This window comes from Rhodococcus sp. MALMAid1271 (assembly GCF_049195265.1).
GTDB lineage: Bacteria > Actinomycetota > Actinomycetes > Mycobacteriales > Mycobacteriaceae > Rhodococcoides.
Genome location: NZ_JBMIRQ010000120.1, coordinates 229,607 through 277,666 on the forward strand (window position 1 = coordinate 229,607; position 48,060 = coordinate 277,666).

The 48,060-nt window shown below is 65.0% G+C and carries 28 protein-coding genes (1 of these 28 running past the window's edge); 6 read left to right on the forward strand and 22 right to left on the reverse strand.

Going from position 1 to position 48,060, the window contains the following annotated elements; all coding sequences use genetic code 11:
- The 3 genes from ACOQFP_RS23905 to ACOQFP_RS23915 form a co-directional block, all read right to left on the reverse strand.
- Positions 1–14,883 carry the 5' portion of a non-ribosomal peptide synthase/polyketide synthase gene (locus tag ACOQFP_RS23905; protein ID WP_421585746.1) on the reverse strand. The gene continues 6,021 nt to the left of window position 1, outside the view, so the window shows 14,883 of its 20,904 coding nt (coding positions 1–14,883); its start codon is at positions 14,881–14,883; its stop codon lies off the left edge, out of view.
- 230 nt (positions 14,884–15,113) lie between these two features.
- Positions 15,114–15,299: a hypothetical protein gene (locus ACOQFP_RS23910; RefSeq protein ID WP_341243344.1), complete on the reverse strand. Its 186-nt coding sequence runs from the start codon at positions 15,297–15,299 to the stop codon at positions 15,114–15,116.
- A gap of 100 nt (positions 15,300–15,399) precedes the next feature.
- On the reverse strand, positions 15,400–16,857 hold the full coding sequence (locus ACOQFP_RS23915; RefSeq protein WP_421585747.1) for an amidohydrolase family protein: 1,458 nt from the start codon (positions 16,855–16,857) through the stop codon (positions 15,400–15,402).
- Between the two features lie 72 nt (positions 16,858–16,929).
- Between ACOQFP_RS23915 and ACOQFP_RS23920 the strand changes: the two genes are divergently transcribed.
- A complete protein-coding gene (locus tag ACOQFP_RS23920; RefSeq protein ID WP_206491888.1) occupies positions 16,930–17,364 on the forward strand; it encodes an acyl-CoA thioesterase in 435 nt (144 codons plus the stop codon).
- Here ACOQFP_RS23920 and ACOQFP_RS23925 read toward each other — a convergent pair.
- The 13 genes from ACOQFP_RS23925 to mftE form a co-directional block, all read right to left on the reverse strand.
- Positions 17,340–19,286, reverse strand: a complete 1,947-nt coding sequence (locus ACOQFP_RS23925) for an acetoacetate--CoA ligase (protein WP_421585748.1) — start codon at positions 19,284–19,286, stop codon at positions 17,340–17,342. The genes ACOQFP_RS23920 and ACOQFP_RS23925 overlap by 25 nt on opposite strands.
- Before the next feature lie 31 nt (positions 19,287–19,317).
- Positions 19,318–20,934, reverse strand: a complete 1,617-nt coding sequence (locus ACOQFP_RS23930) for an AMP-binding protein (RefSeq protein WP_421585749.1) — start codon at positions 20,932–20,934, stop codon at positions 19,318–19,320.
- Between the two features lie 56 nt (positions 20,935–20,990).
- Entirely contained in the window at positions 20,991–21,767 is a 777-nt protein-coding gene (gene eutC / locus ACOQFP_RS23935) for an ethanolamine ammonia-lyase subunit EutC (RefSeq protein WP_341243347.1), read from the reverse strand.
- On the reverse strand, positions 21,764–23,176 hold the full coding sequence (locus tag ACOQFP_RS23940; RefSeq protein WP_421585750.1) for an ethanolamine ammonia-lyase subunit EutB: 1,413 nt from the start codon (positions 23,174–23,176) through the stop codon (positions 21,764–21,766). Before ACOQFP_RS23940 ends, eutC begins: the two co-directional genes overlap by 4 nt.
- Positions 23,173–24,627: an ethanolamine permease gene (gene eat / locus ACOQFP_RS23945; protein ID WP_421585751.1), complete on the reverse strand. Its 1,455-nt coding sequence runs from the start codon at positions 24,625–24,627 to the stop codon at positions 23,173–23,175. Before eat ends, ACOQFP_RS23940 begins: the two co-directional genes overlap by 4 nt.
- A 136-nt stretch (positions 24,628–24,763) precedes the next feature.
- On the reverse strand, positions 24,764–25,747 hold the full coding sequence (locus tag ACOQFP_RS23950; RefSeq protein WP_206491894.1) for a cation diffusion facilitator family transporter: 984 nt from the start codon (positions 25,745–25,747) through the stop codon (positions 24,764–24,766).
- A gap of 34 nt (positions 25,748–25,781) precedes the next feature.
- Positions 25,782–26,321, reverse strand: a complete 540-nt coding sequence (locus tag ACOQFP_RS23955) for a DUF779 domain-containing protein (protein ID WP_421585752.1) — start codon at positions 26,319–26,321, stop codon at positions 25,782–25,784.
- Positions 26,321–27,844: an aldehyde dehydrogenase gene (gene adh / locus ACOQFP_RS23960; protein WP_206491896.1), complete on the reverse strand. Its 1,524-nt coding sequence runs from the start codon at positions 27,842–27,844 to the stop codon at positions 26,321–26,323. Before adh ends, ACOQFP_RS23955 begins: the two co-directional genes overlap by 1 nt.
- 124 nt (positions 27,845–27,968) lie before the next feature.
- Positions 27,969–29,264 carry a transcriptional regulator gene (locus ACOQFP_RS23965; RefSeq protein ID WP_206491897.1) on the reverse strand — a complete coding sequence of 432 codons (1,296 nt, stop codon included), beginning with the start codon at positions 29,262–29,264 and terminating at the stop codon, positions 27,969–27,971.
- A gap of 108 nt (positions 29,265–29,372) precedes the next feature.
- Positions 29,373–29,510, reverse strand: a complete 138-nt coding sequence (locus tag ACOQFP_RS23970; RefSeq protein ID WP_167326762.1) for a hypothetical protein — start codon at positions 29,508–29,510, stop codon at positions 29,373–29,375.
- A gap of 86 nt (positions 29,511–29,596) precedes the next feature.
- Positions 29,597–31,072: a mycofactocin system GMC family oxidoreductase MftG gene (gene mftG / locus ACOQFP_RS23975; protein ID WP_421585753.1), complete on the reverse strand. Its 1,476-nt coding sequence runs from the start codon at positions 31,070–31,072 to the stop codon at positions 29,597–29,599.
- Between the two features lie 33 nt (positions 31,073–31,105).
- Entirely contained in the window at positions 31,106–32,503 is a 1,398-nt protein-coding gene (gene mftF / locus ACOQFP_RS23980; protein ID WP_341243349.1) for a mycofactocin biosynthesis glycosyltransferase MftF, read from the reverse strand.
- Positions 32,504–32,628: 125 nt separating this feature from the next.
- Entirely contained in the window at positions 32,629–33,315 is a 687-nt protein-coding gene (gene mftE / locus ACOQFP_RS23985; protein ID WP_421585754.1) for a mycofactocin biosynthesis peptidyl-dipeptidase MftE, read from the reverse strand.
- A 70-nt stretch (positions 33,316–33,385) separates the two neighbouring features.
- Between mftE and ACOQFP_RS23990 the strand changes: the two genes are divergently transcribed.
- The 3 genes from ACOQFP_RS23990 to ACOQFP_RS24000 all read left to right on the forward strand — a co-directional run bounded on the left by ACOQFP_RS23990 (position 33,386) and on the right by ACOQFP_RS24000 (position 36,550).
- A complete protein-coding gene (locus ACOQFP_RS23990) occupies positions 33,386–34,102 on the forward strand; it encodes a GntR family transcriptional regulator (protein ID WP_206491901.1) in 717 nt (238 codons plus the stop codon).
- A 116-nt stretch (positions 34,103–34,218) separates the two neighbouring features.
- Positions 34,219–35,772 carry an NCS1 family nucleobase:cation symporter-1 gene (locus ACOQFP_RS23995; protein WP_206491902.1) on the forward strand — a complete coding sequence of 518 codons (1,554 nt, stop codon included), beginning with the start codon at positions 34,219–34,221 and terminating at the stop codon, positions 35,770–35,772.
- Positions 35,773–35,782: 10 nt separating this feature from the next.
- Positions 35,783–36,550, forward strand: coding sequence for an aspartate/glutamate racemase family protein (locus ACOQFP_RS24000; protein ID WP_206491903.1), 768 nt, complete (start codon positions 35,783–35,785; stop codon positions 36,548–36,550).
- Here ACOQFP_RS24000 and ACOQFP_RS24005 read toward each other — a convergent pair.
- Positions 36,523–40,290 carry an NACHT and WD repeat domain-containing protein gene (locus ACOQFP_RS24005; RefSeq protein ID WP_421585755.1) on the reverse strand — a complete coding sequence of 1,256 codons (3,768 nt, stop codon included), beginning with the start codon at positions 40,288–40,290 and terminating at the stop codon, positions 36,523–36,525. The two genes, ACOQFP_RS24000 and ACOQFP_RS24005, sit on opposite strands and share 28 nt — an antisense overlap.
- A gap of 225 nt (positions 40,291–40,515) precedes the next feature.
- Here ACOQFP_RS24005 and ACOQFP_RS24010 point away from each other — a divergent pair, with 225 nt between their 5' ends.
- Together ACOQFP_RS24010 and mftM are read left to right on the forward strand one after the other, a co-directional pair.
- Entirely contained in the window at positions 40,516–40,842 is a 327-nt protein-coding gene (locus tag ACOQFP_RS24010) for a LuxR C-terminal-related transcriptional regulator (protein ID WP_421585756.1), read from the forward strand.
- A 261-nt stretch (positions 40,843–41,103) separates the two neighbouring features.
- Positions 41,104–41,931: a mycofactocin oligosaccharide methyltransferase MftM gene (mftM, locus tag ACOQFP_RS24015; RefSeq protein WP_421585757.1), complete on the forward strand. Its 828-nt coding sequence runs from the start codon at positions 41,104–41,106 to the stop codon at positions 41,929–41,931.
- An 82-nt stretch (positions 41,932–42,013) separates the two neighbouring features.
- Here mftM and ACOQFP_RS24020 read toward each other — a convergent pair whose 3' ends face one another.
- The 5 genes from ACOQFP_RS24020 to ACOQFP_RS24040 all read right to left on the reverse strand — a co-directional run bounded on the left by ACOQFP_RS24020 (position 42,014) and on the right by ACOQFP_RS24040 (position 47,999).
- Positions 42,014–42,694 carry a MadR family response regulator transcription factor gene (locus ACOQFP_RS24020; RefSeq protein ID WP_421585758.1) on the reverse strand — a complete coding sequence of 227 codons (681 nt, stop codon included), beginning with the start codon at positions 42,692–42,694 and terminating at the stop codon, positions 42,014–42,016.
- On the reverse strand, positions 42,691–44,082 hold the full coding sequence (locus ACOQFP_RS24025) for a MadS family sensor histidine kinase (protein ID WP_307830902.1): 1,392 nt from the start codon (positions 44,080–44,082) through the stop codon (positions 42,691–42,693). Before ACOQFP_RS24025 ends, ACOQFP_RS24020 begins: the two co-directional genes overlap by 4 nt.
- The gene (locus ACOQFP_RS24030) at positions 44,079–45,287 is read right to left on the reverse strand and encodes an iron-containing alcohol dehydrogenase (RefSeq protein WP_421585768.1); all 1,209 of its coding nucleotides are present in this window, start codon (positions 45,285–45,287) and stop codon (positions 44,079–44,081) included. The genes ACOQFP_RS24025 and ACOQFP_RS24030 overlap by 4 nt, the downstream gene beginning before the upstream one ends.
- A gap of 160 nt (positions 45,288–45,447) precedes the next feature.
- Positions 45,448–46,965 carry a MadC family VWA domain-containing protein gene (madC, locus tag ACOQFP_RS24035; protein ID WP_421585759.1) on the reverse strand — a complete coding sequence of 506 codons (1,518 nt, stop codon included), beginning with the start codon at positions 46,963–46,965 and terminating at the stop codon, positions 45,448–45,450.
- Positions 46,962–47,999 (reverse strand): MadB family AAA-type ATPase, encoded by a 1,038-nt coding sequence (locus ACOQFP_RS24040; protein ID WP_341243354.1) that lies wholly within the window; start codon positions 47,997–47,999, stop codon positions 46,962–46,964. The genes madC and ACOQFP_RS24040 overlap by 4 nt, the downstream gene beginning before the upstream one ends.
- Between the last annotated feature and the right edge of the window lie 61 nt (positions 48,000–48,060).

The following is a 48,060-nucleotide window of genomic DNA, read 5'->3' on the forward strand; positions in this document are numbered from 1 at the left end:
GCGCAGAGCTTCCGGCGACCTGGACGTGAAGTAGTCGACCACGACGACGCTACCGCCGGTGGTCAGCGGACCCCACAGTTCCCACACCGAGAAATCGAACGCGAAGGAGTGGAACAGAGTCCACACGTCGTCGCGGCCGAAACCGAAGTGTCGCTGGGTGTTCGCCAACAATCGCACGACGTTGCGATGCGGGATCAGCACGCCCTTGGGCTTACCCGTCGAACCCGAGGTGTAGATGACGTAAGCAGCACCGGCTGCGGTCGCCGGAGTCGGATCGACGGCCGCGAGGACGTTCTCGGTCGCCTCGGCGTCGATATCGATCCTGGGCAACTGCTCGGGAAGCGCCACCTCGACACCGGACCACGTGAGTACGGCCACCGGACGGGAGTCGGTGAGCACGAACTCGATTCGCTCGGCCGGGTACGACGGATCGATCGGGACGTAGGCACCCCCGGCCTTGAGCACCGCGAGCAGTGCCACGACGAGATCGGCGGTACGTGGCAACACGACGGCCACCAAGGTCTCCGGTCCGACCCCCTGAGCGGCAAGGATTCCGGCCAGTGCCGTCGAGGACTCGTCGATCTCTCGATAACTCGAGGTGGCGCCCTCGAACACCACCGCGGGAGCGTCGGGGTCCTCGGCAACCCGAGCGGCGAACAGGTCGACGATCGTGTCGAGCGAATCGGCGACGGCGGGCGCGTCCTGGGCGAGTGCGAGCACTCGAGCGCGTTCGGCTTCGTCCATCACCGGGACGTCGCCGATTCGCTGTCCCGGATCACGTGCCACGGACTCGAGGACACCGATCAGCCGCTCACCGATCGTGCGCGCCGTGGTGTCGTCGTACAGGTCGCGGGCGAAGGTGACATCGATGGTCATGCCGCCGTCGACGTGGTTGTCGGTGAACGTGAACTGAACGTCGAACTTGGCCGTCTCGACATCGAGGTCGACGGCGCGCACGCTCAGACCGGGCAGTTCGAGCTCGGTCTGCTCCATGTTCTGCACGGTCAGCATCACCTGCACGAGCGGGTGACGAGCCGCCGAACGTGGTGGATCGAGTACCTCGACGAGGCGTTCGAACGGCACCTCGGCGTGGGCGAACGCCGACAGGTCGGTTTCGCGTGCCCGAGCCAGAAGTTCGGTGAACGCGCCGCCGTGATCGATATCGGTCCGCAGCACCAGCGTGTTGACGAACATTCCGATGACGTCGTCGAGGGCTGCCTCACCGCGCCCTGCGACCGGAGTACCGATCGCGATGTCGGTCTCGCCGGACAGACGGGCGAGCAGCACCGCCAGCGAGGAATGCAGCACCATGAACAGCGAGCTCTGGTTGGCGTGGGCCACGTCGACGAGGCGAGCGTGCGTGTCCGCGTCGAGGGTCAGCGTGATGTTGCCGCCGCGGTACGAGGACCGGTCCGGGCGGACGCGATCGCCGGGGAAGGTGATCTCCTCCGGCAGCGAGGACAGTGCGCGAGTCCAGTGCCGAATCTGATTCGAGACCGGTGACTTCGGATCCTCCTCCGAACCGAGAACGGCCTGCTGCCAGAGGGTGTAGTCGACATAGCGGACCGCGAGCGGGACCCAATCCGGCTCGGTACCCGCGCTGCGGGCCGCATACGCGACCATCAGATCTCGGGTCATCGGCCCGACCGAGAAGCCGTCGGCAGCGATGTGATGGGTGACGAAGACCAGAACGTGTCGGCTCGGCTCCAGCTCCAACAATGCGGCGCGGAGCGGGGGCGCTCCGGTGACATCGAATCCGCTCATCGCCAATTCCATCAGCGCTGAAGGTAGTTCCTCGGCGGTGGTTGGACGCGGTAGCAGATCGGGAACAACCTGCGCTGCCGGGACGATCACCTGAGATGCGACGCCGTCCACCTCCGGGTAGACCGTTCGTAGCGACTCGTGTCGTTCGATGACATCGGCCACTGCCGCCCGCAGAGCCACGATGTCGAGGTGGCCGCTCAGTTCGATGGCGACGGGGAGGTTCTCCGTCGCGGACTCGGGATCGAACCGGTTGAGGAACCACATCCGGCGCTGCGCGAGCGACAGAGGTACCACGTCCGGCAGATCGGTACGCACCAACGGAATTCGACGGCCCGAACCCGAGAGTTCATCGAGCCTGGCTGCCAGCGCGGAAACCGTCGACGCCTCGAAGATGGTCCGAACGGTCACCGTGGTGTCCAGTGCCGCACCAATTCTCGACGCCACCCTGGTTGCGACGAGTGAGTTACCGCCGAGGGCGAAGAACTCGTCGTCGGCACCGACCACGTCGATGCCCAGCACATCGCGGAACACCTCGGCGACCACGAGTTCGGAGGTCGTCGCAGGCGCGCGGAAGGCACGCTGTTCGATGTTCGGCTCCGGTAGTGCGCGCCGGTCGAGCTTGCCGTTGGGCGTCAACGGAAGTGCGTCGAGTACGACGGTCGCTGCCGGGACCATGTATCCCGCCAGCGAACGCGAGGCGAACTCCGTCAGTTCGGCGACGTCGACCGTTCCGCCGATCGTCGGCACGACGTAGGCGACCAGTTGATCGCCGGTGGACGCGGTCTGCCGAACCAGTACTACGGCGGACGCCACGGAGGTGTGTCGACGAAGCACGGTTTCGATCTCGCCGAGTTCGATCCGGAGTCCGCGCAGTTTCACCTGGAAGTCGGTGCGGCCCAGGTATTCCAATCGTCCGAAGCCGTTCGACGACGAGCGCCACCGCACGAGGTCGCCGGTGCGGTACATGCGTTCGCCCGGTGCGCCGAACGGGTCGGGAAGGAATCGATCGGCCGTCAGATCCGCTCGCCCGAGGTATCCGCGCGCCAGCTGGACGCCCGCGAGATACAGCTCACCTGCGACTCCTGGAGCGACCAGCGACAACCGTGCGTCGAGGACGTAGGTCCTGGTGTTCCACACCGGAACCCCGATCGGTACCAGGTCCACGTCCGACTCGGAGACCGCGTGGTAGGTGACGTCGACCGCCGCCTCGGTCGGGCCGTAGAGATTGTGCAGCGCAACGCCCGGCAGCACGCGTCGAACGCGGTCGCCGACCTCTGCAGGCAACGCCTCGCCGGAGGCGAACAACATCCGCAGCGAGGCGGCGGCGGTGGACCCGTCGGCGGCCGCGACGGACACGAAGACCTCGAGCAGCGAGGGCACGAAGTGCGCCGTGGTGACTGCGTGGGCTTCGATCAGCGTGAGCAGGTACTGGGGATCTCGGTGCCCGTCCGGCTTCGCGATGACCAGCTGTGCACCGATCTGCAACGGCCAGAACAGTTCCCAGACCGACACGTCGAACGTGACTGGGGTCTTCTGCAGCACGACATCGTCGGCGGCGAGCTCGTATTCCGACTGCATCCACATCAGACGGTTGACGATCGCCTCGTGCGACACAGCCACACCCTTGGGGCGGCCGGTCGAACCCGAGGTGAAAATGACGTACGCGGGGTTCGACGGAGACAGCGCGCGGATTCTGTCCGAGTCGGTGATCGGGCCGTCGGAGAATTCCGACAGGTCGAGGGTGTCGATGGCGATCACCTCGACCCCGCCTGCCTCCACTGTCTCTCGCGAGGTGGTGAGCACGCAGATCGGCGTTGCGGTGTCGAGTATGTGATCGATGCGCTCGCTCGGCTGATCGGGGTCGATCGGCACGTACGCGCCGCCGGCCGCGACGATCGCATGAATTCCGACGAGCAGTTCCACCGAGCGACGGGCGGCGATGCCCACCGCCGTCTCCGGGCCGACGCCACGGCCGATCAGGAACCGCGCCAGCCGGGCCACCCGCGCCTGAAACTCGCCGTAGGTGACGGTTTCGTCTCCGAATATCAGTGCAGGGGAATCTGGTTCGACTGCTCGACCGAGCGAGGCCAATGTCTGTGCTCGATCGACCGGGTGATCGGTGTCGTTCCACTCGACCAGAACTCGGCTTCGTTCGGCGGGATCGAGAAGATCGATGTCGCCGACCACCGTCGAGAGGTTGCCTGCCACGGCTTCCAGCACCGCGATCAGTCGCTCGCCCAGCGTCACGACCGTCGATTCGTCGAACAGATCGGTTGCGTAGGTCACATCGACGGTCATGCCCTGCGCGGCACCGCCCGGTCCGATGGATTCGACGAAGGTGAACTGCAGGTCGAACAACGCGACCAGGGTCTCGAAATCGACCCCGGATACCGACAGACCCGGCAGTTCGAGATCTTTCTGCCTGAGGTTCTGGAACGCGAGTACCACCTGAACGAGCGGGTGACGCGCCGTGGATCGGGCGGGGTTGAGGATCTCGACCAACCGCTCGAACGGCACATCGACGTGCGCCAACGCAGACAGGTCGGTCTCTCGGGTGTCGGCGAGGATTTGATCGAATCGACGTGCCGTATCGATCTCGGTGCGCAACACCAGAGTGTTGACGAACATGCCGATCAGGTCGTCGAGCGCGGCCTCGCCACGACCGGCGACCGGGGTACCGATGGCGATGTCGGTTTCACCGGACAACCGTGAGAGCAACACCGCGAGCGAGGTGTGTACCAGCATGAACAGCGAGGCATTCTCGCGACGGGCAGCGTCGATCAGCGATCGGTGCAGATCCTCGTCGATGGAGAAACGCACCAGCGCACCACTGTTCGACGCCACCGCGGGCCGCGGACGGTCCGACGGCACGTCGAGTTGATCGGGCAGGCCGGCCAATGCGCTTGTCCAGTAGTCGATCTGCTGCGAGACGACCGACTTCGGGTCGTCCTCCGAGCCGAGCACCTTGCGTTGCCACAGGCTGTAGTCGGCGTAGTCCACCTGAAGCGGAGACCAGTAGGGGTCCTGGTTCATCGACCTCGCCGCGTACGCGTTCATCACATCGCGGGTCAGCGGACCCAGCGAGAAGCCGTCGGCCGCGATGTGGTGCACGACGAACACCAGTAGGTGCTCGGTCGGGCTGATCTCGAACAGCCGGGTCCGGAACGGCAGATCCTTCGACAGGTCGAATCCCGTGGTCGCCAGCTCGCGCATGGCGTCGGACACCTGGTCTGCGGAGATGTCGATCGGCGTCAGTTCCGGTGTGGCCGAGTCTGCGTCGACGATGACCTGATGCGCCGTGCCGTCGGTCTCGGGGAAGACCGTGCGCAGCGATTCGTGCCTGGCCACCACGTCCGCCACGGCGATCTGCATCGCCCGACGGTCGAGCAGCCCGGACAGCCGGACGGCGATCGGAATGTTGTTGGCCGCCGATTCGGTGTCGAACTTGTTGAGGAACCACATCCGCTGCTGGGCGAGCGAAAGCGGGATGTGCTCCGGCCGCTCCTGCGGCACCAGAGCCGGCCTGCTCCCGGTGGCGACCAGAGTGCCGAGCCGGGCAGCGAGATCGGTCACCGTCGAGGCGTCGAACAACTCCCGGACCGCGATTCGAGTGTCCATGGCGACACCCAGTCGGGAGACCAGTTGCGTTGCAATCAGAGAGTTTCCGCCGAGTTCGAAGAAATCGTCGTCCAGGCCGACCCGCTCGATGCCGAGCACCTGCGCGAAGACCTCGGCCACGGTGCGCTCGATGTCGTTGGTCGGCTCTCGATACTCGGTGACCTCGAATTCGGGATCCGGCAATGCCTTACGGTCGAGCTTTCCACTCGCACCCAACGGGAACTCGTCGAGCACGATCAGCGTCGACGGCACCATGTACTCCGCCAGGCGGGAGCGCAAGTTCGCCAGCACTGCCGTGGTGTCCACCGATACCCCGGCAGGCACGACGTAACCCACGAGTTGTTCGCGTCGGACCACGACGACTGCCTGAGCAATCGGTCGCTGAGCCAGCAGAGCCGACTCGATCTCACCGAGTTCGATGCGCAGGCCGCGCAACTTCACCTGGAAGTCCGAGCGGCCGACGTATTCGAGTTCGCCGGCTCGGTTCCAACGGACGACGTCTCCGGTGCGGTAGAGCCGTTCTCCGTCCGCAGAGTACGGATGAGCCACGAATCGATCTGCAGTCAGGTCCGGTCGTCCCACGTAGCCGCGGGCCAACTGTGTGCCCGCGAGGTAGAGCTCACCGGCGACTCCGACCGGTGTGGGCTGTAGACGCGAATCCAGTACGTAGACGGCAGTGTTCCACACCGGAGCGCCGATCGGCATCACCTCCGAATCCTCGTCGACCACCTCGTGATAGGTGACGTCGACAGCAGCCTCGGTGGGTCCGTACAGGTTGTGCAGTGACACTGCACGCACGGCCCGGCGCAGATCGCGCGCGGTGGTGGGAGGGAGAGCCTCACCGGAGGCGAATACCATTCGCAGCGACGCGCCCGAGGCACGGCGGCGCTCGACCTCCGGCACGAACACCGACATCATCGACGGCACGAAGTGCACCACCGAAACCTGTTCTCGAGCAATGACATCGAGCAGGTAGGCCGCATCGCGGTGACCGTCCGGGAGAGCGATAGCCACCGAAGCGCCGTTCTGCAGCGCCCAGAAGAACTCCCACACCGAGACATCGAACGTCGTCGGCGTCTTCTGCAGCACCACGTCCGCCGCGGTCAGTTGGTACTCGTGCTGCATCCACAGCAGCCGGTTGACGATGGCCTCGTGGGACACCCCGACACCCTTGGGCCTACCGGTCGATCCCGAGGTGAAGATCACGTACGCGGTGTTGCTCGCGCGCAGTGGTGCGATGCGGTCGGTGTCGGTCAGCGGGGTCGAGGGCAGGTGCGACACGTCGAGAGTGTCGATGTCGATCGTCTCGACGCCGTCGAACTCCACGTGATCGCCTGTCGTGGACAGCACCCGGATCGGCGCGGCGGTCTTCACGATGTACTCGTTGCGATCGGCAGGCTGCATCGGATCGACCGGGACGTATCCGGCACCCGCCTTCACGATCGCGTACATACCGACGAACAACTCCACGCTGCGCCCGATGGCGAGCCCGACCAGCGAATCCGGCCCCACTCCGAGCGAGATCAGAGCTCGCGCAAGGCGATTGACCCGCGCATCGAACTGGGCGTACGTCAGTCGCTCACCCTCGAACACCAGCGCAGGAGCGTCGGGGCTGTCGGCGACCTGACGGTCGAACAGATCCACCAACGTCACGTTCTTCGGCACCCGGTGTTTGGTGTCGTTCCACTCGGTCACCACACGTTCGCGCTCGCCGTCGTCGAGCAGGTCGATATCGCCCACCGCGACCGTCGGATCGGAGACCACTGCGGTCAGCATCCGCACGAACCGTTCGGAGAAGCCGCGAACGGTGTCGGCATCGAACAGGTCGGTGGCGTACGTCAGTTCGGCGGTCATTCCCTGCCCGCGACCGTCGACCCCGATCGATTCCGTGACCGTCAGCTGCAGATCGAACTTCGCCACCTCGGCGTCGAGAGCGACACTGTCCACCGACAGGCCCGGTAGGTCCACGTGTGTACGGGTGAGATTCTCGAACGAGAGCATCACCTGGAACAGCGGGTGCCGAGCCTGCGAGCGCGATGGATTGAGCACCTCGACCAAACGCTCGAACGGCAGATCTGCATGGCCGAAGGCCCCGAGCGCCACCTCTCGTGCTCTGCCGATCTGTTCGGAGAACGTGCGCCCGGAGTCGATGTCGGTGCGCAGCACGAGGGTGTTGACGAACATGCCGACCACGTCGTCGAGGGCTGCGTCGCCGCGGCCCGCGACCGGAGTTCCGATCGCGATGTCCTCGGTGCCGGACAACCGTGCCAGCAACACTGCCAGAGCAGCATGTACCACCATGAACAACGAGGCATTGTGCGTGTGCGCCAGTGCGGACAGGCCGCGGTGCACCTCGGCCGGTACCTCGAATCGAATCGAGGACCCTTGGTACGACTGACGATTCGGACGCGGCCGATCGGTCGGCAGATCCAGCTGATCGGGCAGGCCCGCGAGTATGTCGGCCCAGTAGTCGACCTGACCCGAGATCAGCGACTGCGGGTCGTCCTCGGAACCCAGAACCGAACGTTGCCACAGGCTGTAATCGGCGTACTGCACATCGAGCGGCATCCACGCCGGGTTCTCCCAGGCAGTACGCGAGGCGTACGCGATCATGAGATCTCGCGCCAGGGGCCCCATCGACCAACCATCGGCCGAAATGTGGTGCACCACCATGGCGATGACGTGCTCGCGTGGACCGATCTCGAACAGCCGAGCCTGGATCGGGACGTTGACGGTGACATCGAACGTCGTCGATGCCAGCGTGAACACCTGCCGCTGGATGTCGGTCGCCGAGGTCGGGATCGGCATCAGGTTCGGCACCGTCTGGGCGGCGTCGAGAATGGTCTGCTGCGGGCCCCGTGCCGTGTCCGGATACACCGTACGCAGAGACTCGTGCCGGTCGATGACATCCATGATCGCGACCTGCAGAGCCGCGACATCGAGTTCACCGGTCAACCGCAGCGCGAAGGGAATGTTGTACGCCGTGGAATCGGCGTCGAAACGATTGAGGAACCACATCCGCTGCTGCGCGAGCGAGAGCGGAATTCGCTCGGGCCGAACGGTGGCGACCAGCGCGACACGCCCGCCCTCCCCGGCCGCCTGCTCCACCCGGACCGCCAGCAGCGCGACGGTCGATGCCTCGAACAGCATGCGCACCGGGACGGTCGCGTCGAGAGCGACTCCCAGCCGCGAGACCACCTGCGTGGCGATCAGCGAGTTGCCACCCAACTCGAAGAAGTCGTCGTCCAGTCCGACGCGCTCCACACCGAGGACGTCGGCGAAGACATCGGCAACGATCTCTTCGATCGGCGTTGTGGGGGCGCGGAATTCGCGTACCTCGAACACCGGGGCGGGCAGAGCTCGGCGATCGAGTTTGCCGTTGACGGTCAGGGGGATCGCGTCCAACACGACGAACGCGGACGGCACCATGTAATCCGGAAGGAGTTCGGCGATACCGCTTCTGAGGTCCTCGAGATCGACGACCGGCTTGCCCTCCGCTTCCGCGGAGACCACGTACGCCACCAGTCGCGCGGCACCGGGCGAATCCTCCCGCACGACGACGGCAGCCTGGGTGACGGTCGGGTACGCGGTCACCGCGGCCTCGACCTCGCCGAGTTCGATGCGGAATCCGCGAACCTTGACCTGATCGTCCGAACGTCCGAGGTATTCGAGCTCGCCTGCGGCGTTCCATTGCGCGAGGTCACCGGTTCGGTACAGCAGAGAACCGTCCTCGGACTTCGAGGCGAAGGGGTTCGCCACGAAGCGAACCGAGGTCAGCTCGCGGCGACTGAGGTATCCGCGTGCGAGTTGTCCACCGGCAACGTACATTTCACCGGGAACGCCGACCGGGACCGGGTGCAGTCGAGTGTCGAGCACGTACACGCGCAGACCGGCGATCGGCTTGCCGACGACCGAGGCGCTGGTGCCGACCGAGGAGGACCCGAGGGCCTGGAACGACACGTGCACCGTGGTCTCGGTGATGCCGTACATGTTGATCAGCTGCGGAGTCGTGTCGCCGTGCCGCTCGAACCATCCGGTGAGCCGCCGCTGCTCGAGCGCTTCACCGCCGAAGATCACGTAGCGCAGTGACAGCTCACCACGTGCGGGCGACGCGGCGCGATCGGCCTCGGAGAGTTGATAGAACGCCGATGGCGTCTGGTTGAGCACCGTCACCTGCTCGTCGACGAGCAGGGTGTGGAAGGCCTCGGGCGAACGAGAAGTGAAGTAGTCCACGACCACCAGAGTCCCGCCGTACAACAGCGGACCCCACAGTTCCCACACGGAGAAGTCGAACGCGTACGAGTGGAACATCGTCCAGACGTCCTCGGAACCGAAGCCGTACACCGAATCGGTGTTGGCCAGCAGCCGCACCACGTTCCGGTGCGGAACCATCACGCCCTTGGGACGACCGGTCGAACCGGAGGTGTAGATGACGTACGCGACATTGTCGGGGCGTAGTGAACCGAGGCGATCGTCATCGGTCACTCGGCTGTCATCGACTGTGGACAGATCGATCGTGTCGATATCCAACAGCGATGCGCCGGTTCGGGATTCGAGGTCCGCGGGCAGCTCGACCGGATGGGTGCCGGAATACAGCACCGTCGTCGGGCGCGCGTCGTCGAGCATGTACTCGACGCGGTCGAGCGGGTAGCTGGGATCGACCGGCAGGTAACCTCCGCCTGCCTTGATCACCGCGACGAGTGCGACGACGAGCTCCGCCGACCTCGGCAGGGCTACGGCCACCAGACTTTCGGGGCCGACCCCGTGGGAGATCAGTATTCGAGCAAGGCGATTGACGTGTGCGTCGAACTCGGCGTAGGTCATCGACGTGCCGTCGAAACGCACCGCGACGGACTCCGGGACCTTCGACGCCGCAGCATCGAGCAGATCGACCAGCGTCAACTCACGAGAGACGTCCTCTCCTGAGACGTTCCACCGCGAGACCACGGACTCGTACTCGGCGGCGTCGACGATATCGACGTCACCGACCGGGACGGTCGGATCGGTGGTGACTGCGTCCAGAATCGCGAGGAAACGCCGCGCGAAACTCTCGACGAGTTCCGCATCGAACAGATCGGTGGCGTACTCGAACACCGCGTCGATCCCCGCGGGCACGCCGTCGTCGAGATGCTCGGTCAGCCACAGTTGGACGTCGAACTTGGCGATGGGGACGTCGAACTCGGCAGCCACCGCGCGCAGATCGCCCACGGTGAGCTCACGTGACATTGCCGATTCCAGTGAGATCGCGACCTGGAACAGCGGATGCCGCGACGTCGAGCGCACCGGGTTGAGCACCTCGACCAGACGCTCGAACGGCACGTCCGCGTGAGCGAACGCGGACAGGTCGGTCTCGCGTACGCGAGCCACCAGTTCCTCGAAGGTCAACGCCGGGTCGACATCGGTACGCAGCACCAGAGTGTTGACGAACATGCCGACCAGGTCGTCGAGTGCGGGCTCGCCGCGGCCGGCCACCGGTGCTCCGATGGCGATGTCGGTGGTACCGCTGAGCCGAGCGAGCAACAGCGCGTAGGCCGACTGCACGACCATGAACAGCGAAGCATTGCTCGTCCGAGCCAGGTTCGCCAACGAGGCATGCAACTGCGCCGGGATATCGATGCGCAGCTTGCTGCCTGCATTCGAGGACACGGCGGGCCGAGGGCGGCTGGTCGGCAGTGCCAGCTGATCCGGTAGGTCTTCGAGAGTTGCGCTCCAGTAGGCGATTTCACGGGAGGCCAAAGAAAGCGGATCGGTCTCGGGGCCGAGCACCGCGCGTTGCCACAGTGCGTAATCGGCGTATTGAACCTCGAGCGGCGTCCACTCGGGTGCGCGTCCCTTGACTCGACTCGAGTAGGCCACCAGCACATCGCGTGCCAGCGGACCGAAGGATGCACCATCCGCGGCGATGTGGTGCAGCACCATGGCGAGTTCGTGATCGGTCGGCGAAATCTCGAACAGCGCGATGCGGAAGGGGGTGTCGACGGTGACGTCGAATCCCTTCGAGACCAGTTCGTGCAGATGGCTGCCCAGCTCGCGGCGTTCGATACGAACCGGCACGATTGTCGCCGGGGTTCGCGCCGCCGTCAGTACGACCTGTTCGGGTGAGCCATCGACCTCCGGGTAGACGGTACGCAATGTCTCGTGCCGATCGACGACATCGGCGAACGCGGCCGACAATGCCACCACGTCGAGCGGGCCGGTGAGCCGAACGGAGAACGGCAGGTTGTAGGCCGCGGTCGTGGAGTCGAACCGGTTGAGGAACCACATCCGCTGTTGCGCAGGCGAAAGCGGGATCCGCTGGGGTCGTTCTGCGGACTCCAGCGCGGGGGTTTCCACCCCTCGACCTGCCGCCGATTCTGCTCTGGCCGCAAGTGCACCGACCGTCGGAGCTTCGAACAACTCGCGAACTCCCAGCCGCACTCCGAGCGCAGCGCCTACCCGGGTCACCAATTGGGTGGCGATGAGCGAGTTACCGCCGAGCTCGAAGAAGTCCTCGTCCAGACCGACCTTGGAGGCTCCGAGCAGATCCTCGTAGATGCCTGCGACCACGTAGTCGGCACGACTGCGTGGGGCCCGGTACTTCTTGGCGCTGCTGAACACCGGTTCCGGCAACGCTTTTCGATCCAGCTTTCCGCTGGTGTTGAGCGGTAGCGCATCGAGGACGACCACGGCGGCAGGCACCATGTAGGACGGCAGCGCATGCCCTGCGAATTCGATCGCCGCGGCGGATTCGACGGAGTGTCCCGGACTTGCGACGACGTAGGCCACCAGCTGGTCGCCGGTGACCGTCTGCACTACCAGGGTCACTGCCTGCGAGATCGATTCGTGCGAGAGCAGAACCGTCTCGATTTCACCCAGTTCGATGCGTTGTCCGCGGAACTTGACCTGAAAGTCGGTGCGGCCGATGTAGTCCAGCACTCCATCGCTACGCCAGCGCACGAGGTCGCCGGTGCGGTACATCCGCTCGCCGCCGACACCGAAGGGGTTGGCCACGAAGCGATCCGAGCTCAGATCGGGTCGACCGACGTAGCCTCGCGCAAGCTGGACTCCGGCGAGATACAGCTCGCCCGCTTCACCGATGGGAGTGGGGCGTAGCCGACCGTCGAGAACGAATGCCCTCGTGTTCCACTCGGGGACGCCGATGGGAACGGTGCGGGTGTCCTGCGGGCCGCTGGGGTGATAGGTCACCGAGACGGCGGCCTCGGTCGGCCCATAGAGATTGTGCAGCCCCGCTCGGCACATCGCGCGGAACGACGCCGCCGTCTCGACCGGAAGGGCCTCACCGATCACGAAGACATGGCGCAGCGAACCGCAGGTGTTCGCAGGCGCGTTGGCGACGAACACCGTCAGCATCGACGGTACGAAATCGGTGACCGTGACCCGGTGTTCGGCGATCTTGTTCGCCACGTACACCGAATCTCGATGCCCGTCGGGTGTCGAGAGCACCATCGTCGCCCCGACCCGTAGCGGGAGGAAGAATCCCCACAGCGAGACATCGAACGTGGTGGCGGTCTTCTGCAGATAGACATCGGAGCTGTCCATCGGGTACTCGGCGAGCATCCACTCCATCTGGTTGTGGATTGCCGAATGCTCGACGGCTACGCCCTTGGGTCGTCCGGTCGAGCCGGAGGTGTAGATGACGTAGGCGGTGTTCGACAGCCGCAGTGGCGCAGTGCGTTCGGCGTCTCGAACCGGTGCCGTGGACTGCGAGGTGTAGTCGACGCGATCGACCTCGACCGTCTCGGTTCCCGCGGGCAGTTCCACGTCGTCACGCGAGGAGACCAGAACACATCGGGGTTGCGCGGAGTCGAGAATGTACGCCGTTCGCTCGGCAGGATGGTCGGGATCGATCGGTACCCAGGCACCGCCTGCAGCCACGATCGCGTACATCCCGACGACGAGGTCGAACGAACGTCGGATAGAGAGTCCGACCAGTGTCTCGGGGCCGACACCCATGTCGATGAGCTGGCGGGCGAGACCGTTCACGCGGGCCGAGAGTTCCCCGTAGCTCAGCCCCTCGCCTTCGTACACCAGCGCGGTCGCGTCGGGATGTGCGGCCGCCGCCTCCTCGAACGCGGACAGCAGCGTGAGCGGGACGGTCTCGTGATCGGTGGCGTTCCATTCGGTGACGACCAGATCGCGTTCGCCGCCGTCCGTCAGCGCCAGATCCCACACGCGGTCCTTCGGCGCGGACGCGACGAATCGGTCGAAGAAGTCGACGAATCGGTTGTGGTTTCGACCGGCCTGCTCCGACCCGTACAGGTTGGGATTGGATTCGAAGTCGATGTGCGTGGTCGACCCGGCCACGCTCGTGTACAAGTTCAAGCCGAAGTCTTCGATGAGGCCGGTGGAGAGGATGTTGATGCCGCCGACCATCGATCCCAGACGCACCTCGCCGAAGAACAGCATGATGTTGACCCACGGGCCGAAGAACGAGGCCTGGCCGCTGGCACCGCCCGCGTCGCGGCGGATGTCCTCGTGTCGATATCGCTGGTGTCGCAGGGCTCCGGACACTTCTGCATTGACCCGTGCGAGCAAGGTCTCGACGGTGGTGTCGGCCGCCACGTCGAGGCGAAGCGGCACGACGTTGGAGACCATTCCGCCGGAGCGGCGAAGTACCGCGGTGGTGCGCGCAGTCACCGGGAGCGAGAGAACGACGTCCTCGCGGCTGGTCATCTGTGCCAGGTACGCGGCGAATGCAGCGATGACGATGGTGGCCATCGTCGTGTCGGTCCCGGCGCGCAGAGCTTCGAGCCGCTCCATCGTCTCGGCCGACAGACCGGTGCTGTCGATCTGACTCCGGGCGGCGGGCGCAGCAGTATGCCCGGCCAGGGTGGTGACCCCGTCGATCCCGTCGATGCGCGAGGCCCAGTATTCGCGATCGGCCTCGAAGCGAGTCGAGCCGCGGTAGGCCACGTCGATGTCGTAGACCTTGGTCAGATCCGAGGCCAGATTCTTGCTCGGCTCGGTGCCCTCCACTGCCGCGGTGTAGAGCTCCGCCGCACGGTTCATGAAGGTGACGGCACCGAAACCGTCGAGCACCACGTGGTGCACGCGCTCGTACCAGAACCACACGTCGTCCTCGAGCCGCAGGACGGTGGCGGCGATCAGGCGGTCACGCAGAATGTCGATCGGGGCGCTGTAGTCGTCGTGCATCCACGCCAGAGCGGCCGCCCGCGGATCTGCCTCGTCGCGCAGATCGAGGTAGTTCAGGGAGTCGTCGAGAGTGGGGTCGACCAGCTGTCGGGGCTCGGCGTCGATCTCCACGAGGCGCACGAATCCGGACTGCAGTTCGAGCGCAGCCTGGGAGGAGGCGCGACGCAGAAGCTCCACATCGAGATCGCCGCGCAGTTCGATGTACTGGGCGATGTTGGCAGGTACCGAGGGGTCCACATGCTGGGCGAACCACATCCCCAATTGGGCCGGCGACAGCGGGAACGACGAATGCTGAGGATCGACTGCCTTGTCGTCTCGTCCAGCACCCTCCACACCTAGCGGGTCCAATCGAAGCCTCTCTTTCCCACAATCACACGCGCCCCCACCTGCTGCCGGACGGGCAGCGATCGGTGGGCACCGAACACATCGAGCACAACGCTTACTTCGTTCTCTATTTTCTCACCGGAAACAACTGGAAGTTACCTTTCGGTACATATCCCTATTCGCGTACCGCACCGTTACAACTCGATACCCGGTTCGAGATCATCCGACACACGCTGACTCGATTCGGCACCCGGTCAATCTACAGTGCCGAACCCGCGCAGTTGCGCGCTCATCACGGCGTCTTGCCGAAAGCTGCGATCACCTTGGACGGTGCCATCGGAACAATCGATTCGCCCGGAACCGGGGTTGCGATTGCCGAACTCCTCGGCCGTATCGGCCCCGGTGAGCGCACGCACCCGCGGATCGGTGAACGATGTCATCGAACACACGCTACGCGGCCGCACCGACAAGATCGATGCTCGGGCTTCGCCCTCGTGCGCCTTTTGCGTACCTCTGGGTACGCAAAAGGCGCACGACGATCTAGCCCGCGGAGGCGTGGGTGAGGGCGCCGGCACAGAACGTGGCCCGCACCTCCGTCTCGGCGAGATCATCCGCCGAGCGATGTTCGGGATGTTCGACGAGAACGACGATGTCTGCGACGTCTCCGACACGCAGCACCCCACGTCCACCACTGGCAGCCCGCAGCGAGGCATCGAGAGGAACGGCTTCCTCGAGATGCCACGGGGGTCGATCGTCGTCGGTACGGAACACCGCGGCTGCCACGGCAGCCAACGGCTCGGGCGGACTGACCGGCGCATCGGAGCCGAACAGCAGCGTTGCCCCGCTGCGATGCAGTGAGCCGTAGCCATAGGCGACCGAACGTCGACCGGACCACAGATCCTCGGCGATATCGCGATCGGACATCGCGTGCTGGGGCTGCACCGAGGCTGTGACACCCAAGGCAGCGAATCGCGCGATGTCCTCGGGCAGAATCTGCTGCGCGTGTTCGATTCGACCGCCGCAGCCCGCGCGCTCGAACGCATCGAGCGCGACGCCGTTGGCCCGGTCGCCGATCGCGTGGATTGCCGCCGCAATGCCACCGCGTGAGGCCTTCGCGACAAGCTCGAACAGACTCTCCCGGCTCTCGAGCAGCAGCCCGTACGCGTCCTCTCCGTCGACGCCCGGGTACCGGTCGTGGCAGCACGCCGTCCGAGTGTTGAGCGAGCCGTCGAGCATCACTTTCAGCGGACCACGCCGGATCAAGTCCGACAGTGCCGAGACGTCCCCGGTCCGATCCCCGCGCCCGAGTGCTTCGTCCAGCCACTGCGGCCACACCGTCGTGTCCACGCGGACCGCGGGAGAACCGGCCGACAGACGTCGATCCCACACACTCCGATTGTCGGCGAACTCGAAATCCACGACGCCGGTGACACCACGTACCGCCAGTGCCGCGGTGGCGTCGAGCACGGCCCGATCGAGCTCGGCCGGATCTTCCATGGCCTCGAGTGCCATCACGGCCTCGAGCCCGTCGACGTCGCGGAGCACGCCGGTGGGGTGATCGATGCCGAGGTCGGCCAGCAGCGCCGGGCTCAGCCACAGTGTGTGCAGGTCCATGCTCGTCATCGCCACGCGAGCCCCGGGCAGCGCATTCTCGATCAGATCCTTGTGCGGCTCCTCGGGCCACTGCGCGTCACGGAAGCCGTTGGCGCGCACAACCGATTCGCCCGCTGTTCGCACGTAGGGGTAGACCAGCGCGACGGCATCGGCCGCCGACGACGCAGGTCCGACGTCGATTCTTCGACGCGCCGCCGCCCACTGCGTCAGATGAACGTGGCTGTCCACGAATCCTGGCAGAGCGACCCCGCCGCCACCGTCGAACACCTCCTCGCCGGTGGGTCCACGACCCCCGGAGGGAGTGATCGACACGATGACCGAGCCTGCGAGTTCGATGTCGAACAGTGCGCCGGAACCATCCAATGCCACGTTGCCGATAATCACCCCTGGACTGTAGAACGTCGACGTCGAGCACGCGCATGCCATCCTCTAGCAATGAAAACAGAGCCTGTTGCGATGCAGACTGATCGGACCGATCCCGTCGGGTATCACGCGACCGTCACCGTGCGGTGGTCGGACATGGACGCGTTCGCACACATCAACCATGCCCGCATGGTCACCCTGCTCGAAGAGGCGCGCATCGAGTGGTTGCTCAGCGAGGGCGAGGCCAACGAATCGCTGATCAAGAGCGCGCTGATCGCGAATGTGACCATTGCGTACAAGAAGCCGCTTCGACACTCGGACGGCCCGCTCGACATCACACTGTGGTTCGAGAAGGTACGTGCGGTCGATTTCACCATCGGCTACGAGGTGCGGGCCGCGGGTGCTGCTCCCGATTCGCCGCCCGCGGTGACGGCGACCACCCGGATGGCGATGGTCGACGTCGGTGCCGAGACCCTGCGCCGGATCGCGCCGGAGGAGAAGGCCTATCTCGCGCGGTGGACTCGCTGATCCTCGGCTGCACGGTCGACGAACCACCGCACGGCGGCGGGGTCGTCGACGGCACTGGTGTCGAGAGTCTCTGCCGCACCGGCACCTTGGAATATTCGTTTGAGCGGAACCTCGAGCTTCTTGCCGGTGCGGGTGTGCGGTATCGCAGGGGCGGCGATGATCTCGTCCGGGACGTGCCGCGCCGACGCCTGAGTTCTGATGGCGGCAACGATGCGTTCGCGTAACTCGTCGGTCATGCCGTCCGGGGCGACGACGAACAGTGGCATCCAGTAGCCGCCGTCGGGCAGTTCGATGCCGAGCACCAGAGCTTCGGTGACCTCGTCCAAGGCTTCGACGGCCTGGTAGATATCGGCGCTCCCCATGCGAATCCCGTTGCGATTGAGCGTCGAATCGGACCGTCCGTGTACGACGACGCTGCCGCGATCGGTCATCGTTATCCAGTCACCGTGCCGCCAGATCCCCGGGTAGGTGTCGAAGTAGGAGTCCCGGTACCGAACGCCGTCGGTGTCGTTCCAGAAATACACGGGCATCGAGGGCATGGGCTCGGTGACGACCAGTTCCCCGACCTCCTCGGTCACCGATCTTCCGGCTTCGTCGAATGCAGCGAGCGCCACACCGAGGAACGGCACCGACAGCTCGCCCGCCCAGACCGGTGCCGTTCGCACTCCCCCCGCGAATGCCGACACCACATCGGTACCGCCAGAGATGGAGAACACCGGCACCCGTTCACCGATGTTCTCCGTCAACCAGATCGAGGATGCTGCCGGCATCGCGGAACCGGTGATACCCAGCGCTCGCAGGGCCGAAAGATCATGATCGATACCCGGGTGGGCGTCGGCCTTGATGCATGCCAGCACGTAACCGGGACTGGTGCCGAGATAGGTCACGCCGAGCCTTGCCGCGATGCCCCACAGTGCATCCTGCGTCGGGAACGCGGGATTTCCCTCGGCGCACACGATCGTGGCACCGGTGAGCAGCCCGGCGACCTGGAAGTTCCACATCATCCAGCTCGGACTGGTGTACCAGAAGAACACGTCCTCGGCACCCAGGTCGGACTGCAGCGCAACGGATTTGAGATGTTCGAGCACCACTCCGCCGTGACCGTGGACGATGCCCTTGGGCAGACCCGTGGTGCCGGAGGAGAACACGACCCACAGCGGGTGATCGAACGGAACCGCTACCGGCGACAGTGGTCGCGGTTCGGCCGTCGCGTCCGACCAACTCTGCGCGTGTTCCGAGTCCCCGCCGACGGTCACGACCAGCCGAACCGTCGGCAAGGCCTCCACCAGCGCGGCGACTTCACCGGTCTTGTCGCGGAATCGACCTCCGTAGGTGTAGCCGGAGGCCGTGATCAGGGCAGCGGGTTCGAGTTGGCCCAATCGATCGATCGCCGCCGAAGCGGAATAGTCCTGCCCGCACGCGGACCACACAGCACCCAGAGTCGCTGTCGCGAGGAAGGCGATCACCGCCTCGGGAATGTTCGGCAGGTACCCGACGACGCGATCGCCGCGGCCGACCCCCGCCTCGGCGAGCGTCCCAGCCAACGCACCCGCCTGCTCGAGCATCTGCGTCCACGTCACCTCCCGAACAGATCCGTCCTCGCCGACCCCGAGGATGGCCGTTCGATCGGGCCGAGCGTGCCTGATCACCTGATCCACGTAGTTCAGCTCGACGCCCGGAAACCAGCGGGCGCCCGGCATACCGCGTTCTGCGAGCACGACGCCCGGCTCGGTGGCCGAGCGGATCTCGAAGAAGTCCCACACCGCTCGCCAGAACGACTCGAGCTCGGTGATCGACCACCGCCACAACGCCGCGTAATCGGGCAGCGTCACCTCGTGACGTCGCTCGACGAACTGCGCGAACTCGGTGACCCTGGCCTCGGCGATATCGGCATCCGTCGGCGTCCACTGCGCACTGATCATGGAAGCGAGTATGTCAGCCGAACCGCCGTTCTCAGATCAATCCGAGGGAGCGTTCACGCATCTCCACCTTGCGTACTTTTCCGGTGACCGTCATCGGGAACTCGTCGACGACGTGGACGTACCGCGGGATCTTGAAATGCGCGAGCCTGCCACTACAGAACGCGCGCACGGCATCCGCATCGAGCGGTACGGCGCCCTCGCGCATCCTGATCCACACCATCAGCTCCTCGCCGTACTTCGGGTCGGGCACTCCGATCACTTGTGCGTCGAGGATGTCGGGGTGGGTGTAGAGGAACTCCTCCACTTCACGGGGATAGACGTTCTCGCCGCCCCGAATCACCATGTCCTTGATCCGTCCGGTGATCGCCACATAGCCCTGCTCGTCCATCACCCCGATGTCGCCGGTGTGCATCCACCCCTCGTCGTCGATGGCCTCCGCTGTTTTTTCCGGCTGCTCCCAGTAGCCCAGCATCACCGAGTAGCCACGAGTACAGAGCTCGCCCGCTTCTCCGCGAGGCAGGGTGCTGCCCTGGACCGGATCGACGATCTTGACCTCGAGGTGTGGGCCGACGCGTCCGACGGTGGATACACGCTGCTCGACGGAATCGTCACTTCGAGTCTGCAGTGACACCGGCGAGGTCTCGGTCATGCCGTAACAGATCGACACCTCCGTCATCCCCATGCGATCGATCACCTGTTTCATCACCTCGGTGGGGCATGGCGATCCGGCCATGATTCCGGTGCGCAGGCTGCCGAGGTCGAACTCGCGGAAGTTCTCCAACGCCAGTTCGGCGATGAACATCGTCGGAACTCCGTACAGCGACGTGCACTTCTCCGACGCCACCGCCGTCAGCGTCGCAACCGGATCGAACGCCGGGCCGGGAACGACCATCGCCGCGCCGTGCGAGGTGCACGCGAGATTGCCCATCACCATCCCGAAGCAGTGGTAGAACGGCACCGGGATGCACACTCGATCCTCGGCGGTGTAATGGCAGAGCTCGCCGACGAAGTAGCCGTTGTTGAGGATATTCCGATGGCTCAGCGTCGCGCCCTTCGGAAAACCCGTTGTCCCCGAGGTGTATTGGATGTTGATGGCATCGTCGGCGCGCAGCCGCTCCGATACGTCGCTGATCATCCGCGGAGTGTTCGCCAACGCCCGATGCCCACGATCGGTCATCGCCTCCCACTGAATGCTCCCGATGAACACCACGTCACGCAGTGACGGCACCTCCGGCCTGGCCTCGTCGATCATCGCCCGGTAGTCCGAACCCTTGAAATCCGTGGCCGCCAACAGCACCGAAACCCCCGCCTGCTTCAGCACGAACTTCAACTCGTGTGAACGGTAGGCAGGATTGATGTTGACCAGCACCGCCCCGATCTTCGCCGTCGCGTATTGCGCGAGAACCCATTCGGGGCAGTTCGGTGCCCATATTCCGACCCGGTCCCCCACCGCGGTGCCCGCCACCAGCAGACCTGCAGCCAACAGATCGACATCGGCGACGAATTCCGAATAGGTCCACCGCCGCCCGGAAGGGACGTCGATCAGCGCGTCACGATCGGAGTATGTCGCGGCGGTTCGATCCAGGTTCGTTCCGATCGTGTCGTCCAGAACCGCGGTCTCCGATGCACCGGAGGAAAAACTGTCCATAGCCCCACGGTAGTGACGCCCGTCACGCGCGACCACCCCCGAATAGGGGGAAACCCTCACTCCAGAGTGAGCGCCTCGGAGCCCTCGAGTGCATCGGCCCGAGAGGTGTCTTTCAGCGCGACTCCCGACCGCCCCAACTTCCGGGCCCCCGCCAACAGACCTGCCACTGTTCGCGCCGACTGGGCATAGCCCTGCCCCTCGGGCGGATGGATGTTCGAGATGCAGTTTCGATCCGCGTCCGTGCGTCCGGGCTCGGGCAGATGCGTCAGGTAGATACCGAGACTGTCGGCGACCGACAATCCCGGCCGCTCCCCGATCAGCACCAGAACCGTGCGCACCCCCATCGCCGACGCGATGTGATCGCCGAGCGCCACGCGCGCCTGCGTCGCGATCACCGGTGCCGCAATCGAATACCGATCGGCCAGTTCCGCTTTCAATGCCTCCAACATCGGCACACCGTGATCGTCGAGAGCGCGCGGAGACAGCCCGTCACCGAGCACGATGCCGATCTCGTCGTCCGACGACGCGATCTCGCTCAGATCCTTCGGCTGCCGACCCAGATCGGGCCGGCGCAGATACTCCGCACGGCTGGTCGCCAGTGACGTCACCACCGACGGCGCACCGAGCCCCACCTGCTCCACCCGGCCCGTGAACTTCTCGACATCCAGCGGCATGTGCACAGCGTCCCGTGCAGCCGCGTGCGCCGCACGAAACTCCAGTACTCGGGTCGTCGGCAAGGAATCACCGATGCGTCCCAACCCGATCCGCGCTTGCGTGACAGCGCGCAACTCATCCCAGAACTGTAGGTCCGGTCGCTCCGCAGGTTCGGTCATCGCGCACTCATCAAGGCTCGCAACGGTGATCCGGCGGCGTCGACGTCCAGAACCCTGCCGTCTGCGCCCATCATTCCCAGCCGAGAGAGCCAGGATTCGAACTCGGGCGCAGGACGCAGCCCCAGTACCTGCCGAACGTAGAGCACATCGTGGAAGCTCAGGGATTGATACCCGAGCATGACGTCGTCGGCACCAGGGACAGCGATGACGAAGGAGACCCCCGCGGCTCCGAGCAGCGTCAGCAATGTATCCATGTCGTCCTGGTCGGCCTCGGCATGGTTGGTGTAGCAGACGTCCACTCCCATCGGCAGACCGAGGAGTTTGCCGCAGAAGTGATCCTCTAGACCCGCCCGGACGATCTGCTTTCCGTCGTAGAGGTACTCCGGCCCGATGAACCCGACGACGGTGTTGATCAGCAACGGCTCGAGATCGCGAGCCACCGCGTATGCGCGCGCCTCCAGGGTCTGTTGATCGACCGGGCGGCCGCCGGTGCCGAGATGCGCGTCCGCGGACAGGGCCGAACCCTGACCGGTTTCGAGATACATGACGTTGTTCCCGACGGTTCCGCGGTGCAGGGATCGCCCGGCCTCGTTGGCCCGCCGAAGCAACGGAATGCTCACTCCGAAGCTCGAATTGGCCCGTTCGGTGCCCGCGATGGACTGGAACACCAGATCGACCGGAACGCCCTTGTCGATCAATTCCATCGTGGTCGTGACGTGCGAGAGTACGCAGGACTGCGTGGGAATCTCGAAGCGTTGCCGAATCTCGTCGAGCAGATGCAGCAGATCGGCCGTGGCCTGCGGCGAGTCCGTCGCCGGGTTGATCCCGATGACCGCGTCGCCGGATCCGAGCAGCAGGCCGTCGAGCGTCGCCGCAGCGATACCGCGGGGGTCGTCGGTCGGATGGTTCGGTTGCAGCCGAGTGGTGAGGGTCCCGGGAAGACCGATCGTCGTCCGGAACGCCGATGTCACCTGTGCGGCCCGGGAGACCGCGATCAGATCCTGATTGCGCATGATCTTGCTGACCGCCGCCACCATCTCCGGAGTCAGCCCGGCCGCGACCGAACGTAGCGTCGCTGCAGCATCCGGACCTGCGGTGACCTGCAGCAGCCAATCTCGCAGGCCTCCTACCGTCAGGTGCGAGAGCGCCCCGAACGCGATGCGGTCGTGCGAGTCGATGATCAGCCGTGTGACCTCGTCGCTCTCGTACGGAACGAGCAGGTCGTGCAGGAAGACATCCAGCGACACCTCGGACAGTGCCCACTGGGCTGCCGCACGCTCGGCATCCGATTCGGCTGCGCAGCCGGCCAATTCGTCACCCGATCGAAGCGGGGTCGCCTTGGCCATCAGGTCGATCAGACCATCGAACGTGTAGGTGGTGCCCGACACCTGCTGGGTGTATGTGGTCATTCCAGTTCGGCCTCGGCCTCGGCCAGTGCGGCGAACTCCTCGTCCGGTGAATTCGCGACGAGGTGATGCCTGCTGTAGACCCCGAAATAGACCATGAAGGCCAGGAACACACCCAGGCACCACAGTGCCGCAGTGGAATCGACGACGAAGGTGGCGACGACGGCGAGCGCGGCGATGACCAACGCGAATCCGGTGGTCAGGACGCCGCCGGGAGTGCGGTACGGGCGCTCCATGTTCGGCTCGCGGCGACGAAGCACGATGTGGCTGACCATCATCAGAACGTAACTCAGGGCGGCACCGAACACGGCCATGTTGAGCAACATTCCGCCCTGGCCGGTCAGGGACAGCAGAAAGCCGATGACGCCGGGCACGATCAGCGCGAGCGTCGGAGCCTTGCGAGAATTGGTGATGGACAGGGTCTTCGGCAGGTATCCGGCACGGGAGAGTGCAAAGAGTTGCCGCGAGTACGCGTACATGATCGAGAAGAAGGAGGCGACCAAACCGGCCAGGCCGATGTAGTTGACGATCTTGCTCGCCGTGCCGTCACCGAGGGCCTCCACCAACGGGTTTCCCGATTCCTTGACGGCGTCTGCGCCGCCCGCGCCGGTGACCAGGAACAGCACCAGGGCCCCGGTCACCAGGAGTACGCCCATGGCGGCGATGATGCCGCGCGGGACGTTCTTGGTCGGATCCTTGGCCTCCTCCGCGGCCAGCGGCACTCCCTCGATCGCCAGGAAGAACCAGATGGCGAACGGGACTGCCGCCCAGATGCCGAGGTACCCGAACGGCAGGAATCCCGAGGCACCGGCGGCATCGGTCGGCGCGATGTCGGTCAGGTTGCTCGCGTCGAACTGGCCGATGGCGGCGATGGCGAACACGACGAGGCCGACCAGGGCGATGCCGGTGATGACGAACATGATCTTGAGGGCTTCGCCTGCGCCCGAAAGATGGATTCCGATGAACACTGCGTACACCGCCAGGTACACCCACCAGCCGTCGGTGATGCCGAACAGAGCGAGCGATTCGACATACGCTCCGATGAAGGTCGCGATGGCCGCAGGCGCGATGGCGTACTCGATGAGAATGGCGGTGCCGGTGGCAAATCCACCCCACGGACCGAGAGCTCGGCGGGCGAAGGTGTATCCGCCGCCGGCTGCGGGCAGCGCCGAGGACATCTCGGCCATGCCGAGGACCATGGCCAGATACATGCCCGCGATGATGATCGCTGCGATGAGCAGACCACCGAAACCGCCCTCGGCCAGACCGAGATTCCAGCCGGAGTAGTCGCCGGAGATGACGTAGCTGACTCCGAGGCCTGCAAGCAGGACCCAGCCCGCCGTCCCCTTCTTCAGCGTTCGCTTGGCCAGATAGTCACCGCCCTCGACATGTGACTGAACGCTCTCCCGGGAGCCGGATTTCGGATGAGACGACTGGGGGTCCACTACAGACATTGCAAGCCTCTCGTAGTCATTGCGCTCGGGGCGACGGTCACGCCCGAGGGGGAGATTCACAACACGGGTGGCGCGCGAATCGATCCAAAATAGGCCCGTGATGTAAGCGCTGCATCATCGCCGAATGACGAGCGAATTACGGTCGTTGTGCAACCGCATTGACATCGCCGATATCGCCCTCGTCGGGTTCGGCCACTGTCAGAACTGCGTCCACTACGGCTCTGTTGGTTTCCAACTCACGCTCGAGCCGACGGAGCGTGTGCGCGATACGTGATTCTGCGAAATCACCGACGAGATCGACACTGGCCACCACGTAGATCTGCTTGGGACCGACGAACTCGATACGCACGAACCGGACCGACGCCACCTCGGGCAGTTGTTCGATTCGCTGCACTACCGCATTCCATAATGCTCTCGAACCCGGTTCACCGGTGAGGAATCGGCGGTTTCGATCGATCAGCACGAACGCGACGATTCCCAGCAGTACGCCCACCAGAATCGACCCGATGGCATCGAAGGCAGCTGAACCGGTCAGCTGATGCAGACCGATTCCCGCAGCGGCGATCACGATGCCGACCAGGGCGGCACTGTCCTCGGCGAACACAGCACGCAGCGTCGGATCCGAGGTCTCGAGTGCGTAGTCGAGGAAGTCCTTGTCGTACTCGGCTGCTTCACCGCGAATCTGCCGCACCGATTGTAGAAACGACACTCCCTCGAGAACGAACGCCAGGGCCAGCACCACGTAGGCGACGAGGTAGTTCTCGCTGCTCGATTCTCCGGAGAGCAGGGAGGTGATGCCGTGCCACACCGATACCGCCGCGCCGGCGACGAAGAGTCCGATCGCCGCCAGCGTCGACCAGAAGTACGTCTCACGCCCGTACCCGAGTGGCCGCTGGTCATCGGGCCCGCGGGACCCGCGACGATTGGCCACCAGCAGGAAGATCTCGTTACCGGTGTCGGCCCACGAGTGCGCGGCTTCGGCCACCATCGACGCCGACCCGGTGAACACGGCGGCGAACGTCTTCGCAATCGCGACGCCCAGATTGGCGACGAAGGCGATGACGACGGTGCGTAGACTTTCGCCGCCGCCGGACCCGTCGGACTTGTTTGTGCTCTTCATCTTCCGCACTGTATGCGCGCAGCGCATACAGTGCTCAGCCCTGGAGCATCCCGGGCACCGGACACGCATCGACTGCCTCGGCAACGACCAAGGGGTCGTCGGGAACCTCGGGGCGACGACCTTGTTCCCAGTCGGTGCCGACGAGCGGTGGATGCTCGGCCAGGATCTCGTTCTCCTCTGCGGTGTACGCGCGCCCGCGGCTGAGGAAGCGAACCCCTTCGGGCGATTCGAGCGAGAATCCGCCGCCGCGCCCGGGCACCACGTCGAGCACCAGTTGAGTGTGTTTCCACGCCTGGAACTGCGATCCGGAAATCCACACCGCCACCCCGTCGGCTCCGCTCGGCAGATCGGTTGGGATCTCTCCCACGCCGAGCCGGAGGTCGATGTAGCCGAGGAGGACGTCGCGATCACCGACGATGAATTCCCCTGCCGGGTAACACATCGGCGACGAGCCGTCACAGCATCCACCGGACTGATGCATCATCAGCTCGCCGTGGATCCCGCCGAGGCGACGGAGCAGGTCCATCGCCTCGACGGTTGTCTTCAGCCGCGCGGGCGGCCGAACGTCCACCATCAGAAGAAGCCCTGTGCCTTCTGCGCGTAGCTCACGAGCAGGTTCTTGGTCTGCTGGTAGTGGTCGAGCATCATCTTGTGGTTCTCGCGGCCGATGCCCGACTGCTTGTAGCCACCGAACGCCGCGTGCGCGGGGTACTGGTGGTAGGTGTTGGTCCACACGCGGCCGGCCTTGATATCGCGTCCGGCCCGGTAGGCCACACCGCCATCGCGCGACCAGACGCCCGCGCCGAGTCCGTAGAGGGTGTCGTTGGCGATATCGATGGCGTCGTCGTAGTCCTTGAACGAGGTCACCGATACGACGGGTCCGAAGATCTCCTCTTGGAAGATGCGCATGTTGTTCTTGCCGGTGAAGATCGTCGGCTGTACGTAGTAGCCGCCGTTGAGGTCGCCGCCCAGTTGCGCGCGCTCGCCGCCGGTGACCACCTGTGCGCCTTCACCCTTGCCGATCTCGATGTACGAGAGGATCTTCTCGAGCTGATCGTTCGATGCCTGGGCTCCGATCATGGTCTCGGTGTCCAGCGGATCGCCCTGTCGCACAGCCTTGGTGCGGATGGCCGCCAACGCGAGGAACTCGTCGAAGATGTCCGCTTGGATCAACGACCGGGACGGGCAGGTGCACACTTCACCCTGATTGAGGGCGAACATCGTGAATCCCTCCAGAGCCTTGTCCTGGTAGTCGTCGTTGGCCTGCAGTACGTCCGAGAAGAAGACGTTGGGGCTCTTGCCACCGAGTTCCAGCGTCACCGGAATCAGATTCTGCGATGCGTACTGCATGATGAGGCGTCCGGTGGTGGTCTCACCGGTGAACGCGATCTTGGCGATGCGCGGGCTCGATGCCAGCGGCTTACCGGCCTCGACGCCGAATCCGTTGACGATGTTCAGCACGCCTGCGGGCAGCAGGTCGCCGATGATCGAGATCAGGTGCAGGATCGACGCGGGTGTCTGCTCGGCCGGCTTGAGTACCACGGCGTTGCCTGCGGCCAGTGCGGGCGCGAGCTTCCACACGGCCATGAGAATCGGGAAGTTCCACGGAATGATCTGCCCGACGACGCCGAGCGGCTCATGGAAGTGGTATGCGACTGTGTCGCTGTCGATTTCGGACAGCGATCCTTCCTGCGCACGAATGCAGCCCGCGAAGTATCGGAAGTGGTCGATGGCAAGCGGGATATCGGCGTTGAGGGTTTCGCGGATCGGCTTGCCGTTGTCCCACGACTCCGCGAGTGCGATGGACTCGAGGTTCTCGGCGATGCGGTCGGCGATCTTGTTGAGGATCACGGCGCGTTCGGCAGCGGACGTCTTGCCCCACGCGGGGGCTGCGGCGTGCGCGGCGTCGAGTGCGAGCTCGATGTCCTCGGACGTGGAGCGAGCGACCTCGCAGAAGTTCTCACCGGTGACGGGAGTGGGGTTCTCGAAGTACTGACCCTTGACAGGCGGTACCCATTCTCCGCCGATCCAGTTGTCGTAGCGCGACTGGAACGACATGACGGAATCGGCGGTACCTGGACGGGCATAGACGGACATTGAAAATCCTCCTGATCGACACGTGCTTCACAGTTGATGCGGTGTGTGATTCAGGACACTAGGCGGTGCAACGTTGCAACTACGTTGCTGCATCCGCTCGGCGTACCGGCGGGCACCTCTGCCGTCAGATTCCGAGATCCTGATCGAGCAGATCGATGCGTGCGCTGACCTGACCGTAGAGCGCGGAATCGCGGCTGAGCGTCGCCCGATAGGCCTCCCACGCGATGATGTCCGAGCGGCCGTGAATGGACGAGGTCCATTGCGCCAACAGCACCGGATCTCCGAGCCGGAGCAGGGCGGCCTGCATTCGAGACCGCAACTCCTCACGGATGTCCTCGATGCCGGGGGCGGACGATCCAGGGAGCACCGGACCGGTGTAGATACGTAGCGCGGCCTCGACGTCGCCGCGGTCGAGGGCGCGTCGGATGTCGGCGACATCGGACGTCAACTCACCGACCAGCCGGTAGGGCCGCGAGGCCAGTCCGGCCGTGCCGAACGTCTTGCGCAGTCTCGACATCTCGGCGCGGATGGTGACCGAATCGAGCTCTTGCTCGTCGAGGAGCACGGCGAGATGGTCCGAGCTGAGCCCCTCGGGATGCTCGCCCAGGAGCAGCAGAATTTCGGCGTGCCGCTGCGAGAGAGGTATCCGACCGGATCCGCGAACCACACCGGGCCGTCCCGATCCGAGAACCTCGAGCCGAGGAGCGGTGTCGCCCAAGGATTTCGGCGAGTTCATCAAGTGCAGTCGCAACTCCGACTCGGCAGCCGCGACGGTCGCTCGCACCAACGAGAGCACCTCGGGCACCGCCACCCGTGGACCCCCGGTGATGTCGATCGCTCCCAGTATGTGGCCGCTGGTGGGGTGGTGAACCGGAGCCGCCGAACAACTCCACTCGTGCACCGACCGCGAGAAATGCTCGGAGGCGAAGATCTGCACACTGTGATCGACGGCGAGTGCAGTGCCGGGAGCATTGGTACCTTTGCTCTCCTCGCTCCAGTCGACCCCTTCGGCGAATTCCATCGCGAGCGCACGATCCTTCGCGGCGGAATCACCCTCGACCCACAGCAGCCGGCCCTCCGCATCCGAGATCGCGACGAGCAATCCGGTGTCGGACGCGTCCTCGACGAGCAATTTGCGAACGACCGGTCGGATGATGGACATCGGATGACCGCTGCGGTAGCTCTCGAGATCGGGACCGGTCAGCGTCGGTGCCTCGTTCGCACCGTCGGGGTCGACACCTTTGGTACGACTACGCATCCACGAGTCGAGGACCACGGACCTGACCGTCGAGCCGTGAGTGCGGATGTCGTCGACGAAAGATTGATGGGCACTGGACATCTTGCGCGCGAGCACAGCGATGTCCTCGCCGGGTCGCACCGCGACCCAGGGGTTGCCGCCACCGTCCGATCGGCTTGCCATTCGACACTTCCTTTGTGGCCTGTCCACATCGCTGTAACCCAGCTCACAAGCAAGGATACAACCGTGGTCGACGCGAGCGGCAGGCCCGGTCGCGTCGACTGCGAGTGCCTACTTCTTCTTGACAGCCGAGGTAATGATGTCGTTGCTGGTGTCACCACTGGACTTGGCCCGCTTGTCGGCGCGCTTGTCCTTCAGAGACTTGCCGGACTTCTTGGTCATCGTGTTGCGGGGCGATTTGTCCGACATGGCAGTAAACCCATCTGTTGGGGAACCCGAACGGTCCCCAGAACACGAACGCTACGCCTCCGATCGCGGTGTGCATCCGCAACGGGTCATTGCGCACGCTCGAGTGCCGCGGCGCGCTCGGCGAACATGATGGCCGTCGCATGTGGGCCGCGGCTCGGAACCACCGGAAATGCCGAGGTATCGATCACGCGGAGTCCCTCGACGCCGCGAACGCGACACCGATCGTCGAGCACCGACTCCGGATCGGAATCCGGCCCCATCCGGGCGCTACCGGACAGATGCAGTGACGTGCCGAGCGCCGCGAGCGGATCATCGCTCGGCGCAGCGGCCGCTCCGCCGGCCATTCCGGCAAAGGCCAGCAGATCCCTCGCGAGTTCGACACCCTCGCGCATCGCCTTCCGGTCGACGTCCGAGTCGAGATAGCGGTACCGCACGTCGGGCGCTTCGAGTGGGTCCGCACTGCGCAGCGAGATTCTCCCGCGTCCCGTCGAGCGCATGAGGCCGACGCCGGCCACCTGCGGCCCACGCGCAAGACCGGAGATGAGTTCGTCGAATCTCCTGGTGTACGGCCTGATTTCCACATCACCGGCATGCAGAACTGCTTCCAGTGCAGGCGATGTCACGGAAGGACGATCGAGTGCGGCCAGCGGAACCGCCACCTCGGGATGATCACTGAACCCGTGACCGACGCCCGGGCTGTCGGCGATTATCGAGATCCCGAGCGCCGCAGCGTCTTCGGCGCGACCGATGCCGGATCGAAGCAGCAGCGCCGGGGTATGAACGGCCCCAGCCGACACGATGACGTTGTCGGACCTCACAACGGTGCGTCCGCCGTCGCCGATGACCTCGACTCCGATCACTGTGGTGCCCTTGAACATCAACGAGGTCACTGTCGAATTTCCCTGCACACGAAGGTTTTTCCGACTGACTACTGGTAAAAGGTATGCAAGAGCTGCGCTTACGCGGCGGCCGTCGCGGATGTTCAAGGGCACTGCGCCCACTCCCCCTGACGCCGCATCGGGAGCATTCAGGTCCTCGTGCATCCTGAATCCGGCACGCACTGCGGAGTTCACGAACGCCTCGGTCAGCGGATGCCGAGTGTGCGCAGGGGTCCGCGCCACCGGCATCGGCCCACTGGACCCGTGCCATCGCCCCCTCGCTCCGAAATCGATATCGGTTTCGGATTGGACGTAGAACGGCAGCACCTGGTCGAAAGACCACAACGACTGCGGCCACGCCTCGAAGTCGCCGGGCGTGGCGCGGACGAAGTAGCCACCGTTGACCGCTCCGGAACCGCCGAGGACCCGGCCCCGCGCGATCGTGCGGTTCACTCCCGGGGTGAGCTCGCCGCGGTAGGTCCCCACCCAGTCGCTACCGGGTCCGATGGGGAGCATCGACGCATCGACCAACGCCTCCGGGACATCGCCGACACCGGCGAACGAGGGTCCGGCTTCGAGCAGCAGCACCGACCGATCGGGATCCTCACTCAGCCGTGCTGCCACCACACATCCGCACGAACCACCTCCGACGACGACCACATCGGCGAACTCGGTCGATGTCACATCGTCGACGATGCACGTCGGTTTCGCACGTCGTCAACCGTCCAGACGTGGTTTGAGCGCATCGATACTGCGGGCCGACAGAGCGCCACTCCACAACCCGGCGCCGTACGCGATGTCGTCGGCCCGCTTGAAGAAGGCGTATCGCACGGGATCGAGGCCGCCCAGTTCACGGTGCTTGTACCAATCCGAGAATGCTTCCGCCACAGCCAAACCCAGCGCGATTTTTCGTATGCGACTGGACAACAGCACAGCAAGCAAGGTGATCGGCCAATAGTGTCGACACAGAGCCGAGGCCAATTGCCACAAGCCCGCAACGAAACCCTCCGCCGCGAGGACGGCCGCGATCCTCGTGGGTTGATCGAGACCGACGAACATCTTGCGTAGCCGAACGATCGTGACGGACAGTGTCGCGGCCGCACCGATCAGTCCGAGCCGCGTCAAACTCGCTGCCAGTATGCAGGCCACCAGGGTCCACGGCGACATCGCGATCGGCGGCACCATACCGGGATGGCGAGCGGACAGCGGCGTTGCTCCGGTCCCGTAGAACAGCTTGCGGGCGAACCACTCGGCGAACGTCACGCGATGTTCGTGCGCGACGTGCGCGACCGGCTCGTACCGTAACCTCCAGCCGGCTTCCTGCAGCCGCCAACACAGATCGACGTCCTCGGCCACGTGCATCGTTTCGTCGAACCCGTCACAGTCCAGTGCGACCGAACGGCGCATCAGCATCGCGGCGCTGGGAACGTAGGACACCGCACTGCCTGCTCGAACGGCCGCCTCCTTGCGCCCGAGATCCAGCGACGAGCGTGCGTGTTCGTATCGAGCGAGTGCGCTGCCCTCTGGTTCGAGCGCGACGATTCGGGGTGCAACCAAGGCGACCGCGGGATCCGAGAAGTGCCCGAGCATGACCTCGAGCCAGCCCTTGCGGGGAACGACGTCCGAGTCGAGGAAGGCGACGAAGTCGGTTGTAGCGCATCGCAATCCGGTATTGCGTGCCGCGGCGGGTCCGCGTGAGCGCTCGTGCCGCAGTACCGTCACACTGCCCACGGACCACGACGTGGCCGGTAGCGCGACCGGGATGTCGGAGCCGTCGTCGACGACGATGACGTGGAGGCCGTGCAGCGCGGCGATCAGGCGCGCAAGTCCTGCCTCGTTGTTCTTCAGTGGCACGACGACGGTGACATCGGACGGCGACGGGATGGACATCGGGCGCGGATTCCCGACGCCCGAGTCGAGCAGTTTGCGCGCCACGAGGGCGGACTGCGAGTCGGTGACCTCGATGAAACCGTCACCGATCATCGCTGCGGCGGTCGGTGCGAGTTTGAGCATCCGGGTCGGTGAACCACCGATCAGCACGCGTCCTTCGGAGTATGTACGTACGCGTGGATCGACTCGCACCCCGAAGCCATCAGGCAATCGACCTTCACCCATCAGAAGATGGTAAGCGGACGAGCCCCCGGCGTGGCGGCCACCCGGGAAATACGACGTAACATACCTGTTCCCCGTTTTTCCCGACGTGCCCATCGGGCTCTCACCAGGAGCTTCGCCGAGCGCGCTCACGCGATCACTCCGTGCTCCGACGGACTCCATCTCTGCAGCGCGTCGCGGGCACGGGTGCACAGTTGCTCGAACAGCACCCGCCCCTCCTCGGAATCGGCACCGGTGGGATCTCCGAGGACACCGTTGGCCGTGACGGGTGCCAGGCCGCCGTCGCGGAGCGCCGGAAGCAACGACGCGATGTCGGTCGGATTTCCCACCTCCGCCTTCGTCATGTCCACGGACTCCGGCGAAAGATGCAGCAGCAAAGAGGTTTCGGTACGTCCGGCGTGAGCATCTGCTCCGGGCACGGCACAGGGGAACCACACGACGTCGCGGCCCTCGTAGCGCAGCAGCAACACTGCCGAACGCACGGCAGGACCGTTGCCACCGTGCCCGTTGACGAACACCACCCGCTCGGCCCACCGACATGCCGAACGCCCGTACTCCACCAGCACCGCTTCCAGGGCTGCAGTTCCGATGGACACGGTGCCGGGAAAGCCCTCGTGCTCGCCACTGGCTCCGTACGCGATCGCGGGCCCCACCAGGACACCGGGAATGCTCCGCGCCACCGCGTCGGCGATGCGGGTGTCGGTGTCGAGCGGAAGGTGCGGCCCGTGCTGCTCGATCGAACCGACCGGGACGACGAGAGTTCGCGACCCGTCCACGTCCGGCCAGAACTGAGTACCGAGTTGGTCCGAGGCCATGAGGGACGATGCTATCGGACGGAACCGTGTCGTCATGCGGATGAAACACTCGGTCGCTAACGTTCGCCCCGTGCCACCCCGCCGTCGATCGATATTGCTCTCACAATTGTCGATAACTGCTCCGGGTAGCCCACAGCCGTCCATTCTGCGAGAACTACGACGGGTCATTCTCGCCGGCGATGCCCCGCCGAATACCCCTATTCCGCTCAACGAGGTAGCGGAACTGTTCGGGGTGAGCAGAATCCCGGTGCGTGAATCTCTCAAGACTCTGATCGGCGAAGGTCTGGTCGATCATCGCCCCAATCTGGGGTACACGGTTGCGCAACTCACTGCGGCCGAGCTTCGCGAAATGTACATCGTCCGAGAGGTTCTGGAGACGGCAGCATTGCCGGTGGCCGTCGAGGTGGCCACCGACGCCGACCGCGCGCATCTCGTCGAGGTGAATCGGCTGCTCGAGGCATCGCTGGCCTCGGACGACTCACGCGAATACCATCGTCTCTCGCGTGAATTCCACCTCTCCCTGACTCGGCCGTCGCGTATGTATCGCCTCCTGCATATGCTCGAATCTGCCTGGAACATAACCGAACCCATCCAACCGATGGTGCATGTGGACGGATCCGACAGGACCTCGCTGCACAGTGATCATGCCGATATGCTCACCGCATTCCTGGCCCGCGATTCTGCTGGCCTGCTGCGCGCCGCGCAACACCATCACACGCGTCTCAATTCGGTCATTTCGACCTTGTCCAACGATCAGGGATTGTTTGCCGATCCGCCGCCGGAATAGCACCGCGGGAACGGCGGAAAAAGATATATCGCTCTCGTCACGAGGCCGCAACACTTCGCGTCTAACTTTTTCCTCATTCATTCGTTCACCTCATTGCCATGCCGTCAGGAGCATCGATGACAGATACAGCACACGGTCCTGCTCGACCTGGAGACCTCGTGGAAGCCGCAGGCGAGCCGGTCGGCGGTGGCCTGATCAAGGACAGCTACGATCCGCGGCTGACCAACGACGACCTCGCGCCGCTGAAGAAGCAGACCTGGACCTCGTACAACCTGTTCGCCTTCTGGATGTCCGACGTGCACTCGGTGGGCGGGTACGTGACGGCAGGCAGTCTGTTCGCGCTCGGGTTGGCCAGTTGGCAGGTGTTGGTCGCACTCCTGGTCGGCATCACCATCGTCTATTTCTTCTGCAACCTCGTCGCCAAGCCCAGTCAGGTGTCGGGAGTTCCGTATCCGGTCATCTGCCGCAGCGTCTTCGGTGTTCTCGGTGCCAACATTCCGGCCGTCATCCGAGGCTTGATCGCCGTCGCCTGGTACGGCATTCAGACCTTCCTCGCCTCGGCGGCACTGGACATCGTGCTGATCAAGCTGTTCCCGTCGCTGGCTCCGTACGCCGTCACCGCCGACTACGGGTTCGCCGGACTCTCTCTGCTCGGCTGGGTCAGCTTCCTGTTCCTCTGGGTCGTCCAGGCCGCGGTGTTCTGGCGCGGCATGGAGTCCATCCGCAAGTTCATCGACTTCTGCGGCCCGGCCGTCTACGTCGTGATGTTCATGCTGTGCGGCTACCTGATCTGGAAGGCCGGTTGGGGGGCAATCGATCTCAATCTCGGCGATGTGGAGCACACGGGTCTGAGTTCCATTCCGATCATGCTCGGTGCCATTGCACTGGTGGTGTCCTACTTCTCCGGCCCGATGCTCAACTTCGGCGACTTCTCCCGCTACGGCAAGTCCTACGCCGCAGTGAAGAAGGGCAACTTCCTCGGCCTACCGGTGAACTTCCTGGTCTTCTCGATCCTCGTCGTCGTCACCGCGTCCCTGACGCTTCCGGTGTTCGGTGAGCTGATCACCGATCCGGTCGAGACCGTGGCACGGATCGACAGCACCTTCGCCATCGTCCTCGGCGCACTGACGTTCACCATCGCCACCATCGGTATCAACATCGTCGCCAACTTCATCTCCCCGGCGTTCGACTTCTCCAACGTCAGTCCGCAGCGCATCAGCTGGCGTGCGGGCGGAATGATCGCCGCCATCGGTTCGGTGCTGATCACCCCGTGGAACCTGTACAACAATCCCGATGTCATTCACCTGACGCTGGAAACTCTCGGCGCATTCATCGGACCACTGTTCGGCATCCTCATCGCCGACAACTACCTCGTCCGCAAGCAGAAGGTCGTCGTCGACGAGTTGTTCTCGATGTCTCCCACCGGCCTGTACTGGTACTCGAAGGGCTACAACCCGGCTGCGGTGTACTCCACCATCGTCGGCGCAGCGGTGGCCATGATCACCGTGCTCTTCAACGGAGCGATCGAGGGCATGGAAATCGCCGGTATGTCGACGGCATCGAAGTACAGCTGGTTCATCGGATGCGGCATCGGATTCGTCGTGTACTACTACCTGGCCACGCGAACCAAGCTGGCAGTGACCAACTTCGACGTTCCAGCGAAGGCATAGGATTTCTTTCGTGCTCATCAAGGTCATCAATCCGAACACCACCCGTTCGATGACCGCAACGATCGGTGACTGTGCCCGGGCCGTGGTCGGTCCGGGCACCGTCGTCGAGGCGGTCAGTCCCTCGATGGGGCCGGTGTCGATCGAAAGCCACGTCGACGAAGCCCTCAGTGTCCCGGGCATTCTCGCCGAGATCGCCACCGGCGAGGCCGCAGGTGCCGACGGCTACGTCATCGCCTGCTTCGGCGATCCCGGCGTCGACGCCGCCCGCGAACTCGCGTCCGGTCCGGTCATCGGCATCGCCGAGGCAGCGATGCACGCTGCGAGCGTTCTCGGCCGCGGGTTCAGCGTCGTCACCACTCTCGGACGCACCATCGGACGGGCCCAGGATCTGGCGAACCACTACGGCTTCGGACGCCATTGCCTCGGCATTCATGCCTGCGAGCTACCGGTCCTCGAACTCGAGACCGACCCCGATGCTCGCAAGATCGTCACCGAGGCGTGCCGTCTCGCCGTCGAGACGGACCGCAGCGATGCCGTGGTACTCGGCTGCGCCGGAATGGCAGATCTGTGCCGAGACATCTCGGCCGAGATCGGCGTACCTGTGATCGACGGCGTAGCTGCGGGAACGTTGTTCGTGCAATCGCTCGTCACCCTGGGACTGCGCACCGGAAAGCGCGGCGAATTCGCCGCCCCACCGGCCAAGCTCTACACGGGACTGCTCGCGAACTTCAGCAGGCCGCACTCGGCCGGTCAGCCGTTGCCGCACAACGGCCGATAGGGAACACCGGGCAGATACTGTGCCCATTCGGCTTCGGTGACCACCGATCCCCCGGATCGGCACAGTCGCGCTCGAACGTCGTCCGGCTCGGTCCGCCAGATGCGAACGTCGCGGGCCGATCCACCGGCGAACAGCCACGTCCCGTCCACGCCGAATCCGACATCGTAGACACGATCTGCGTACGCGGTGAGCGCGGCCACTCGTTCTGGCGCGCTCCGGTTCTCCACGTTCCACAACCAGGCGGTCGACCCTCCGTCGCCTGCGGCCAACCGGGTACCCGATCGATCGAATCGGAGCGAATAGATCGTGTGCGACGGCCCGACGATTCGGGCCAGGTGTTGCGGACTCGTCGTATCGTGCATGTCCCACAGTCGAATCGAGCGATCGGCGCTTCCGGCGGCGAGTGTGCTTCCGTCGGGTGAGATGGCGACGGCCTGGACCGCGCTACCGAAACCGCCGACCATGGAACTCGGGTGCGGATCGGAGGGGTCACCGATGTCCCACAGTTCGACCAACCCGCCGATGGTGGCGACGGCGAGTATCGATCCGTCGGGAGTCAGTGCCAGTCCGCTGGGATAGTTTCCCGCTTCCAGAGTCGACAGGGCCCGCGGGGCGGCGGGGTCGGCCAGCGACCACAACGACACGTCGTTCGAATCCTGGCCGGAGACGACGAGCAGGGTCCCCGCCCGGTCGAACGCCATGGCGGCAGTCAAGCTGTTGGTTGCCTTGCCCACCGAACCGAGGGCAGTGGGATCGGCGAGATCGGTTGTGTCCCAGAGTTGAAATCCACCGGCCGCCGTGCCGACGGCGGCCATGGCGCCGTCGGCGGTCAGTGCCACCGCACCTGTCTGCACGAGCCCCTCACCGACCACCAGCGGTGCCGACGCGACCGGACGCTGCACGTCCGAGACGTCCCAGAGGGTCGTGCCGTCGGCCCGACGGCCGGCACCCACGAGCAGCCGCGTGCCCGACTCGTCGACGGGTATCTGATAGATGGTGTCACCGGCATCGGGCAGTGCAGGCGCACCAAGCGGCCAGATCCGGGTGATCCCGTCCCCACCTGCGGTGACGAGCGACGAGCCGTCGGGTGTGAATCCGAGCGAGCTGACCTCGCTCGGGCCGGGGAGTGTCAGTTGCAGCGTTGCCGTCGCTGCGTTCCACACCTTCGAGGAATTGTCCGAGCTCACCGCGGCGATCAGCGTCCCGTCCCCGCTGAACGACACGTCGTTGACGTAACTGGTGAACCCCGTCAACGCGGTCCGCGGGGTAAGCCGTCCAGCACCGTCGACGGCCCATCGCAGAACCTCACGACCGGTCGTGCCCGCGATCAGCGTTGCACCGTCGGGAGAGAAGGCCAGCTGCAACGCGGTGTAGGTCGATCCGTCCGAGGGCAGGTCCAGCAGCGGGACCGGCGGGGCCGCAGACGCGCCGGTCAGCTGCGTCGCATTCCACACCCGCATCGCGCGGCCGGTGCCTGCGGTCACCAGAAACCGGCCGTCGGGACTGAACTCGGTGGCCGACGGCGAACCGGGCTGATCGAGAACGCCGACGGTGCTCGGCCGGGCGGGGTCTGCGACGTCGAGGAGAGGCAGCGACTTGTCCTGGGTGCCGACGAGAAGCGTTGCTCCGTCCGGAGAAAACGACAGGCTGCGCACACCGGTGACCGGCACGTCCGAGAGCTTCGTCGGTGCCGTCGGGTCCGACACATCCCACAGTTCGACGCCGGAGAACCCTCCCACAGCCAGCACGCCGCCTCGCGGATCGAACGTCAACACCGGTGCGTCCGGCGTCACGAACTCTCCGAGCGGCGGATGCCCGTCGGCGAGAGCCCACATGCGCACATGCCCGTCGGAACCTGCTGTTGCCACGAAGCGCCCGCGCGGGTCGACGGCGGTCACGGACTCGCCCTCCACACCGGTCAGCCGCACCGGAGTGTGGATCGCCGACGAGTCGAGCAGCGCCGATCGCGCCTCCGGCGTCGGCTCCACCTCGTACGAGGCCAGAGCCAAGTAGGCGGCCAGCCCGGGATCTTGTGTCCGCAGTTGGCGTGCAACACCTGCGATCTGACGCGAGACCGCCTCCGCCTCTGCGTGCTCGGCCTCGACCCGCCTGGTGTTCGCGTCCGATCGGGCGACGAACGCTGTGACAGCAAGGGTCACGGCCAGAACGGTCATGATGGCGAGGGCGGCGAGCAGCGTGTCCAGGGTGCGTCGGCGTCGGTGCTGCTGCTCGATTCGGTTCGCGCTCGCGTCGAGGTAGAACCTCTCGACGGAATTGAGATCTCGACGACGCACCGGACCGACGGATTCATCGATCAGCGCCAGCCTCGACTCCGGGAGCAGCGAACCCTCGTCGCGGTCGTTGTTCTCCCACAATTCTGTTGCCCGGGTGAGCCTCCGGTGTTCGACGAGCCACTGCCGGTCGTCGTCGAGCCATTCACGCAGTCTCGGCCAGGCCGTGAGCAGAGCCTCGTGGGTCATCTGGACGGTCTCTTCTTCGACGGTCAGCAGCCTGCGCGCGGCGAACCGTTCGACGACGGTATCGACATCGGTGACCGCGTCTGCGTTCTCGTCGCCGAGGAACAGTTCCACGCGATCGACGCGCCGACGAGTCACGACGTCGTCGTCGAGATTGACCAGTCGCATGAAAATGCGCCGTGCTTCACGCTGCTGCTCGGCGGTCAGCGCCGAGAACACTTCCTCGGCACTCTGCCCCACTGCACCGCCGATGCCGCCCGTCGCCAGGTAGTTCGCCACCGTCAAAGTCCTGCCGCTCGACCCCTGCCACGTGGTCAGCAGAGCGTGGGACAGCAGCGGCAAGGCTCCCGAGTCGTGGGCGAACTGCGATCCGCGCGGGCCCAGCTCACCGAGCAACACCTGCACCAGCGCGTCCTCGACGGTGATCCCTGCTTTGGCCGCAGGCGACACGATGACCTCACGCAACTCGGCTTCGGTGAGGCGTCCGACCACCACCGGGTTGTCGGAGAGTCCGGCGAGCAGCGCATCCTCCGAGGCGGCGTTCTGATAGAAGTCCGCCCGCAGACCCACGACCACCACCGACTCGGAGTTCTGCACAATTTTCGCGGCATCGAGAAAGTTCTCTCGTTCCTGCGCTGTCGCCAGGGTCCACAATTCCTCGGCTTGATCGAGGACGAGTACGGATCCGGGCGGCAGCGACTGTGCATGCGCGGGGAAGCCGCGGATATCGCCGATTCCGGAGTAGATCACCGAACCTGCGAATCTCGGTGCCAGTCCGGCTCGCAGCAGCGAGGACTTTCCCGAGCCCGAGGCACCGACGACGAACACCAGGCCCCCGCCTGCGTCGAGCGCTTCGCGAACGCGCCCAGCGAGACGCTCGACCACATCCTCGCGTCCGAAGAACCACTCGGCGTCGGCAGACTCGAACGCTGCCAGGCCCTTGTACGGGGAATCGCCTTCGACCGGATCGACCGTGCGCCTGCCCGAACCGGACCGCACTCTCGTCACCGCATCCCACCATCGTCGACGCTCGTCCTCGTCGTCGATTCCACAGGCGAGGAGAACGGCCGCGAACATCTCGGCGCTGGCCTTCGTCGGAACATGGTGTCCGGCGAACCAACCGCTGATGGTGCCGTGCAGGCCACCGGAACGCTCGACGATCTCGCGGACCGTGGCCCCCGCCTCGATCCTGATCGAACGCAAACTGGCCGCGAATTCGGTGCGATCCGAGATCGAGGACGGGTCCGGGCGCTCGGAGGTCATGACCGAGAACTATAGAGCCGGGCCGTCGTGTACGGATTCGCTGGAAGGCCCGCTGAGTAGCAGAAATGCCAACTTACTGCGTTTGAATGACGCGTGTATCGAGTCCAGTATGTCCGTATTGACTCTGTACGGACTTCCCGTTCGGCTGGCATTGCGCGCGGATCGTCTTCGACGATGGACGGTGCGGTAGGAGAGAAGTTAGAAATCCGAGGGGGAAGATTTTTCGTGCTCGAACAGATGCTGACAGCGGCGACACATCACTCGTTCCGGCGACCGGAGCGGACGACACCCGATGCACACTCGACGGTCCGAGACCCGCATCACCGCAAGCCTGCGCTGAGCGCCCGCGAGATCGAGGTGATGCTTGCCTGGTTCGCCTCCGACTCGAAAACAGTTGCCGCTCGCTCCGTCTACATCTCGGTAGGCACGATCAATACCCACATCACCCGAATCCGACAGAAGTACGCCGCAGTGGGCCGCAGCGCACCGACGAAGGCGGCACTGTTCGCACGCGCCCTGCAGGACGGTCACACGCATCTGTCCGAGTGGTGACTGTTGCGTAGGTTCCAGCTCGCCGCGTAGCCGGTCGACCCGTGGCGGTCAACCGTCCATACGGGTGGTGTCCGGCCCGTCCGGCGCGCGAGGTGAACCTCGGCCGAGCAGCCCGAACTACCTCGAAACTGCCGAACCGAGCGCTGCGTGTGAGACGCTCGACGTCACCGATGACACAGACTTCACCGGGACACAGTTCGTATGCAGCAGATCTCGTCGAGCGCTGACCGTCCGTAGCCCGACGAGCAGAGAGGGCTTTCGATGACCGAATTGGACGCACTCGCACCGAGCCCCGATCACGTGTGGGCGCACGAGAACGTGGTGGTCCGTTACCTGCGCGGGGTCGAGTTCGACGCCGTCCGAAATGGCTCCACCGTGCAGGTCTGCCACGGCCTGACCGAGACCGAGATCGGCGAGTGCCTCGTTCCGGTGGTCACCGAGCAGGCCCGCCATGTGGGTCTGTCGCAGCGCGAGTTCGAGTTGGTGTTGGTCGGCCTCGTTCGCACCACCGTTGCCGATCCGATCGAGGCCTGGTCCACCTACTACCGCAACTCACTGAACGAGCTGCTGGCCGGCACCGCTGATTTCGCGGCTGTCCACGCTCGCGCAGAATCCTTGGTCCTCGGTTCGGTGCTCGACATGGGTTCGTGCTTCGGCTTCTTCCCGCTGCGACTGGCGACGAAGGGCCACAGTGTGACTGCGACGGATGTGTCGGCAGGCACCATGCGGCTACTCGCCGCCGTCGCCCCACGTCTCGGGGTCACGCTCGACAGTGTGGTGTGCGACGCAGCGGATGTTCCAGTTTCCGATGGCAGCGTCGATACCGTGACGGCACTGCATCTTCTCGAGCACGTCGATGCCGAGACCGGTTCTCGGATCGTGGCCGAGGCGCTCCGAATCGCGCGCAGGCGCGTCGTAATCGCCGTACCCTACGAATCCGAGGCAACGGCCTGCCACGGACATGTCCGCACGTTCGACGAGCCCGCGTTGATCGAACTGGGCCTGTCGACAGGCGTGCGGTTCCAGACCTCGGAGCACCACGGCGGATGGCTCGTCGTGGACAAGACCCCGGCACCCCAGTTCGTCTGAACGGACATCTGCGCCGCGCTCGACCGACCCGCACGGCTCCCGGATCGGTCGAGCTCACCGATCGGCGCGGTGCAGGCTCACATCAAATCAGACCCTGTTTGCTCGCCGCGTACACCGCCTCGGCCCTCCGACTGACCGCCAGCTTTCGCATGATGTTGCTGACGTGGAATTTCACCGTCGTTGCCGAGATGAACAGTTGTGCTCCGATCATGTTGTTGGACAGCCCCGTAGCGAGCAGACGAAGCACTTCGAGTTCACGCTCGGTGAGGCGCTCGATACTGCTCGGCGTGCCGTTCAGTGATCGAACGACGGCCGAAGCGCTTCTCGAATCGAAAGCACTCTCCCCGCGGGAGACGGCCCGGATCGCCCTGACCAACTCGGTGGTGTCGACATCCTTGACCACATACCCCCGGGCTCCGGCGTGCACGGCTTCCACCACGAGCCGGTCATCGAGAAAGGTCGTCAACACCAGTAGCCCGATTCCGTTGTGTGCCTTGGCCAATTGCGCACACAGTGCCAGACCCTCGTAATCCGAGCTGGCGGAGAGCTTGAGATCCATCAACACGATGTCGGGTTCCACCCGAGCCACGACGGCCAGACCCTCCTCCCGACTGGAGGCCTCGCCCACGATCGTCAGATCCGACTCGCGTTCGAGTACCGATCGCAATCCGTCGCGCAGGATTGCGTGATCGTCGACCAGCACGATGCGTACCGTGCGCCCCGAAACCTGCCTGGCGTGGGTGCCAACCGTCGGAATAGTCACTGTGTCTCGCCCTTCTCGAATTCTCCATGCGAGGGAATGCGCGCCGCAACACGCACACCCCCGATACGGGCGCGCCGGATCTCGAAGACGCCTCGATGCTCACGGGTGCGGGCCGCCATGTTCGCCAATCCTCGGTGCCTGCCGTCCACGTCGGCGGACTCGGCCATCTGCAACATCATGCGCAGATGGGCCGGGTCGCCGTTTCCGTCGTCGGCGATCGAGAGTTGGACGTGATCGGCCGAATAGGTCAGTCGAATGATCGCCCGCGACGCACCGGAGTGCACCGCAGTGTTGAACAGGGCTTCGCCCGCGATGCGGAGCAACGAGTGCTCGCATTCACTGCTCAGCTCCACCGGAGTTCCCTCCACGCGCAGCGAGACCTGCAGCTCGTCCGGCATGTGCACCACGGAGAGTTGTTCGAGCATCTCGGGCAGAGACGTTCGATCGGCGTCCTGAGGGTGATTGAGCGCGTAGATCGCCGACCTCAACTGATCCACTGCTCGACGCGTCAGATCCTTGGCGAGATCGAGCCGTTCACTACGCTCCTCGGCCGAGATGTCGCTACGGCATACCTCGATCTGCATCCCCGCCGACAGCACGGCCTGGGTCACGCTGTCGTGGAGTTCACGGGCGATGCGGTGGCGTTCGTCATCGAGTACCTGATGCCGGTGAGCCGCACCCAGTTGTCGTTGTGTCAGTTGTAGTTCCGCATTGCGCGCCGCCAGATCGGCCGCCGTTCGGTTGGCCTGCGCGTAGGCATTCTCGGTCCGCTCCAGCAGTTCGCGCCGACTCTGGAACAGCGCCGAATTCTGCAGGGCCACCGCGGTTTGGCTGGCGAGAATACTCAACACTGCTGCGTCGGTGGCGTCGAGCACCCGTCGCTCTCCGGTCCACGCGGCAAAGGCCCCCACCACACCTCCGTCGAACGCGATGGGCACGAAGGCGTGATGGGCAGAGATCACCGGAGTCAGGCCGTCACCGCAGGTCGAATTCCGAATCGACTCGAGGCAGTCGACGACATCGTCCGGCAGCGGCGGTCCCTCGACATCGTCGACCAGGAACGGCGTCGCGTCCGGCCCGAGAACCAGCCGTCGCGGGCCGGCGTCCGGGAAGACGCCGTCGGCGAGAGCGAACACCACCCAGCGCGCGCTCAAATGGGCCCGAGCAGCCTCGGCCACCGCGCACACCAGGGTTTCCGGACCGTCGACCGTGCGCACCAGCGCCCGCGAAATCAGCTCGAGCGCATAGACCACGCGTTCCAACCGTTCGGCGGCGCCGCGGTACTGAGGATAGAAGGTGTTCTTACCCGAGCGCAGGCCGGTCAGCAACGACAGATCGGGCCCGGCGGGCACCTCCACCCCGTTCGTCACATCAGGTCTCGAGGTCACAGCGCTGTCCTGAACAGATCGACCATCTCGCGGTGCGTCGCAGAACGCGGATTGGTGGACATGCAGGCATCTCGTAATGCATTGGTGGCCAACACATCCAGATCCGACTCGCTGACTCCGATCTGAGCCAGGCCGGACGGTACACCCACCTGACGAGCAAGTCCGTCGACGCGATCCGCGACGGCCATCGCGGCCTCTTCGGGCCTGGCCCTGCCCTCGGGCAATCCGAGGCTCGTCGCGATCGCCACGTACGGCAGCGGATCCACTGCGGCGTTGAATCGAATGACGTGCGGCAGCAGCACCCCGTTGATCACCCCGTGGGGAAGATCGAGCAACCCGCCCACCTGATGGCTCATCGCATGGGTGGCACCGAGAATTGCGTTGGTGAACGCCAGGCCGGCCTCGAGACTGGCCTGCGCCATCGACCCCCGGGCAGCCATGTCGGCGGGTTCGTCGATGGTGCGAGCCAGGTGCGACATCACCATCGTGACGGCGCGGAGCGCATGGTGGTCGGTGAGCTGGTTGTGCCCCAGCGAGACGAATGCCTCGATTCCGTGCGTCAGAGCATCCAAACCTGTTGCTGCATTGAGCCATTCGGGCATCGTGGTCAGCAACACCGGATCGATCACGGTGATGTCCGGAACGAGCGCTCGGCCGAGAATGGTGATCTTGGTCGACCGCGCCGTGTCGGTGACTATGCAGAACTGCGAGACATCGGCCCCGGTGCCCGAGGTGGTCGGCACCATGACCAGAGGCGGGATCGGCCGCGTCGCTCGATCGACCCCCTCGTAGTCGAGGATCCTGCCGCCGTTACCCGCGAGGATGGCGACGCCTTTGGCGGCATCCATCACCGACCCTCCGCCGATGGCGACCAGCACATCGCAACCGGTGGCGGCGTAGTACTCGTGCCCCGCCTCGATCTCGGCATCCTTGGGATTGGGTGTCAACGCACTCCAGACCTGCGGATCGAGCCCCTGGTCGGTGAGCAGGTCGACCAACTGTCCGGCCCAGCCACTGTCGATCAGTCCCGAATCCGTAACGAGCATCGGCCGTTCACCGCCGAGTCGGCGGGTCGCGTGCGCGACCTCGCCCAGCGAATCCGGACCGAACACGATCTCGGGCGCGTGAAACTTCAGGACCCGGGGAGCCTCGGCCCGGCTACGCTGCGAGTCCAGGTCGTGCAGAGCCTTGCCGACATCCGCCATCGCTACCTGGTCCACCGTTCACGCCCTCGCTGTCCTTCGCTCCGAAAGAATCCGGATCTGTGATTCAGGTTACAACGTTACGGGTGTGCCGCGTCCGAACCCACCAGCGCCGGGGCAGGTTCTCACCTGCCCGATCGGGCAGGTACCGCCACCGGTGAGGTCAGGACAGCGCGTGTCCCAGCTCGGCCGCCTGCGCCGTCAGTTGCTCCCCGTCACGCGCCACCACCACACGGTCACAGAACGGCTCGTACTCCTCCATCGAGCACGCTGCTTGCGCCCAGTAACGGCGGGCCTCGGGGGTGATCCACGCGATCCGATGCACCTTCGACCGAATTTTCTTCAACGCCTCCAGCCCCGGCGGCCGTCCGTTGCATCGACCGTCTCCCACGATGATGACCGCAGTACGCTTGTTCAGAACCTCTCCGTGCGAATCGAGCAGATCCGCGAAGGTCCTGCCGTAGTCGCTACTCGCTTCGAGATCCAGTCGTGCGTCCGCGAGCACCGCAGCCAGCGCACCGTCTCCGGTACTGCCGAGCAAGGTGGTCGTCACGTCCACCGGTGAATCCACGAAACCCAGCACCGTGCAGCGGTTCGCCCGAGCATGCATGGCCTGCGCGAGCCTGAGAGTGAACGCCGTGATCGGCCGGACCGACAGTGAGACGTCGGCGAGAACGAGGAGCCGGACCTTGTCGGGCACCGGAGTTTTCGTCACCAGGCGGAAAGGTGTTCCATCGGTACGCAGACTGGACCGGACGGTGCGCCGCATGTCGAGCGGGCCGCGTGCATGTTCGCGCGGTCGAGGCCGAGGAGTGCCCCGCATGTGTTTGAGCACCTCGTGACTCGCGCGCTCGATCTCTGCGTGCCGGCCGATCGTCTGTGCCGCGCCGTCGACCGGCACCGGCGAGGACATCCTCCCGGTCAGATCCCCCAGCGCTGCCACGAATTCCTCGACGGCATCGGTGATGCGGTCGAGCATGGCCGCGCTCAGGGGACCCGAATCACCACCGTCGCCGTAGACGCTGCTCGGGTCGTAGGCATCGAACCACGCCAAGATACTCGACGGGTCTTCCCAGTTCAGTTGTCCGGCAATCGCTCCGCTGGTGCTCGACGCCAACTCCCCTGCCGCCGTCGATCCGGACCGCTCCAGGTCGACGGTGTAGGTGACCCCGCGACGACCCATGTCACCGTCCGTGTCGATCGACAGATCGTGATCCTCGGAGGAAAGACTGATGTCGTCGTCGTCCTTGTGTGGATTGAAGCCCTTGTCTGCTTCCGGGGTGTCGAGCAGATCCCCGATCTCGACGGCACGCTCGTTGTACTCGGCGTACTTGGCGGCCTCCCGGTCTGCTCCCACATCGAGGTCCGTCGGTAGTCCACCCGCCACCTGCGCACCCACGGAACAACGATGCTCGTCCGTGGCGCTGTCGATGTGCGCCACGAACATCGACTCGAAGGCCAGATCGAAACCGTGCTGTTCGTGCTCGTACTTGGCGCAGGTCGCGCGCAGTGCCGCACGCAGGATCGTGAGGTCACGGGCTCCGAGGAGACCGAGGACGCGTCGCACCTCGATGACCTCGGCCGGCGACGCAGCGACCCCGAAGCGCCTGAGCGTTCGACCGAACACCGCCGCCAGCACATCGAGTACCACCGATGCCGAGAACGTACGGTGCCCGGTCATCGTCGTATTCCGATGCCGCCCTTGTCGCGTCCACCGTGTCCTCGGAAGGCCGTCGCGGTCGTATTGACGACCGTTCCCAGTGATGTTGCCACCGAGGATGTCTCGGCCACCGGTCCGGCAAGTGCGATCTTCATGTCCGAGGAGTATTTGACCAGCGCGGCCAGCAGATATTTTCGGGTCTCGTCGGTATGGCCGAGAACCGAAGCGATTCGAGCCGCATCGATCACCTCCGAGATCGAGGGGCTCTTGCGTAGCGGGAGCTCGCGCAATTGTGTTGCCAGATCTACGATCTCGGCCACCATCTGTGTGGGCACCTCGGGAGCGCGAGCGGTGACGATCTCGCGTTCGCGCGCCGCCGTCGGGTAGTCGAGATGAAAGTGCAGACAACGCCGCTTGAGGGCCGAGGACAACTCACGAGTGTCGTTGGAGGTCAGTATCACCCATGGGTCGCTGCGGGCAGTGAACGTGCCGACCTCGGGGATGGTGACCTGCTTCTCGGCGAGCACCTCGAGGAGCAGTGCCTCCATCGACTCCTCGGTTCGGTCCACCTCGTCCACGAGCAGTACCACCGGCTCCTCGGACAACACCGATTCCAGCAGGGGACGTACCGACAGGAAGGCTTCGGAGTACAAGCCGAAGTCGCGAGCGGCGAGCATTGTCGAGGCGTCGTCGATGTCGGTGACGTGCTTGGTCAGCGCGCCGATGTGTTCGCGGAGCATCTGCACATGCAGAAGCTGCTTGGCGTAGTCCCACTCGTACAGGGCTCGGTTGTCGTCCAGGCCCTCGTAACACTGCAGGCGGACCAGTTTGCGACCGCTCGCCGCGGCGAGCGCCTTGGCCAGTTCGGTCTTTCCCACGCCGGCTGGGCCTTCGAGCAGCAGTGGCCGGTCCAGCGCTGTCGCCAGGTGCACCACGGTGGCGAGGTCGTCGTCGGCGATGTAGTCCTGCTCTCCGAGCGCGCGCTGCAGATCTGCGGCATCGGTGAATCGAACGGTTCCGGTGTCGTGACTGCGCACTGTCGACAGCGAGGTCATGTGCTTCCTTTCAGACGGCGCAGTGGTGCGGTTATGTGCCGTCTGGGGCACATAACCGCAC

What these genes read in the sequence shown, in the direction of transcription:
- ACOQFP_RS23910 (WP_341243344.1), bottom strand. Translation starts at nt 15,299, where the DNA reads ATGACATCGTTCACCGATCCGCGGGTGCGTGCGCTCACCGGGGCCGAT.
- ACOQFP_RS23920 (WP_206491888.1), top strand. Translation starts at nt 16,930, where the DNA reads ATGCAGACTGATCGGACCGATCCCGTCGGGTATCACGCGACCGTCACC.
- ACOQFP_RS23925 (WP_421585748.1), bottom strand. Translation starts at nt 19,286, where the DNA reads ATGATCAGTGCGCAGTGGACGCCGACGGATGCCGATATCGCCGAGGCC.
- ACOQFP_RS23930 (WP_421585749.1), bottom strand. Translation starts at nt 20,934, where the DNA reads ATGGACAGTTTTTCCTCCGGTGCATCGGAGACCGCGGTTCTGGACGAC.
- eutC (WP_341243347.1), bottom strand. Translation starts at nt 21,767, where the DNA reads ATGACCGAACCTGCGGAGCGACCGGACCTACAGTTCTGGGATGAGTTG.
- ACOQFP_RS23940 (WP_421585750.1), bottom strand. Translation starts at nt 23,176, where the DNA reads ATGACCACATACACCCAGCAGGTGTCGGGCACCACCTACACGTTCGAT.
- eat (WP_421585751.1), bottom strand. Translation starts at nt 24,627, where the DNA reads ATGTCTGTAGTGGACCCCCAGTCGTCTCATCCGAAATCCGGCTCCCGG.
- ACOQFP_RS23950 (WP_206491894.1), bottom strand. Translation starts at nt 25,747, where the DNA reads ATGAAGAGCACAAACAAGTCCGACGGGTCCGGCGGCGGCGAAAGTCTA.
- ACOQFP_RS23955 (WP_421585752.1), bottom strand. Translation starts at nt 26,321, where the DNA reads ATGGTGGACGTTCGGCCGCCCGCGCGGCTGAAGACAACCGTCGAGGCG.
- adh (WP_206491896.1), bottom strand. Translation starts at nt 27,844, where the DNA reads ATGTCCGTCTATGCCCGTCCAGGTACCGCCGATTCCGTCATGTCGTTC.
- ACOQFP_RS23965 (WP_206491897.1), bottom strand. Translation starts at nt 29,264, where the DNA reads ATGGCAAGCCGATCGGACGGTGGCGGCAACCCCTGGGTCGCGGTGCGA.
- ACOQFP_RS23970 (WP_167326762.1), bottom strand. Translation starts at nt 29,510, where the DNA reads ATGTCGGACAAATCGCCCCGCAACACGATGACCAAGAAGTCCGGCAAG.
- mftF (WP_341243349.1), bottom strand. Translation starts at nt 32,503, where the DNA reads ATGGGTGAAGGTCGATTGCCTGATGGCTTCGGGGTGCGAGTCGATCCA.
- mftE (WP_421585754.1), bottom strand. Translation starts at nt 33,315, where the DNA reads ATGGCCTCGGACCAACTCGGTACTCAGTTCTGGCCGGACGTGGACGGG.
- ACOQFP_RS23995 (WP_206491902.1), top strand. Translation starts at nt 34,219, where the DNA reads ATGACAGATACAGCACACGGTCCTGCTCGACCTGGAGACCTCGTGGAA.
- ACOQFP_RS24005 (WP_421585755.1), bottom strand. Translation starts at nt 40,290, where the DNA reads ATGACCTCCGAGCGCCCGGACCCGTCCTCGATCTCGGATCGCACCGAA.
- mftM (WP_421585757.1), top strand. Translation starts at nt 41,104, where the DNA reads ATGACCGAATTGGACGCACTCGCACCGAGCCCCGATCACGTGTGGGCG.
- ACOQFP_RS24030 (WP_421585768.1), bottom strand. Translation starts at nt 45,287, where the DNA reads ATGGCGGATGTCGGCAAGGCTCTGCACGACCTGGACTCGCAGCGTAGC.
- madC (WP_421585759.1), bottom strand. Translation starts at nt 46,965, where the DNA reads ATGACCGGGCACCGTACGTTCTCGGCATCGGTGGTACTCGATGTGCTG.
- ACOQFP_RS24040 (WP_341243354.1), bottom strand. Translation starts at nt 47,999, where the DNA reads ATGACCTCGCTGTCGACAGTGCGCAGTCACGACACCGGAACCGTTCGA.